At 68.6% G+C, this 55,453-nt stretch carries 53 protein-coding genes (1 of these 53 cut by a window edge); 28 read left to right on the forward strand and 25 right to left on the reverse strand.

Features of this window, described 5'->3' with window-relative positions; translation table 11 throughout:
* Positions 1–64: the 5' end (the start) of a thiamine pyrophosphate-dependent dehydrogenase E1 component subunit alpha gene (locus C4F17_RS20550; protein ID WP_106936484.1), read on the reverse strand. The gene continues 953 nt to the left of window position 1, outside the view; the window shows 64 of its 1,017 coding nt (coding positions 1–64); its start codon is at positions 62–64; its stop codon lies beyond the left edge, outside the window.
* Positions 65–213: 149 nt separating this feature from the next.
* Between C4F17_RS20550 and C4F17_RS20555 the strand changes: the two genes are divergently transcribed.
* From C4F17_RS20555 to C4F17_RS20570, 4 genes are all read left to right on the forward strand, one after another.
* Positions 214–498, forward strand: coding sequence for a ParD-like family protein (locus tag C4F17_RS20555; RefSeq protein ID WP_106936485.1), 285 nt, complete (start codon positions 214–216; stop codon positions 496–498).
* Positions 495–1,292, forward strand: coding sequence for a type I methionyl aminopeptidase (gene map, locus C4F17_RS20560; protein WP_106936486.1), 798 nt, complete (start codon positions 495–497; stop codon positions 1,290–1,292). The genes C4F17_RS20555 and map overlap by 4 nt, the downstream gene beginning before the upstream one ends.
* 177 nt (positions 1,293–1,469) lie before the next feature.
* On the forward strand, positions 1,470–2,102 hold the full coding sequence (locus C4F17_RS20565) for a response regulator (protein WP_081267540.1): 633 nt from the start codon (positions 1,470–1,472) through the stop codon (positions 2,100–2,102).
* A 31-nt stretch (positions 2,103–2,133) separates the two neighbouring features.
* Complete coding sequence (locus C4F17_RS20570) at positions 2,134–3,414, forward strand: phospholipase D-like domain-containing protein (RefSeq protein ID WP_106936487.1); 1,281 nt, start codon at positions 2,134–2,136, stop codon at positions 3,412–3,414.
* On the opposite strand, the gene C4F17_RS20575 is transcribed toward C4F17_RS20570, so the two are convergent.
* Positions 3,411–3,842: a surface-adhesin E family protein gene (locus C4F17_RS20575; protein WP_234382235.1), complete on the reverse strand. Its 432-nt coding sequence runs from the start codon at positions 3,840–3,842 to the stop codon at positions 3,411–3,413. The two genes, C4F17_RS20570 and C4F17_RS20575, sit on opposite strands and share 4 nt — an antisense overlap.
* Positions 3,843–3,966: 124 nt before the next feature.
* Here C4F17_RS20575 and C4F17_RS20580 point away from each other — a divergent pair, with 124 nt between their 5' ends.
* The 6 genes from C4F17_RS20580 (at position 3,967) to C4F17_RS20605 (ending at position 10,063) form a co-directional block, all read left to right on the forward strand.
* Entirely contained in the window at positions 3,967–4,653 is a 687-nt protein-coding gene (locus C4F17_RS20580; RefSeq protein ID WP_081267449.1) for an alpha/beta hydrolase family protein, read from the forward strand.
* Between the two features lie 131 nt (positions 4,654–4,784).
* Positions 4,785–5,288 carry a ferritin-like domain-containing protein gene (locus tag C4F17_RS20585; RefSeq protein WP_081267450.1) on the forward strand — a complete coding sequence of 168 codons (504 nt, stop codon included), beginning with the start codon at positions 4,785–4,787 and terminating at the stop codon, positions 5,286–5,288.
* Between the two features lie 187 nt (positions 5,289–5,475).
* Entirely contained in the window at positions 5,476–6,498 is a 1,023-nt protein-coding gene (gene xylF / locus C4F17_RS20590) for a D-xylose ABC transporter substrate-binding protein (RefSeq protein WP_081267451.1), read from the forward strand.
* Between the two features lie 111 nt (positions 6,499–6,609).
* On the forward strand, positions 6,610–7,800 hold the full coding sequence (locus tag C4F17_RS20595; RefSeq protein ID WP_106936488.1) for a sugar ABC transporter permease: 1,191 nt from the start codon (positions 6,610–6,612) through the stop codon (positions 7,798–7,800).
* Positions 7,801–8,103: 303 nt separating this feature from the next.
* Positions 8,104–8,898: an ATP-binding cassette domain-containing protein gene (locus C4F17_RS20600; RefSeq protein WP_106936489.1), complete on the forward strand. Its 795-nt coding sequence runs from the start codon at positions 8,104–8,106 to the stop codon at positions 8,896–8,898.
* A 1-nt stretch (position 8,899) separates the two neighbouring features.
* Positions 8,900–10,063, forward strand: coding sequence for an ROK family transcriptional regulator (locus tag C4F17_RS20605; protein WP_106936490.1), 1,164 nt, complete (start codon positions 8,900–8,902; stop codon positions 10,061–10,063).
* A gap of 4 nt (positions 10,064–10,067) precedes the next feature.
* Here the strand turns inward: C4F17_RS20605 and C4F17_RS20610 are convergent, their stop codons facing one another.
* The gene (locus tag C4F17_RS20610; protein WP_106936491.1) at positions 10,068–11,348 is read right to left on the reverse strand and encodes a helix-turn-helix domain-containing protein; all 1,281 of its coding nucleotides are present in this window, start codon (positions 11,346–11,348) and stop codon (positions 10,068–10,070) included.
* A gap of 133 nt (positions 11,349–11,481) precedes the next feature.
* Here C4F17_RS20610 and C4F17_RS20615 point away from each other — a divergent pair, with 133 nt between their 5' ends.
* Complete coding sequence (locus C4F17_RS20615; RefSeq protein ID WP_106936492.1) at positions 11,482–13,596, forward strand: PQQ-dependent dehydrogenase, methanol/ethanol family; 2,115 nt, start codon at positions 11,482–11,484, stop codon at positions 13,594–13,596.
* Positions 13,597–13,605: 9 nt separating this feature from the next.
* Here the strand turns inward: C4F17_RS20615 and C4F17_RS20620 are convergent, their stop codons facing one another.
* Complete coding sequence (locus tag C4F17_RS20620) at positions 13,606–14,586, reverse strand: helix-turn-helix transcriptional regulator (protein ID WP_106936493.1); 981 nt, start codon at positions 14,584–14,586, stop codon at positions 13,606–13,608.
* Positions 14,587–14,778: 192 nt separating this feature from the next.
* Between C4F17_RS20620 and C4F17_RS20625 the strand changes: the two genes are divergently transcribed.
* Positions 14,779–16,923, forward strand: a complete 2,145-nt coding sequence (locus C4F17_RS20625) for a hypothetical protein (RefSeq protein WP_106936494.1) — start codon at positions 14,779–14,781, stop codon at positions 16,921–16,923.
* Positions 16,924–17,008: 85 nt separating this feature from the next.
* Here the strand turns inward: C4F17_RS20625 and C4F17_RS20630 are convergent, their stop codons facing one another.
* Positions 17,009–17,983: a tripartite tricarboxylate transporter substrate-binding protein gene (locus C4F17_RS20630; RefSeq protein ID WP_081267459.1), complete on the reverse strand. Its 975-nt coding sequence runs from the start codon at positions 17,981–17,983 to the stop codon at positions 17,009–17,011.
* A gap of 253 nt (positions 17,984–18,236) precedes the next feature.
* On the opposite strand from C4F17_RS20630, the gene C4F17_RS20635 reads away from it, so the two are divergent.
* Positions 18,237–18,806, forward strand: a complete 570-nt coding sequence (locus C4F17_RS20635) for a type 1 glutamine amidotransferase domain-containing protein (protein WP_106936495.1) — start codon at positions 18,237–18,239, stop codon at positions 18,804–18,806.
* Here C4F17_RS20635 and C4F17_RS20640 read toward each other — a convergent pair.
* Positions 18,751–19,989: a citrate synthase gene (locus C4F17_RS20640; RefSeq protein WP_106937629.1), complete on the reverse strand. Its 1,239-nt coding sequence runs from the start codon at positions 19,987–19,989 to the stop codon at positions 18,751–18,753. The genes C4F17_RS20635 and C4F17_RS20640 overlap by 56 nt on opposite strands.
* A gap of 82 nt (positions 19,990–20,071) precedes the next feature.
* Here C4F17_RS20640 and C4F17_RS20645 point away from each other — a divergent pair, with 82 nt between their 5' ends.
* On the forward strand, positions 20,072–21,193 hold the full coding sequence (locus C4F17_RS20645; protein ID WP_081267461.1) for a citrate synthase/methylcitrate synthase: 1,122 nt from the start codon (positions 20,072–20,074) through the stop codon (positions 21,191–21,193).
* Between the two features lie 90 nt (positions 21,194–21,283).
* Complete coding sequence (locus tag C4F17_RS20650; RefSeq protein WP_106936496.1) at positions 21,284–22,321, forward strand: hypothetical protein; 1,038 nt, start codon at positions 21,284–21,286, stop codon at positions 22,319–22,321.
* Here C4F17_RS20650 and C4F17_RS20655 read toward each other — a convergent pair.
* The 7 genes from C4F17_RS20655 to C4F17_RS20690 form a co-directional block, all read right to left on the reverse strand.
* Entirely contained in the window at positions 22,312–23,562 is a 1,251-nt protein-coding gene (locus C4F17_RS20655; RefSeq protein WP_106936497.1) for a phenylacetate--CoA ligase family protein, read from the reverse strand. The genes C4F17_RS20650 and C4F17_RS20655 overlap by 10 nt on opposite strands.
* 313 nt (positions 23,563–23,875) lie before the next feature.
* A complete protein-coding gene (locus C4F17_RS20660) occupies positions 23,876–24,688 on the reverse strand; it encodes an ABC transporter ATP-binding protein (protein ID WP_081267464.1) in 813 nt (270 codons plus the stop codon).
* Positions 24,689–24,857: 169 nt separating this feature from the next.
* A complete protein-coding gene (locus C4F17_RS20670; protein ID WP_081267465.1) occupies positions 24,858–26,189 on the reverse strand; it encodes an ABC transporter substrate-binding protein in 1,332 nt (443 codons plus the stop codon).
* Positions 26,190–26,252: 63 nt separating this feature from the next.
* Positions 26,253–27,317 carry a branched-chain amino acid ABC transporter permease gene (locus C4F17_RS20675; RefSeq protein ID WP_081267466.1) on the reverse strand — a complete coding sequence of 355 codons (1,065 nt, stop codon included), beginning with the start codon at positions 27,315–27,317 and terminating at the stop codon, positions 26,253–26,255.
* Positions 27,318–27,320: 3 nt separating this feature from the next.
* Positions 27,321–28,250: a branched-chain amino acid ABC transporter permease gene (locus C4F17_RS20680; RefSeq protein WP_106936498.1), complete on the reverse strand. Its 930-nt coding sequence runs from the start codon at positions 28,248–28,250 to the stop codon at positions 27,321–27,323.
* A 153-nt stretch (positions 28,251–28,403) separates the two neighbouring features.
* Positions 28,404–29,189: an ABC transporter ATP-binding protein gene (locus tag C4F17_RS20685; RefSeq protein WP_081267468.1), complete on the reverse strand. Its 786-nt coding sequence runs from the start codon at positions 29,187–29,189 to the stop codon at positions 28,404–28,406.
* Positions 29,186–31,144: an AMP-dependent synthetase/ligase gene (locus C4F17_RS20690; RefSeq protein ID WP_106936499.1), complete on the reverse strand. Its 1,959-nt coding sequence runs from the start codon at positions 31,142–31,144 to the stop codon at positions 29,186–29,188. Before C4F17_RS20690 ends, C4F17_RS20685 begins: the two co-directional genes overlap by 4 nt.
* An 84-nt stretch (positions 31,145–31,228) precedes the next feature.
* Here C4F17_RS20690 and C4F17_RS20695 point away from each other — a divergent pair, with 84 nt between their 5' ends.
* From C4F17_RS20695 to C4F17_RS20710, 4 genes are all read left to right on the forward strand, one after another.
* The gene (locus C4F17_RS20695; RefSeq protein ID WP_081267470.1) at positions 31,229–32,008 is read left to right on the forward strand and encodes a Crp/Fnr family transcriptional regulator; all 780 of its coding nucleotides are present in this window, start codon (positions 31,229–31,231) and stop codon (positions 32,006–32,008) included.
* Positions 32,005–32,478, forward strand: coding sequence for a hypothetical protein (locus C4F17_RS20700; protein ID WP_106936500.1), 474 nt, complete (start codon positions 32,005–32,007; stop codon positions 32,476–32,478). The genes C4F17_RS20695 and C4F17_RS20700 overlap by 4 nt, the downstream gene beginning before the upstream one ends.
* 62 nt (positions 32,479–32,540) lie before the next feature.
* The gene (locus C4F17_RS20705) at positions 32,541–33,305 is read left to right on the forward strand and encodes an SDR family NAD(P)-dependent oxidoreductase (RefSeq protein WP_106936501.1); all 765 of its coding nucleotides are present in this window, start codon (positions 32,541–32,543) and stop codon (positions 33,303–33,305) included.
* A gap of 19 nt (positions 33,306–33,324) precedes the next feature.
* On the forward strand, positions 33,325–33,582 hold the full coding sequence (locus C4F17_RS20710; protein WP_081267473.1) for a hypothetical protein: 258 nt from the start codon (positions 33,325–33,327) through the stop codon (positions 33,580–33,582).
* A gap of 49 nt (positions 33,583–33,631) precedes the next feature.
* Here the strand turns inward: C4F17_RS20710 and C4F17_RS20715 are convergent, their stop codons facing one another.
* The 7 genes from C4F17_RS20715 to C4F17_RS20745 form a co-directional block, all read right to left on the reverse strand.
* On the reverse strand, positions 33,632–34,648 hold the full coding sequence (locus C4F17_RS20715; protein ID WP_106937630.1) for an MBL fold metallo-hydrolase: 1,017 nt from the start codon (positions 34,646–34,648) through the stop codon (positions 33,632–33,634).
* A 60-nt stretch (positions 34,649–34,708) separates the two neighbouring features.
* Positions 34,709–35,695, reverse strand: coding sequence for a Bug family tripartite tricarboxylate transporter substrate binding protein (locus C4F17_RS20720; protein WP_081267475.1), 987 nt, complete (start codon positions 35,693–35,695; stop codon positions 34,709–34,711).
* 219 nt (positions 35,696–35,914) lie between these two features.
* Positions 35,915–36,496: a superoxide dismutase gene (locus tag C4F17_RS20725; protein WP_081267476.1), complete on the reverse strand. Its 582-nt coding sequence runs from the start codon at positions 36,494–36,496 to the stop codon at positions 35,915–35,917.
* A gap of 40 nt (positions 36,497–36,536) precedes the next feature.
* Complete coding sequence (locus C4F17_RS20730; protein WP_081267477.1) at positions 36,537–37,232, reverse strand: helix-turn-helix transcriptional regulator; 696 nt, start codon at positions 37,230–37,232, stop codon at positions 36,537–36,539.
* Between the two features lie 35 nt (positions 37,233–37,267).
* Entirely contained in the window at positions 37,268–38,707 is a 1,440-nt protein-coding gene (locus C4F17_RS20735; RefSeq protein WP_106936502.1) for an efflux transporter outer membrane subunit, read from the reverse strand.
* The gene (locus C4F17_RS20740; RefSeq protein WP_106936503.1) at positions 38,704–41,784 is read right to left on the reverse strand and encodes a MexW/MexI family multidrug efflux RND transporter permease subunit; all 3,081 of its coding nucleotides are present in this window, start codon (positions 41,782–41,784) and stop codon (positions 38,704–38,706) included. The genes C4F17_RS20735 and C4F17_RS20740 overlap by 4 nt, the downstream gene beginning before the upstream one ends.
* Positions 41,781–42,890 carry an efflux RND transporter periplasmic adaptor subunit gene (locus C4F17_RS20745; protein WP_106936504.1) on the reverse strand — a complete coding sequence of 370 codons (1,110 nt, stop codon included), beginning with the start codon at positions 42,888–42,890 and terminating at the stop codon, positions 41,781–41,783. Before C4F17_RS20745 ends, C4F17_RS20740 begins: the two co-directional genes overlap by 4 nt.
* Positions 42,891–43,140: 250 nt before the next feature.
* Here C4F17_RS20745 and C4F17_RS33645 point away from each other — a divergent pair, with 250 nt between their 5' ends.
* Genes C4F17_RS33645 through kdpE form a run of 9 tightly spaced genes read left to right on the forward strand, consistent with a single transcriptional unit; the run spans position 43,141 to position 51,883 of the window.
* Positions 43,141–43,263: a hypothetical protein gene (locus tag C4F17_RS33645; RefSeq protein WP_267898696.1), complete on the forward strand. Its 123-nt coding sequence runs from the start codon at positions 43,141–43,143 to the stop codon at positions 43,261–43,263.
* Positions 43,260–43,358 (forward strand): K(+)-transporting ATPase subunit F, encoded by a 99-nt coding sequence (kdpF, locus tag C4F17_RS20750; RefSeq protein WP_019657711.1) that lies wholly within the window; start codon positions 43,260–43,262, stop codon positions 43,356–43,358. Before C4F17_RS33645 ends, kdpF begins: the two co-directional genes overlap by 4 nt.
* Before the next feature lies 1 nt (position 43,359).
* Positions 43,360–45,159: a potassium-transporting ATPase subunit KdpA gene (gene kdpA, locus C4F17_RS20755; protein ID WP_106936505.1), complete on the forward strand. Its 1,800-nt coding sequence runs from the start codon at positions 43,360–43,362 to the stop codon at positions 45,157–45,159.
* A gap of 13 nt (positions 45,160–45,172) precedes the next feature.
* Positions 45,173–47,275: a potassium-transporting ATPase subunit KdpB gene (kdpB, locus tag C4F17_RS20760; protein ID WP_106936506.1), complete on the forward strand. Its 2,103-nt coding sequence runs from the start codon at positions 45,173–45,175 to the stop codon at positions 47,273–47,275.
* A gap of 13 nt (positions 47,276–47,288) precedes the next feature.
* Positions 47,289–47,900, forward strand: coding sequence for a potassium-transporting ATPase subunit KdpC (gene kdpC / locus C4F17_RS20765; RefSeq protein WP_106936507.1), 612 nt, complete (start codon positions 47,289–47,291; stop codon positions 47,898–47,900).
* 13 nt (positions 47,901–47,913) lie between these two features.
* Positions 47,914–48,291, forward strand: a complete 378-nt coding sequence (locus tag C4F17_RS20770) for a hypothetical protein (RefSeq protein WP_081267484.1) — start codon at positions 47,914–47,916, stop codon at positions 48,289–48,291.
* Entirely contained in the window at positions 48,281–48,412 is a 132-nt protein-coding gene (locus C4F17_RS33650; protein ID WP_267898697.1) for a hypothetical protein, read from the forward strand. The genes C4F17_RS20770 and C4F17_RS33650 overlap by 11 nt, the downstream gene beginning before the upstream one ends.
* A 14-nt stretch (positions 48,413–48,426) precedes the next feature.
* Positions 48,427–51,180: a DUF4118 domain-containing protein gene (locus C4F17_RS20775; protein ID WP_106936508.1), complete on the forward strand. Its 2,754-nt coding sequence runs from the start codon at positions 48,427–48,429 to the stop codon at positions 51,178–51,180.
* Positions 51,181–51,184: 4 nt separating this feature from the next.
* Positions 51,185–51,883 (forward strand): two-component system response regulator KdpE, encoded by a 699-nt coding sequence (gene kdpE / locus C4F17_RS20780; protein ID WP_106936509.1) that lies wholly within the window; start codon positions 51,185–51,187, stop codon positions 51,881–51,883.
* A gap of 114 nt (positions 51,884–51,997) precedes the next feature.
* Here the strand turns inward: kdpE and C4F17_RS20785 are convergent, their stop codons facing one another.
* The 5 genes from C4F17_RS20785 to C4F17_RS20800 all read right to left on the reverse strand — a co-directional run bounded on the left by C4F17_RS20785 (position 51,998) and on the right by C4F17_RS20800 (position 55,380).
* Positions 51,998–53,116 carry a zinc-binding dehydrogenase gene (locus tag C4F17_RS20785; protein WP_106937631.1) on the reverse strand — a complete coding sequence of 373 codons (1,119 nt, stop codon included), beginning with the start codon at positions 53,114–53,116 and terminating at the stop codon, positions 51,998–52,000.
* An 86-nt stretch (positions 53,117–53,202) separates the two neighbouring features.
* The gene (locus tag C4F17_RS33465; RefSeq protein ID WP_234382238.1) at positions 53,203–53,391 is read right to left on the reverse strand and encodes a hypothetical protein; all 189 of its coding nucleotides are present in this window, start codon (positions 53,389–53,391) and stop codon (positions 53,203–53,205) included.
* Positions 53,388–53,750 (reverse strand): phosphatase domain-containing protein, encoded by a 363-nt coding sequence (locus C4F17_RS20790; protein WP_234382241.1) that lies wholly within the window; start codon positions 53,748–53,750, stop codon positions 53,388–53,390. Before C4F17_RS20790 ends, C4F17_RS33465 begins: the two co-directional genes overlap by 4 nt.
* Positions 53,747–54,238 (reverse strand): hypothetical protein, encoded by a 492-nt coding sequence (locus C4F17_RS20795; protein ID WP_106936510.1) that lies wholly within the window; start codon positions 54,236–54,238, stop codon positions 53,747–53,749. Before C4F17_RS20795 ends, C4F17_RS20790 begins: the two co-directional genes overlap by 4 nt.
* Positions 54,235–55,380 carry an MGDG synthase family glycosyltransferase gene (locus C4F17_RS20800; RefSeq protein WP_106936511.1) on the reverse strand — a complete coding sequence of 382 codons (1,146 nt, stop codon included), beginning with the start codon at positions 55,378–55,380 and terminating at the stop codon, positions 54,235–54,237. Before C4F17_RS20800 ends, C4F17_RS20795 begins: the two co-directional genes overlap by 4 nt.
* Positions 55,381–55,453 lie beyond the last annotated feature (73 nt).

Genomic DNA, 55,453 nt, shown 5'->3' on the forward strand with positions numbered 1-55,453 from the left:
CGAAAGCGCGGATGCGCAGCATGACGCGGTACAGCGCCTGCGCATCGGATGTGCTCGGGTCCATCTTGTCTCCAACGCGCTCGAGGTGGGCGCCTTGCGAAAAATCGTATCAAACGAGATCGAAGCGCTTCACCGGGCTTACCCCCGTCGCGGTGTTGAAGCCCGCCGCCCGGTTTGATATGATTCATATACATTTCGTATATAAAACAGACCATGGGCATCGTCAAGATTTCAGACCTCATGCATGAGAACCTGCGCGTCGCGGGCAATGCGCTGAGCCGTTCCATCAACGCGCAGGCCGAGCACTGGATGCGCATCGGCATGCTGGCCGAGCTGCACCCCGAGCTCGATCACCGCGAGATCTGCCAGCTGCTCATCCGCGCCGAGCAGGCCGGCGGCTTCGACCTGGCCACCGTCTCCGGCCTCGTCGAACCGCCGCCCGCGCCCGCGCCCGCTGCCGCTCCCGCCGCACGCAAGCTGGCCGGGGCGCGCGCATGAGGGCCGCCGCCGCACCGCTCAAGTCGCCCGACGAGATCGCGATGGCGCGCGCCGCGGGCCGGCTCGCCGCCGAGGTGCTGGCGATGATCGGCGAGCATGTGAAGCCCGGCGTCACCACCGAGGAGCTCGACCGCATCTGCCACGACCACATCGTCAATGTGCAGGGCGTGGTGCCCGCCAACGTCGGCTACCAGGGCTACACCAAGACGGTCTGCACCTCGGTCAACCATGTGGTCTGCCACGGCGTGCCTTCGGCGCAGAAGGTGCTGAAGAAGGGCGACATCATCAACATCGACGTGGCCGTGAACAAGGACGGCTGGTTCGGCGACTGCAGCCGCATGTACTTCGTCGGCGAGCCCAGCCCGCTGGCGCGCCGCCTGGTGGACACCACTTACGAGGCGATGCGCGCCGGCATCCTGCAGGTGCGTCCCGGCGCCACGCTAGGCGACGTGGGTCATGCGATCCAGAGCGTTGCGCACCGCGAGCGCTTCAGCGTCGTGCGCGAGTACTGCGGCCACGGCATCGGCCGGATCTACCACGACGATCCTCAGGTGCTGCACTACGGCCAGCCCGGCCAGGGCCTGCGGCTGGAGGCCGGCATGGTCTTCACCATCGAGCCGATGATCAACGCCGGCCGGCGCGAGACCCGCGAACTGCCCGACGGCTGGACGGTGGTCACGCGCGACCATTCGCTGTCGGCGCAGTGGGAGCACATGGTCGCGGTCACGGAAGACGGCTTCGAGGTGCTGACGCCCTGGCCCGAAGGCACGGGGCGCTATCCCGCCATTGCCTGAGAGGGCGGCGCTCCCGCGTCGTTTCCGTCCGACGCGGGCGACAGGCAATCCTGCATTGCCGTGCAGGACAACGCCGCGTCCTGCTTTTCGGGTGTCTTGCGGGCCGATGGCTGTGGCATCTTCGTTCCCCTGTCGCGCCGCCTCCTGGCGCGCATCGCTTCAAGCAGGAACAACACCATGATCAAGATCGGCATCGTCGACGACCACGCCGTCGTCCGCACAGGCCTCAAGGCGTTCTTCTCCACCTTCGTCGATTTCCGCGTGGTCGGCGAGGCCGGCTCCGGCCGCGAGGCCATCGACCTCGTTCGCACGGCCGATATCGACGTGCTCGTGATGGACCTTTCGATGCCCGGCCAGAGCGGCATCGACGCGCTCGCCATGGTGCGCGCCAAGGCGCCCGACCTGGGCGTGCTCATCCTCAGCGGCTATCCCGAGGAACACTACGCGGTGAACCTGATCCGCCAGGGCGCGTCGGGCTATCTGAACAAGGAATGCGAGCCCGAGGAAATCGCCAAGGCGATCCGCACGGTGGCCCTGGGCCGCCGCTACATCTCGCCCTCGGTGGCGGAGCTGCTGGCCGGCCAGCTGGAGCGCAAGGACAACGCGCCGCCGCACAAGCACCTGTCGGAGCGCGAGTTCCAGGTGTTCCTGAAGCTCGCCAAGGGCGAGTCGGTGGGCAGCATCGGAGAGGCGCTGTCGCTGTCGGTGAAGACCATCAGCACCTACCGCACGCGCCTCATGGAGAAGATGAACCTCTCCACCAACAGCGACCTGACCTACTACGCGATCAAGACGCAGCTGATCGACTGATCGCTTGAGCACACAGGCTTCGCGTCCTCACGTGCACCGCCGAGGGACGCTCAAGACCATCGTCTGGACTTTCGTCCTGACGCTGGCCGCCACGCTGCTGGTGCTGAACTTCACCAGCGGCGAGAAGAAGCTCGACGAGCAGGTCAAGCGCGAGTACGCGCTGCACGATGCGCAGTACCAGCGCGCGCTGGGCGTGATGCTCGGGCCGCCCATCACCGGCGGCAACCGCTTCGAGGCCTTCCAGAACGGCGACCGGATTTTTCCGCCGATGCTCGCCGCCATCCGCGGCGCCAGGCGCAGCATCACCTTCGAGACCTACATCTACTGGTCGGGCGACATCGGGCGCGAGTTTGCCGACGCGCTCTCGGAGCGCGCCCGCGCGGGCGTGAAGGTGCACGTGCTGCTCGACTGGGTGGGCAGCGCCAAGGTCGATGGCGACTTCATCCGCGAGATGGAAAGCGCCGGCGTGCAGATCCGCAAGTTCCACAAGCCGAGCTGGTACGACATCGCGCGCATGAACAACCGCACCCACCGCAAGCTGCTGGTGGTCGACGGCCGCACCGGCTTCACCGGCGGCGTGGGCATCGCGCCCGAATGGACCGGCCACGCACAGGACGCCGAGCACTGGCGCGACTCGCACTACAAGGTCGAAGGACCGGTGGTGGCGCAGATGCAGGCCGTGTTCATGGACAACTGGGTGAAGGTGTCGGGCGACGTGCTGCACGGCGAGACCTACTTTCCGCCGATTCCCTCGATGGGCGACGGACGCGCCCAGATGTTCAGCAGTTCGCCTTCGGGCGGCAGCGAGAGCATGCATCTCATGTACCTGCTGTCGATCGCGGCGGCCACCAGGACCATCGACCTGTCGAGCGCCTACTTCGTGCCCGACGACCTGACGGTGGGCGCGCTGGTCGCGGCCATGAAGCGTGGCGTGCGGCTGCGCATCATCACGCCGGGCCCGATCATCGATTCGCAGACCGTGCGCGGTGCCTCGCGCGCGGCGTGGGGCCCGCTGCTGGAGGCGGGCGCCGAGATCAGCGAATACCAGCCGACCATGTTCCATTGCAAGGTCTTCACGGTCGACGGCCTGCTGGTGTCGGTGGGCTCCACCAACTTCGACAACCGCTCGTTCCGCCTGAACGACGAGGCCAACCTCAACATCTACGACGAGGCCTTCGCCGCCGAGCAGACCGCGCAGTTCGAGGCCGACCTGCGCCAGTCGAAGCGACTGACGTACGAGGCCTGGAAGGATCGCCCGCTGCACGAGAAGGCGATGGAGCACCTGGCGGCGCTGCTGTCGTCGCAGCTCTAGCTGCTGCGCGGGCGGCAGGCCGCGCGCACGATGCGCGCCGTCGGGTTGGGCTTCATGTCCAGGAAGCGCACCGGCTTGGGGGCGTTGCTGTAGTCCGCGCTGCGGTGTGGCTCGCCCTGCCACAGCGGCTGGGCGTAGAAGCGCGCCGCCACGTAGCTGGCGCGGCCCGCCTGGCAGTCGAACACCACGCGAGACTCGTACGAACGGTACGGAATGCCGTCCCAGTTGACGCGCTGCGCCGCGCGGCTCACGCGCAGGTTCATGGCTTTGGCGGCGTCGCCCGGTGTGTCCTGGAGCGTCACGCGGTCGGGGTCGACCTGGACCGTGTCTGCCAGCTTGTCCTGGGGATCTCCCGTCACCGTGAACCAGCCGGGCTGCGCATGCGCGATGCAGCCGACCATGCCGATAGCCAACAGCCAGTGCTTCACGACGGAACTCCAGGAAAAGAAGAAAAGGGTGAAACATGAATTTACATTGGCCGCCGGCCCTCCGCGTGTCGGACGACGCCGAAGGTCCGCGCCGAACGACGGGGCGCGGGGGCACACTCGCGCGATGACCACCCTGCACAGACTTTCCATCGACGTGAGGCCCGGCACTGCGGTGTCGGCCCTTGCGATGTCGCCACCCTCGGCCGAGGCTTGCCTGGTGCTTGCGCACGGCGCCGGCGCGGGCATGGCGCATCCGTTCATGCAGGCCGTGGCCGAGGGCCTTGCCGAGCGGCGCATCGCCACGCTGCGCTACCAGTTCCCCTATATGGAGCAGGGCAGCAAGCGCACGGACGCACCGCCGCTGGCGCATGCCACGGTGCGGGCGGCCGTGGCCTGCGCCTCGGCGCGCTTTGCGGGCGTGCGCCTCTTCGCGGGCGGCAAGTCGTTCGGCGGGCGCATGACGTCGCAGGCCCAGGCGCTGGAGCCGCTCGCGGCCGTCGAAGGGCTGGTCTTCCTGGGCTTTCCGCTGCACCCGTCGGGCGCGCCCGCGAAGGCGGCCGGGCGCGCGGCGCATCTGCGCGAGGTGGACGTGCCCATGCTCTTTGCGCACGGGCCGCGCGACACGCTGGCCGAGCCCGCGCCTTTCGACGACACCGTGCAGGCGCTGGGTCCGATCGCCACCGTGCTGGAGATCGAGGGCGCCGACCATTCCTTCCATGTGCTCAGGCGCACCGGCCGCACCGACGAGCAGGCGCTGGACGAACTGCTCGACGGCATCGCCGTGTGGATGCAGGCCTGGCGCATCGGCTGAAGCCGGGCGGCGCGGGTCGTCCTTCGCCTACGCCGTGTCGCCCGATGGGACGACGCCGAGGCATCGCGGATCTTTCAACGATGTGTGTTCGACAGACGGCAAACAGATCATCAATTGAAAGGATCACCGACATGGCATACACAGACGCATCCCTCGACACCCTGCAGGCAACCGGCCCCGCGCTCGCCAACGACGAAGTCGTGGACGTGCTCAACGACCTGCTCGAGAACTCGCGCGACGGCGAATACGGCTTCCGAGCCTGCGCCGACGAAGTGGAGAGCCCGGCGGCGAAGCAACTGTTCGCCAACCGCGCCGAAGAGTGCCGCAAGGCTGGCAGCGAACTGATGGCGCTCATCACGGCCTACGGCGGCAAGCCTGCCGATGGCGGCACCGCCAGCGGCGCGCTGCATCGTGGCTGGGTGCACGTGAAGGGCTCGCTGGGCGCCAACAGCGAACTCTCGATCCTCGAATCGTGCGAGCGCGGCGAAGACACCGGTGTCGCGCGCTATCGCAAGGCCCTGAAGCAGAACCTGCCCGCCGACGTGCGCAGCGTGGTCGCTGCCCAGGCCGAAGGCGCCCAGCGCAACCACGACCAGATCCGCGACCTGCGCAACGCCGCGCGCGCCCGCGACTGATCGCCGCCACGCGCTCCAGCGCATGAAGGCCGGGCTTGCCCGGCCTTTTTTCATGGGCGCCCCGCGCTCCGGGAATTCCCGGATGCTCAGCACCTTGCCGCGATGGGATAGTTAGTTCGCCCTTCAAACTAACTAATTTCTTACACGGCTTATCCCTGTGGGGCGCACCAACTCAGGAGAGACATCGATGCAACTGAAACACACCCTGGCCGCCATGGCCTTCGGTCTCACGGCCGTGGGCGCGATGGCGCAGACCGTGGTCGGCGTGAGCTGGTCCAACTTCCAGGAAGAGCGCTGGAAGACCGACGAGGCCGCCATCAAGGCCGAACTCGAGAAGCTCGGCGCCAAGTACATCAGTGCCGATGCGGGCGGCTCTCCGGAGAAGCAGCTGGGCGACATCGAGGGCCTGATGTCGAAGGGCGCCAAGGCGCTCATCGTGCTGGCGATGGACAAGGACGCCATCCTGCCGGCGGTGACCAAGGCCACGCGCCAGAAGGTGCCCGTGGTGGCGTACGACCGGCTGATCGAGGCGCCGGGCGTCTTCTACATCACCTTCGACAACGTCGAGGTCGGCCGCATGGAAGCGCGCGAGGTGCTCAAGGTCAAGCCCAAGGGCAACTACGTGATCATCAAGGGCTCGCCGAGCGACCCGAACGCCGACTTCCTGCGCGCCGGCCAGCAGGAGGTGCTCGACGCCTCCATCAAGAAGGGCGACATCAAGATCGTCGGCGACGAATACACCGAAGGCTGGAAGCCCGAAGTCGCGCAGAAGAACATGGAGCAGATCCTCACCAAGAACGGCAACAAGGTCGACGCGGTGGTGGCGGCCAACGACGGCACGGCGGGCGGCGCGGTGGCGGCGCTCACGGCCAAGGGCCTGCGCGGCATTCCGGTGTCGGGCCAGGACGCCGACTTCGCGGCGCTCAACCGAATCGCGCTGGGCACCCAGACCGCGACCATCTTCAAGGACTCGCGCGAACTCGGCCGCGAAGCCGCCGCCGCGGCCATCGCGCTGTCGCAGGGCAAGCCGGTCGACAAGGCCGGCACCTGGAACTCCGGTCCGAAGAAGGTCTCGCTGCAATCGCGCCTGCTGACGCCGGTGCCCGTGACACGCGACAACCTCGACGTCGTGGTCAAGGCCGGCTGGATCAAGAAGGACGAGCTCTGCAAGGGCGTGACGGGCGCCAGCGCGCCCGCGGCCTGCAAGTAGGCAAGCAAGCGCAAGCACGGATCACCCGCGCAACGCGCCATCGGCCGGCCGTCCACGGGCCCGGCCGGAGGTGGGCGCGCTCCTGTCTTTGTCCCGAAGGGGGTCTGAAAAATGAGCAATCCAACACCGGGCTGGTGGCGCCGCACGGGCATCGACCTGCGCCTCGTGCTGATGTGCGTGCTGCTGGTCGTGATGGCGGTGGTGTTCAGCGTCATGTCGGGCGGCGTGTTCCTGTCGCCCGAGAACCTTTACAACGTCGCGCAGCAGACGGCGGTGGTCGGCATCGTGTCGACCGTCATGGTGCTGATCATCGTGGCGCGCCACATCGACCTGTCGGTCGGCTCGGTGATGGGCTTCGTCGGCGTGCTCATCGCGTACCTGCAATACACCTCGGGCTGGTCGTGGCCCACGGCCTGCCTGGCGGGCCTGGCCGTGGCGCTGCTGGTGTCCATCTACCAGGGCTGGCTCACGGCGATGCTGGGCGTGCCTTCGTTCGTGGTCACGCTCGGCGGGCTGATGTCGTTCCGCGGCGCGGCCTTCCTGGTGGCCGACGGCAAGACGCAGCCGGTGAACGACGAATTCTTCCAGCGCCTGGGCGGCGGCTACGACGGCGGCATCGGCGTCACCGCGAGCTGGGTGATCGCCGGGCTGGTGGCGGTGGTTCTGTTCGCGCGCATGTTCCAGAAGCGCGCGGCGCGCGCGCGCCACGAGATGCCCAACGAGCCGCTGTGGCTCGAGCTGCTGCTCACCGCAGTGCCGGCGGCGGTGGTGATCGGCTTCGCGGCGGTCATGAACCACTACAAGATCGATTCGAAGGACGCGCCACAGGGCATTCCGATTCCGGTGCTGATCTGGGCCGTGGTGGCCATCGTGCTGTCGTTCATCGTGCACCGCACACGCTTCGGCCGCTACGTGTTCGCGATGGGCGGCAACCCCGACGCGGCGGCGCTGGTGGGCATTCCGGTCAAGCGCGTCACGCTGATGCTGTTCGCGCTGCTGGCGGTGCTGGTCACCATCGCGGCCATCGTGTCGATCGCGCGGCTCAACGCGGGCACCAATTCGCTGGGCACGGGCATGGAGCTGTACGTGATCGCGGCGGCCGTCATCGGCGGCACGGCGCTGGCGGGCGGCAGCGGCTCGATCTTCGGCTCGGTGCTGGGCGCGCTCATCATGCAGTCGCTCGACAGCGGCATGCTGCTGCTCGACGTGCCCATCGGCAAGCGCATGGTCATCATCGGGCAGGTGCTGATCGTGGCCGTGGTGTTCGACGTTCTCTACCGGCGCAAGTTTGGGGAGAACTAGGGATGAACTTGCATTGCTGTTCAGGGCGCGATCACGCCGACGGGGTACCTTGCTCCGCGAATGTCCCCCGGCCTTCGGCCTCCTCCTTTATTTCGCTGCGCAAGGCACCCCGCCAGCGTGATCGATGGACGCAGCGCTCGCGCGGCCGGCGTTGCGGCCGTGCCCATTGTGCGAATGGCGCCGGGTGCTCCCCGCAGCGAAATAAAGGAGGAGCCGAAGGCGGGGGACATTCGCGGAGGGGAGTACCCGGTGTCATTCGCACGCGCCCCGAACAAGAACGCCAAACCAAGGCAGAGCACTGAAATGGCAGACATCGACACCTCCAAACCCCTCGTCGAACTGCGCGAGATCCGCAAGTCCTTCGGCGGCGTCAAGGCCGTGGACGGCGTGAGCGTCAACCTCTACCCCGGCGAAGTGGTCGCGCTGCTCGGCCACAACGGCGCGGGCAAGTCCACGCTCATGAAAATGCTCGCCGGCGCCTACCCCATCGACTCCGGCGACACCCTGATAGCCGGCGAGAAGGTCAACATCCGCACGCCCGCCGAAGCGCAGGCGCAAGGCATCGAGACCATCTACCAGACCCTTGCATTGGCCGACAACCTCGACTCCGTGTCGAACCTGTTCCTCGGCCGCGAGAAGATGACGCGCTGGAACACCCTGGACGACCACTTCATGGAAGTGCAGGCGCGCAAGGTGTTCCACCGGCTCAACAAGAACTTCACCAACATCCGCGTGCCCGTGCGTCGCCTCTCCGGCGGACAGCGGCAGGTGGTGGCCATCTCTCGCGCGCTGTACTTCAATGCGCGCATCCTCATCATGGACGAGCCCTGCGCCGCGCTCGGCCCCGAGGAGACCGCGATGGTCGGCGGCCTCGTGAAGCAGCTCAAGGCCGACGGCGTGGGCATCTTCCTCATCACGCACGACATGCCCGACGTGTTCTCGCTGAGCGACCGCCTCGCCGTGATGAAGAACGGCAAGCTGGTCGGCACCTACCGCACCGCCGACGTCACCGAGGACGAAGTGCTCGGCATGATCATTGCCGGCAAGCGGCCCGAAGGCAAAGAGCAGGCCCATCACGCCGACACCGCGGCCGCCTGATGTGACCACCATCGGCGACCAGCAGCTCGTGAAGCGCATGAACCGCAGCGTCCTGCTGCGGCTGCTGCGCGCGCAGCCCGGCCTCTCGCGCGCGCGGCTGGCCGGCGAGAGCGGCCTCACCAAGTCGACTGTGAGCCTGCTGGTGCGCGAGCTGATCGACGAGGGCTGGCTCAGCGAATCGGGCGCGGCCGTGGCCGACGGCCTGGGGCGGCCTTCGACGCCGCTGCGCATCAACGTGGGCGTGCGCGCGCTCATGGGCGTGGAGATCGCCGTGGAGACGGTGCGCCTCGTGTGCATGTCGCTGCAGGGCGAGGTGCTGTATTCGGACACCCGGGCACTGGCCGACAGCGCGCCCGCCGGCGTCTGCGCGCAGGTTGCGCGCATGGCCTCGGTCGCGCATGCGCGGCTCGAGCAGCTCGGCCTGCGCCTGTCGAGCATCGGCGTGTGCATACCCGGCGCGGTGGACGACTGCACCGGCGTGGTCCGCTTCGCGCCCAACCTCGGCTGGCGCAACGTGAGCCTGCTGCCCGCGCTGGAGAAAGCCTTTGCCGCCGTGGGCCTGCCGCGCGTCACCGTGCAGCTGCAGAACGACGCCGATGCCGCCGTGCTCGGTGAATACGAGTTCGCGGCAATGGAAGGCCAGGAGGGCGAAGACCCGCTGATCTTCGTCAACTGCGACGTGGGCGTGGGTGCGGGCGTGGTGCTGAACGACCGGCTCTTCACCGGCGCGCAGGGCATGGCCGGAGAGATCGGCCACACCATCCTCGAGCTCGACGGGCCGCCGTGCTCATGCGGGCGGCGCGGCTGCGCCGAGGCCTTCTTCGGTTCGCGCGTGCTGCTGCGCGAGGGCCGCGACATGCAGCGCGCCGCCGCCTTCTTCGGCGTGATGCTGCAGAACCTGTGGGTCACCTTCAACCCGCGCGCGATCGTGCTGGGCGGCAAGGCCTGCACCGATCACCGCGACTTCGTGCAGGCGGCGTTCGAGAGCGTCCACCGGCACGCCGACCGCGCCGGCATGCCGGCACCCGAACTGCGCACCGCGCGCTACGACGCATTGGCGCCGGCGGTGGGCGCCGCCGCGCTGGCGCTTCACGAATACCTGCGGCCGCTGCAGCCCGACGCGAAGGCGCGGCGCGCGCGCGCGCTGGCCCGCGCCGCCGTCTGAACGTTCAGTCGTCCGCGGCGGCCTGCGCGGCGTCGTCATGCCAGCCGCGCAGCCGCCGGTACAGCGTGCCGCGCGACACGCGCAACTGCCGCGCCGCCTGCGAGACGTTGCCGCCGTGCGCGGCGAGCGTGTCCTCGATCAGCTTGCGGCTGTGCTCGCGCAGCGTGCCGGCGGGCCATGCGGCCTCCGCGGTGTCGGTGCCCGCCTGGCCTTCGGTGGCGGTGGTTGCAATGGCCGGTACCGCGATGCGTTCCAGGGCCGCTGGCGCCGTCTCTCCGGGCATCGCCACGGCATGGCGGAAGTCCGCGCCGTTCGCGCCCTTCAGCTGCGCCTGCACCCATACGCCGAGCCCGCTCGCCAGCCGCAGCGGCTGCGCCGCCTCGCGCCGGCCGAGCCGCATCAGGCTCGCGAGGTCGTGCCCCAGCAGGCATTCGACATCGCGTTCGTCCGCCGCCTCGGGCAGCCGGCCCAGCAGACGCGCGCCCGCGTTGTTGAGCCAGGCGATGGTGCCGTCCGGCGCGATGCCGGCCAGCGCCTCCAGCGGCGTGCCCAGCAGCGTGGGGCTCGCCTGGAAGCGCAGGATCAGGTGGTCGCGCGACTGCGCCTGCAGCAGCCGGTTCTCGATGGTGGTGGCGTAGAGCGCCACCATCGCCGCCGCATCGAAGCCGAAGCGCCGCGCCTCCACCGTGAGGTCGAGCACGCCGGCCAGCCGGCCCGTGACATCGCGGATCGGCGCGGCGGCGCATTGCATGTGGCACAGCACGTCGAAGTAATGCTCCGCGCCGTCCACCGTGCAGGCCTGCCCGGTGCTGGCCACGATGCCCGGCGCGGTGGTGCCCACCACGCGCTCCGAAATGTTCACGCCCACCCGCGCGGTCTTGCGCAGCACCGGCTGGTGCGCGGCGGCGGGCTGGTCGGTGACGTGCACCAGCACGCCGTCGCGGTCGGTCAGGATCACGCGGCAGTCGGTGCCCGCGAGCATGTTCTCCATCTGCGCGAGTTCCTGTCGTGCCACCTCCAGCAGCTCGCGGTTGCGCGCCAGCGTGGCGTGCAGCCGGCTCGGCGTGACCGCGTCGAAGGGCACGATGCGCTGGCGGTCGGTGTGCGTGCGGCTGCAGCGCAGCCACGACTGGATCACCGCCTCGCCCACCAGGCCCGAGGGCCGCACGCCTTCTTCGAAGAACTGCCGCCGCGCGAGCGCCACGCGCTGCGCCGGCGTGCTGGCAAAGAGCTGGCGCGGCGCATCCGCCGTGCCTAGCCTGCTGTCGAACTTGCCTTGGGACATGGGTTCGCCGCCTCCCTGTATTCGGGACCAGCAGCGAATGTGTTCCGCAATGGAACAGCGACGGATTGGGGAAATCCCGAAGGTGAACGCGAGGCCGGCGCGAACGATCCTTGCGGCACAAAGGAGACCTGCGATGAAAAGAACACACTCCGGGCTGCTCATGCTCGCCGGCGCGCTGCTGTGCCTGGGCGCATCGACGGCGGCCACGGCCCAGAACGCACAGGAGCGCGCAGCGGCCGCCACCGCGCGCGTCGACGGCAATTTCATACGCGCCAACGCGGCGCAGAAGAAAACCCCCGACTGGCCCAGCGTCGGCCTCGACTACTCGGAGTCGCGCTTCAGCAGGCTCGACCAGGTGAACACCGGCAACGTGAAGGACCTGGGGCTGGTCTGGTCGTACAACCTCGAGTCGACGCGCGGCGTGGAGGCTACGCCGCTGGTGGTGGACGGCATCATGTACGTCACCGCCTCGTGGAGCGTGGTGCACGCCATCGACACCCGCACCGGCCAGAAGCTGTGGACCTTCGATCCGCAGGTCGACAAGTCCAAGGGCTTCAAGGGTTGCTGCGACGTGGTGAACCGCGGCGTCGCCATCCATGAGGGCAAGGTCTACGTGGCCGCCTACGACGGGCGCCTGATCGCGCTCGACGCCGCCACCGGACAGAAGGTCTGGGAGAAGGACACGCTCGAAGGCCAGAAGGGCAGCTACACCATCACCGGCGCGCCGCGGGTGTTCAAGGGCAAGGTCATCATCGGCAACGGCGGCGCCGAATACGGCGTGCGCGGCTTCGTCACCGCCTACGACGCGAAGACCGGCGACCAGAAGTGGCGCTGGTTCGTGGTGCCCGGCGACCCGAGCAAGCCCTTCGAAGACGCTTCCATGGCCAAGGCCGCGAAGACCTGGGACCCGAGCGGCAAGTACTGGGAAGCCGGCGGCGGCGGCACCGCGTGGGACAGCTTCGCCTTCGACCCCGAGCTCAACCTGATGTACGTGGGCACCGGCAACGGCTCGCCGTGGTCGCACAAGGCGCGCAGCCCCAAGGGCGGCGACAACCTCTACCTGGGCTCGGTGGTGGCGCTCGACCCCGACACCGGCAAGTACAAGTGGCACTACCAGGAGACGCCCGGCGACAACTGGGACTACACCTCCACCCAGTCGATGATCCTGGCCGACATGAAGCTGGACGGCAAGCCGCGCAAGGTGCTGCTGCATGCGCCGAAGAACGGCTTCTTCTTCGTCATCGACCGCACCAACGGCAAGTTCATCTCGGCGAAGAACTTCACCGAAGTGAACTGGGCCACCGGCTACGACAAGAACGGCCGCCCGATCGGCGTGGCCGCCGCGCGCGACGGCACCAAGCCCAACGACGCCATCCCCGGCCCCTTCGGCGCGCACAACTGGCACCCGATGTCGTTCAACCCGCAGACCGGCTTCGCCTACCTGCCGGCGCAGCACGTGCCGATCAACCTGATGGACGACAAGGACTGGAAGTTCAACGAGGACGTGCCGGGCCGCCCGCATGCGGGCCTGGGCTGGAACCTGGCCAAGTTCGCCAACGTGGAGCCGCCCAAGAGCAAGCCCTTCGGCCGCCTCGTGGCCTGGGACCCGGTGGCGCAGAAGGAAGCCTGGGGCGTGGACTATGTGTCGCCCTGGAACGGCGGCACGCTCACCACCGCCGGCAACCTGGTGTTCCAGGGCACGGCCGACGGCCGCCTGCTGGCCTACAACGCCAAGACCGGCGAGAAGCTCTGGGAAACGCCCACCGGCACCGGCGTGGTGGCGGCACCCTCGACCTACATGGTGGACGGCAAGCAGTACGTGTCGGTGGCGGTGGGCTGGGGCGGCGTGTACGGCCTCGCGCAGCGCGCCACCGAGCGGCAGGGGCCGGGCACCGTCTACACCTTCGCGGTGGGCGGCACGGCCAAGATGCCGGACTTCGTGCAGTACCGCATGGACAAGCTGGTGCAGGGCGTCAAGTACGACCCCGCCAAGGTCCAGGCCGGCACCATGCTCTACGTGAGCAACTGCGTCTTCTGCCACGGCGTGCCGGGCGTGGACCGCGGCGGCAACATTCCCAACCTCGGCTACATGGACGCGGCCTACATCGAGAACCTCGACAAGTTCATCCTCAAGGGCCCGGCCATGTCGCGCGGCATGCCCGACTTCACGGGCAAGCTCTCGGGCGAGGAGATCGAGAGCATCAAGGCGTTCATCCAGGGGACGGCGGACGCGATCCGGCCCAAGTAGCGGGAAGGCTCAGCCCGCGAGCCGCAGCTCCTGGATCAGCCCGGCCACGTTGCTCACCTCCAGCTTGTCGTAGATCGACTGGATGTGATTGCGAACCGTGGCCGGCGAGCGGCTCAGGATGGTGGCGATGTCCTTGTGCGTGTCGCCGCGCGCCAGCAGCTCGGCAATGGTGCGCTCGCGCGGCGAGAGGCTGTCCGCGCGGCAGCGGGTGCGGCTCTTCAGGAACAGCAGGCGCTGCTCGACATGGTGCGTCACCACGATCCCGTGGCCGCCGTAGCGGGCGTGCCCTTCCAGGAAGTGCTTCAGCAGCGGCGCGGGCAGCGTGCGCCCGTGCCACGCGGGCCACTCCGCCTTCAGCGCGGCTTCGAAGAGGCCGTCAGCGTGATACAGCACGCCGCGCAGGTCGCCGATGGCCGAGCCGCACGCCGGCGGCCCGCCGGGCTCCAGCCGGTCCAGGTGCACGATGCGGTTGAGCGCCAGCGCCTGCATCACGTGCGGCATCAGGCTGGCGAGCAGCTGGCGTTCGTCTTCGGTGCCCTGGGCGTCGGGGTCCGCCCGGAACAGGCTGACCCAGTGCACGAAGTTGGTCTGCCGGTTCACGTCGGAGCTGATGAAGAAGTTGGCCTGCTCGAAACGCCGGCCGTAGTCGCGCAGTTGCGACTGGTCCGGCCGGTGGAACCATGCGTCGGCGTTGAACGCGAGCGTCGAGGTCGGCCGCTTCCCCACCTCCACCGCCGCGGTGTCGAGGTGCTTGACCTCTTCATAGGCGGTGAGCATTTCCGCCGGCTGGTTGTGCAGGTGGATGGTGTGGATGTCGATGCCGCTGGAAGTGCTGGTGGCCGTGCCCCACATCGACGAGTCGAATGGCAGCACCGGCTTGATGAGGTCGAGCGCGGCGTCCTGGAATGCGTCTATCGGCAACTCGTGCGATAGCCGGTAGAGCTGCAGCAGCAGCGTGCTGAAGTCTTGCAATGCGACCGGTTTTTTCATCTGGCCTTTTTTCCCTCGCCCCTGCGCAGCGCGCATCCCATGTTCTGGTGGTTTCCGTGGCCCGCTCGGAAGTTACCCCGTCGCGGCGTTTCAAGAATGGTGCATTTGCATCATTTGTTTCCACAAAAGTGAAAGCTATGGTTTGCGGAACCTCCGGTCAAGCGAGGTCCAACCCTTGGAGAAGAACCAGACATGCCCGCATTCATCCAGAAAATTCCCGTTGCCCTGTCCGCTGTGACGCTCGCGCTTCTCGGCGCGTGCGGCGGCGGTGGAGGGGGCGGCGGCGGCATCGGCGGCTTGCCGGTTTCGCTCGGCGGCGGCCAGCAGCCCGCCGCCCCTGCCGCCGACACCACGGCCCCTGCCACCACGCTGAGCGGCACGGTCGCCACCGGCGCCGCCTTCGCGGACGCGGCGCTCACCGTGTTCGACCAGACCGGCGCCAAGGTCTGCGAAGTGAAGGTCTCCGCCGAAGGCGCCTACAGCTGCACGCTGCCCGCCGGCACCAAGGCGCCGCTGGTGATCCAGGCCGTGCGCGACGACCTCACGCTCTACAGCACCACCGCCAGCGCCGCCACCGGCACGACCAACGTGACGCCGCTGACCACCATCGTGGTGGCACAGCTCGCGCCCAACGGCGACCCGTCGAAGCTGGCCGCCGCCATCCAGGCCGACCCCGGCGCTGTGACCGCGGGGGCGATCACCGACCAGGTGAAGAAGCTCGTGTCCGCGCTGCAGCCGCTGCTGGATGCGCTCAACATGAGCATCGACCCGATGAGCGGAGAGTTCAAGGCCAACGGCACCGGGCAGGACCGCGTGCTGGACACGATCAACGTGTCGGTGCGCCCCGACGGCGCGGCCGCCAACATCGAGATCACCGTCAAGGCGCAGCCGGCCGGGGACGACAGCCCGCCGGTGTCCATCGTGTTCCGCAGTGGTGACGCCACCATCGCGCCGCTGCCGGCGGTCGACGCCGCCGCGCTCGTGCAGCCGCCCACGCCGGCCATGGTGCAGGAGCTGCTCGAGCGCATCAACGCCTGCTATGCGCTGCCGCTCGCGCAGCGCGTGGACAGCACCATCAACGGCGACGGCAACGCCTTCGGCACGGCGGCCAACGTGGTCGCGCCGGCCTGCCGCAGCCTGTTCGTGGACGACAACCCGGCGAGCTACGTCTCGGCCGGCGGCGCGACCATCGGCCGCGACAGCAGCGGCGCGCGCCGCCCGTTCGAGAGCCTGTTCCGCACCGGCCCCACCAACCTGAAGCACGACCGCGGCAACTTCGAATACTTCTATCCCAACGGCGACATCGCACTGACCTACCGCTGGACCGACGTCGTGGGCAACACCGACAACGACGTCTTCAACGCGAAGATCGTGGGCGGCTCGCTCAAGCTCACCGGCAGCAGCAACCCCTACCGCGCCTCCGTGCGGCCGCTGCTCGAGATGAAGGATTTCCTGAAGCATCCGAGCCTGCTGTACCGCGCCTCCGGCTACACCCTGAACGTGGACAACGTGGTGGAGCAGGGCAGCTCGAAATTCTCTAAGGTGGTGGTGACCAGCAGCGTGCTGGGCGACCGCCAACTGGTGCTCGTGCCGCGTGCCGGCCTCAACACGCTCGTGCTCACCGCGGATGGCACGGCCACCGGCACGGCCATGAATTCCGCCATCTGGCGCATGGCGACCCGGTATGTCGAGCCGGCGCAGCAGCCCGAGCCGAAGACCTTCGAGACCGGCAACCTGTTCGCCTCGCCGCCGTACACGGACACCCAGCTGAGCGCGATCGCCGACCAGACGGTCTGGCGCATGGAGTTCTTCCACGCCGCCGGTGGCGACAACGTGGTGCAGTACGTGCGCACCTTCTCTCGCGCGCCGAGCATGGCGGAAGCAGCGCAAGTGCCGCTGGTGGAGATGACGCCTGCGCTGCGCGCCGAACTGTTCCAGGAAACCCAAGGCGTGGGCCGTGGCATCGTGTTTCCGGCCCCGGTTCCCTCGGATCCGGGCGCCAACAACATCGACTTCAGCGCCGAGGGCAACCTCGACGGCTGGCTCGTACCCGCCGGCGCGCTCGCCCCGACCACGTTCATCGTCAGCGGCCGCGGTCCCAACAACAACCGCTTCGCCGATTCGGTGACGCTGCGCAACACCGCGCGCAAGGCCGTCATCTATTGCCAGCCGGTGGCGAACTCATCCTCCGACAACCACTGCGCGCAGGTGGGGGCCAACGCCTACCAGTACGCGGAGGGCAGCTCGGTCAGCAGCTTCATCTTCACGGCGCGCAGCGCGCGCCAGGTCGACCAGCGCAAGAGCTTCGAAGTGTGGACGGTGACGCCGCAGCCCTGATCCTGCAGGTTGCCCGCGCATGAAAAAAAGCCGCCGGTCCCGAAGGGCCGGCGGCTTTTTCATTGGTTCCGGAAGCGGAAGGCGATCAGTCGGCGTACACGCCGGCGGCCTTGATGATCGGGCCCCACTTGGCGATCTCGGCCGAGACGAACTTCTTGTGCTCGGCCGGCTCGGTGCGGCTGTCGGTGGTGATCACCGCGCCCAGCGCTTCTTCACGCTTGATGAAGCCCGGGTCCTTCATGGCGGCCTTGATGGCTTCGTTGAGCTTCTTCAGCACCGGCGCGGGCGTGCCCTTGGGGGCGTACACGCCGTGCCAGATCGTCACTTCGAAGCCCTTCAGGCCCGACTCGTCGAGCGTGGGCAGGTCCTTCAGCGCCGGGGTGGTCAGGCGCTTGGCCGTGGTCACCGCATAGGCCTTGACCTTCTTGGCCTCGATCTGCGACGTGGTGTTGGTGGTCTGGTCGCACAGCAGGTCGATCTGGCCGCCCAGCAGGTCGGCGATGGCCGGGGCCGTGCCCTTGTAGGGCACGGGCGTCATCTCGACCTTGATCGCGCTCTGGAACAGCAGGCCGCACAGGTGCGACGCGGCGCCCAGGCCGGCGTTGCCCAGGTTGATCTTGCCCTTGTTGGCGGCGATCCAGGTCGTCAGTTCCTTGTAGTTGTTGGCGGGCAGGCCGGGCTTGCCGATCAGCGTCATCGGCACTTCGTTGACCATGCCGAGGTATTCGAAGTCGGTCTCCACGTTGAAGGGCAGCTTGCGGTAGAGCGCCGGCATCGTCGACATGCCGATGTGGTTCAGCAGCAGCGTGTAGCCGTCGGGGTTGGCGCGCGCCACCTTGGCGGTGCCGATGGAACTGCCCGCGCCCGCGGTGTTGTCCACCACGATGGTGGTGCCGAGCGTCTTCTGCATGGCTTCGGCGAGGTCGCGCGCCACCCGGTCGGTCGGGCCGCCGGCCGCGAAAGGCACCACGAGCGTGACGGTCTTGTTCCCGGGGAAGTCCTGGGCGTGAACACCGGCTGCTGCGGCGGCAATCGCCGCGAGGGCGAACAGTTTCTTCATTTCGTCTCCGAGAGGGGTAAAAAGGCCGCGATCTTAAGGGCTGACTGCAAGCTGACCTATACCCAATAGCCCTTATGCGGGAAGCACGATCCGCCCCTTGCCGGTGCATGCCGGGCACGGGTGCGCGGCTGAAATCGGCCGCCCGTCGAACTGTCCGACAGGCGGAGCCGGCGCCGGACGATGCGGCTGCCGCACGCAGGCCCTAGGGTGAACCTTCATTGCCGGTTTTTTTCACCCCAAAGGAGATTCACACATGCCCATCACCTCGTCTTCCCTCGACGGAATGAAGGTCGCCATCCTCGTGTCGGACGGCTTCGAGCAGGTCGAGATGACCGAGCCGCGCAAGGCGCTCGACCATGCCGGCGCGCAGACGCTGATCGTCTCGCCGGTCGAAGGCCGCGTGCGCGGCTGGAACCACCACGACCCCGCCGACAGCTTCGAGGTCGACGTACCGCTGCAGAGCGCGAAGCCCGAAGACTTCGATGCCCTGCTGCTGCCCGGCGGCGTGGTCAACCCCGACACCCTGCGCATCGACGAGAAGGCGGTCGCGTTCGTGCGCGCCTTCGTGGAGGCGGGCAAACCCATCGCGGCCATCTGCCACGGGCCCTGGACGCTGATCGACGCGGGCGGCGTGAAGGGCCGCAAGATGACCTCGTGGCCGTCGCTGCAGGCCGACCTGAAGAACGCGGGCGCCAGCTGGAGCGACAAGGAAGTGGTGGTCGACCAGAGCCTCGTCACCAGCCGCAAGCCCGACGACCTGCCGGCTTTCAACCGCGAGATGACGAAGGCATTCGAGATCGCGCACGAGGCGTCGATTCACTGAGCTCCTGCGTGGCCGCATCGGCCGTGGGGCCGGTGTAGCGCGCACGCGGGCGGATCAGCTGGCCGCTGCCCTGCTGCTCCAGCACGTGCGCCGTCCAGCCGACGGTGCGCGAAAGCGCGAACAGCATGAGTGGCGCGCCCGGCGGCAGCTTGTGTACCGCCGCCAGCGCTGCGAGCGCGAAGTCCACGTTCACTGCGTCGCCGAGCAGCTTCTCACCGACATCGCGCAGCTCGCGGAATGCCGGCGGCAGTTCGATGTTGGCCAGCAGCGCGCGGCAGCGTGCATCGCCATCCGGATAGAGCGGATGCCCGAAGGCCGCCAGCGGCCGGTCGTGCGCGAGCCACTCGCGCACCGCCGCTTCGGTGCCGATGGCCGCCGCGCTGCGGATCAGCGCCTGTACCGCCGCGGAGGCGCCGCCATGCAGCGGGCCCGTCAGGGTCGAGAGTCCGGTGAGCAGGCAAGCCGCCACCGACGCGCCGGTCGACGCCGTCACGCGCGCCGCGAAGGTCGACGCATTGAGCTCGTGGTCGGCCAGCAGCACCAGCACGCGGCGCAGATCGTCGGCGGCGCGCGGGCGGCGCCATGCCGAGGCCAGCCGCATGTGCAGCGGCATGGCGCGCGCGGGTGCGGTGCCGAGCAATGCATCGGCCAGCGCGCCGATCGCTTCCGCAGCCTCGGCCTGCAGCACGTTGCGTGACCGGCCCCGCGCGGGCAGGTCGGTGGCGGCGCGCGCCGCCAGCGCGAGCAGGCCGGCCTGGAGCGGTGACGAATTGCCTTGCGAGGCCACCGGCACCGCGGAAGCCGGAAAGTGCGGCGGCGCGCTTTCCCAGAGCAGCCCCGCCACTTCCTCGAGCGTGGCGTGCTCCGACAGCGCGCAGGCGTCGTGCCCCCGGTACAGCAGCCGGCCTTCGGCCACCGTGGACACAGCCGAAGCCAGCACCGGTTCGCCCCACTGGATGGCTTCGCTCGCCACCGCCTCGCTGCTGCGGCGGCCCCGTGCGCGCGCGGCGATGCGTTGCACGTCGTCGCGGTGGTAGAGGCTGCGGCGCGGGTCGGCGGCATCGGGCTTGGCGCGGATGCGGCCGCGGCTCACGCTGGCGTAGAGCGTCTGCGGGCGCACCTGCATCAGTTCGAGGGCTTCGGCGGCCGGCAGCCACAGCGGCGCGGTTCTCTTCGTTGTCATGTTGACAGAATAGATCAAGATTGACGTCAATATCCATCGGGCCAGAATCAATGTCATCGTGTCAACCCAGGAGTAAAGAGCGATGAACAACGACGATGGCAGCCTCGAAGGCGTGGTGGCCGCGCATACCGTGCTGTCCGAGGTGGACGGCGAGGCCGGCCGGCTCGTGATCCGCGGCCATGCGCTGGACGAGATCGCGCAGCGCTGGCGCTATGAAGACGTGGTGGGCCTGCTGTTCGAAGGCTTCTTCGACACGCTGCCCGCCGCCGAAGCCCTGCGCACCGCCATTGGCCGCGCGCGCCGCGAAGCCTTCGAGCGCCTGCAGCCCAACGACGACGCCGTGCTGCGCCGGCTGCCGCCCATCGAGGCGGTGCGCGCGCTGCTGGCACGGCTGCCGGACGGCGACGACCTGCCGACCGCGCTGCGCCTGGTGGCCGCGCCCGCCGTGTACACCGCCGCGGTGATGCGCTGGCGCCTGGGCGTGCAGGCGCTCGCACCCGACGAGGCACTGCCGCACGCCGCCGACATGTTGCGCATGCTGCATGGCCGCGCGCCCACGCCGGCGCAGAGCGCCGCGCTCGACACCTACCTCGTCACCGTGTGCGACCACGGCCTCAACGCCTCGACCTTCGCGGCGCGCGTGGTCGCATCCACCGGCGCCGGCCTGGCTTCCGCCGTGATCGCGGGCATCAGCGCGCTCAAGGGGCCGCTGCACGGTGGCGCGCCCGGCCCGGTGCTCGATGCGCTCGACGCCATCGGCAGCGCCGGCAATGCCCGCGCATGGCTGGAGCAGGCCGTGGCCGAGGGCCAGCGGCTGATGGGCTTCGGCCATCGCATCTACCGCGTGCGCGATCCACGCGCCGATGCGCTCAAGGGCGCGCTCGGGCGGCTCGGCAAGGAGGGCAGCGTCAATGCCGCGCGCTTCGCGCTGGCCGAGGCGGCGGAGCAGGCCGCGCTGGCCATCCTGCGCGAGAAGAAGCCGGGCCGCGCGCTGGAGACCAACGTCGAGTTCTACACCGCGCTGCTGCTGGAGGCGCTGGGCTTCGGCCGCGAGAGCTTCACCTGCGTGTTCGCGGCCGGCCGCGTGGGCGGCTGGGTGGCGCATGCGCGCGAGCAGGTGAAGAAGGGGCGGCTGATCCGTCCGCAGTCGGTCTACGTGGGGCCCGAGCCCGAGGAGGCGGGCGAAGCCGCACTCGCGCACTGAGCCTACAGGGCGCGGGCGCCGTCATCCGATACGCTCGCTTTGTTCCTCGCATGCCACGGCATGCGCAATGCAAAGCGAAAGTATTCCCCCATGACGGCGACCTCCCTCCATCCCCCGACGCACGAGTCCGCACGGCGACTGCCGCGCGACCTCGCGCTCGTCACCGTGGCCATCGATGCCGTCATGGTGCTCGTCAACCTGGCCGTGCAGCTCGCCCCCGATACGCCCGAGGGCGCGCAGATGCGCGGTACCTACGCGCTGCCGGGCGTGTGGATCCCGATGGTGTGCAGCATCGGCATGGCGTGGGTGCTGGCGGCGGCGCTGGCCTGGAGCCACGGGCGCAATGCGCTGGAGAAGCGCGGCGTCGACAGCGTCTCGCGGCTCGCGCGGCCGCGCCTGCGCTATGCCGCCGCCTACCTGGTGGTGCTGCTGCTCAACTTCTATGCGCTGAGCCCGCTGCTGTACGAGGTGCAATTGCTCTTCATGCCGGGCGGCCGCCTGCACGAGGCTGTCGAGCCGGCTTCCATTCGCACGGTGATGGCAGTGTTCGTGTTCCTGCAGTCCATCGCGCAGTTGATCATGCTCGTGCTGGGCGTGTGGGCCGCGGCGTGGGTCGCGCTGCGCGCCGGGCGTGCCGCGCAGCTGGAGCCCGCCGCCGAAGCACCGGGCAGTGTGGAAGACCTGGGCGGTGCGTCGCCGCGCCGCGCGGTGGCGCTGGTGGGCGCCGCGATGTTCGCGGCGCTGCAGATGTGGAGCGGCGTGGCCATGAGCCGCTGGAGCTCGATGGGGCGCGGCGTGGACGGCCCCGAGCTGCTCTTCGCCTGGATGGTGCCGCCGCTGGTGGTCTTCGCGCTCGCGTTCTGGGGCGGCTGGCTAGGCGCCGCGCCGGGGCTCGCCAGGGCGCGGCCGTTCAGGGCAGTGGCCGCTTCGGTTCTGGCCTTCGTGCTGGTGCAGGTGAGCTGCATCGTCATCGCCATCGCGTGGCTGTACATCGCGTCGAGCACCTCCGGACTCAACGGCCTTGGAGGGCTCATCGGCTTCGTGCTGGCGTTCGCGCTGGTCTATGCGATACACGTGGTGATGCTCATGCGCGCCGCCACGCGTTGGCTGTACCGCCGCTACTTGTAGCTGCGCGCGTCTTCGATCACCTTGCCGTCGTTGGGCAGCTCGCCTGCGCCCACCACCACGACTTCGCCGCGCAGCTTGGTCACTTCGCGTATCGCATCGCCAACGCGCGCCTGCAGCCCCTGGGGCACGGCACCGTCGCATTCGAGCTGCAGCGTCATGCGGTCGTCGCCCATCTCGCCGGACACCACCAGCCGCGCGCGCCGCGCCTCGGGAAAGCGCCGCAGTATCTCGGCCACCTGCGAGGGATGCACGAACATGCCGCGCACCTTGGTGGTCTGGTCGGCCCGGCCGAGCCACCCCTTGATGCGCTTGTTGGTGCGGCCCGTGGGGCATGTGCCCGCGAGCACCGCCGACAGGTCGCCGGTGCCGAAGCGCACCAGCGGATAGTCGGGGTTGAAGGTGGTGACGACGATTTCGCCGACTTCGCCGTCGGGCACCGGGTCTCCGGTGCCGGGCCGCACGATCTCGACCAGCACGCCCTCGTCGATCACCAGCCCTTCGCGCGCGCTGGTCTCGTAGGCGATGAGGCCCAGGTCGGCCGTGGCGTAGCACTGCGTGCCCTTCACGCCATGCGCGGCGATCCAGTCGCGCAGGCTCGGCGGAAAGGCTTCGCCGGAGACGAGTGCCTTGGTGAGCGAGGGCAGCTTCAGCCCTTTCTCTTCGGCTTTCTCCAGCAATATCTTCAGGAAGCTGGGCGTGCCTGCGTAGCCTTCGGGCTTGAGGTCGGCCATGGCTTCGAGCTGCTGTTCGGTCTGCCCGGTGCCGCCCGCGAAGACGCTGCAGCCCAATGCGTGCGCGCCGCTTTCCATGATGGAGCCGGCAGGCGTCATGTGATAGCTGAAGCTGTTGTGGATCAGCTCGCCGCCGCGAAAGCCCGCCGCATGCAATGCACGAGCGGTGCGCCAGTAGTCGCGCGCTTCGCCCTCGGGTTCGTAGATGGTGCCGGGGCTCGCGAACACGCGGGGCATGCGCGGGCCGCGTGCGATGGATGAGAATCCGCCGAAGGGGTCGTCGGCGCGGCGGGCTTTCTGCAGTTCGAGCAGTTCCGATTTGCGCGTGACGGGCAGTCTGGCGAGTGCTTCGCGCGTGGTGATGTCGGCGGGCTTGACGCCGTCGAGGATTTTCGCGAACGCGGGTGCGGCGCTCCGGGCTTGCGCGATCTGCCTGGGCAAGGCGGCCAGCAGGTCGCGTTCGCGTTCGGCGGGGTCACGGATTTCTAGCTTGTCGTAGTGGTCGGTCATGTCCGTACCCTTCAATCTGTTCAGTTCAGTTCTTTACCGAGCGGTGTTTGTTCGGGGTGTGTGCACAGGCCATCGGGTACTCCCCTCCGCGAATGTCCCCCGGGGCTGCGCCCCTCCTCCTTTATTTCGCTGCGGGGAGCACCCGACGCCCTGTGCACAGGGCACCCTGTTGGTTTGCGGCCGATCAACCCGTGCTCTGAACGATCAGGCCGATGGGGTGCCTTGCGCAGCGAAATAAAGGAGGAGGCCGCAGGCCGGGGGACATTCGCGGAGCAAGGTACCCCGTCGGCCTGATCGCGCGCCGAATGCACTCTCAAGCCAGCCACCTCTTGCGCCGCTTGTAGCTCTTCACGTCCCGGAAACTCTTGCGGTCCGCGCCACCCACGCCAAGGTAGAACTCCTTCACGTCCTCGTTCTCGCGCAGGCTCTTCGCCTCGCCGTCCATCACGATGCGTCCGTTCTCCAGGATGTAGCCGTAGTCGGCATAGCGCAGCGCCATGTTGGTGTTCTGCTCGGCCAGCAGGAAAGTCACGCGCTCCTTGGTGTTGAGGTCTTTCACGATCTCGAACACCTCCTCCACGATCTGCGGCGCGAGACCCATCGAGGGTTCGTCGAGCAGCACCATCGTCGGGTTGGCCATCAACGCGCGGCCGATGGCGCACATCTGCTGCTCGCCACCCGATGTGTAGGCCGCCTGCGAAGTACGCCGCGTCTTCAGCCGCGGGAAATACGCGTACACCTTCTCCAGCGTCTGCTGCACCGCGGCCTTGCCGTCGGTGCGCGTGTAGGCGCCGGTCATCAGGTTCTCCTCGATCGTCAGGTGCGCGAAGCAGTGCCGGCCTTCCATCACCTGGATCAGCCCGCGCTTGACCAGCTCCGCAGGCGAAAGCGCCTCGATGCGCTCGCCGCGCAGCTCGATGGTGCCCTTGGTGACCGCGCCGCGTTCGCCCGCGAGCAGGTTGCTCACCGCGCGCAGCGTGGTCGTCTTGCCCGCGCCGTTGCCGCCGAGCAGCGCCACGATGCCGCCGTCGGGCACCGTGAGCGAGACGCCCTTGAGCACCAGGATCACGTGGTTATAGATGACCTCGATGCCGTTGACGTTGAGGAGGATGTTGGGTTCGCTCATGGTGTGGTCCGAAGCATTCGAAAGAACAACAGCGCAGTTCTTTCGGATGCCCGCTCGGCCATCCTCCCTCCAGGGAACACCGCGGAACCGGCTTTGCCGGGCCGCAGGTGTTGCCCCCTGGAAGGGGGTTGGCGAAGCGACACGAAGTGCGCGAAGACTGGGGGTCAGCTCAAGACTGGCAGTCGGCTGCCTCGCGGCGCGTCAGTTTCTTTTCGGTTGCGTACTTGTCGGCCGCTGCCTTGGCCATCGGCTTGATGATCTGGTCGTCGGCCTGGTACCAGTCGGGCGCGATGTTCCACTTGGCGCCGTCCCAGGTTTCCATGCGCGCCCAGGTCGAGCCGATGTGGTCCTGGCACGAGGTGCTCACCGGACGCATCACGCCCGCGAAGCCCAGCGCGTCGAGCTTCTTCTGGTCGAGCGCCAGGTTCTCCAGGCCCCAGCGCACCTGCTCGCCGGTCATGACCTTGCCCTTGCCGAAGCGCTCCTGCGCGCGCCGCACCGCCTCGACGCCGAGCATCGAGATGATCGCGCCGCGCGTGTACAGCACTGAGCCCACTTCTTCCTTCGGGCCCGTGCCCTGGCCCTTGTCGTGCACCTGCTTGAGGATGTCCTGGATCACCTTGTTGTCGGGACCGGAACCGTTCAGCGCCAGCGCGTTGTAGCCCTTGGCGTTGGCGCCCACGTCCTTCACGTCGGGCTCGGCGCCGGCCCACCACACGCCGTACATCTTCTCGCGCGGGTAGCCGGTGGCCACGGCCTCTTTCAGCGCGGTGGAGTTCATCACGCCCCAGCCCCACAGCAGCACGAAGTCGGGGCGCTGCTGGCGCACCTGCAGCCAGGCCGACTTCTGCTCGACGCCCGGCGCCGTCACCGGAATCAGCGACAGGTCGAAGCCGTGCATCTTCGCGCGCTCCTGCAGCAGCGGAATCGGTTCCTTGCCGAAGGGCGAGTCGTGGTAGACGAGGGCGATCTTCTTGCCCTTGAGCTTGTCCATGCCGCCTTCCTTCTTGCCCAGGTGCTGGATCAGGATGTCGGCCGCGGTCCAGTAGGAGCCCATCAGCGGGAAGTTCCACTTGAAGACGCCGCCGTCCTGCGAGGCCGCGAGGCCGTAGCCCAGCGTGACGAGCGGGATCTTGTCGGTGGGCACCTTGTCGGTCAGCGCGAAGGTGATGCCGGTGGCCTGCGGGTCGAACAACGCGACGCCGGGGCGGCCCTTCAGGCGTTCGTAGCATTCCACGCCCTTGTCGGTGGCGTAGCCCGTTTCGCATTCTTCAAACGTGATCTTCACGCCGTTGATGCCGCCTTGCGCGTTCACCAGCTTCAGGTAGTCCTGCTTGCCGTTGGCCCAGGGCGTGCCGTTGGGCGCGTAGGGGCCGGTGCGGTACACCAGCAGCGGGAAGAACTGTTCCTTGGCCTGCGCCTGGGCGACCGATGGCGCGAGCATGGCGCCGAGGGTGCTGGCCACCAGGGCGGCGGTCAGAGCGAGCGATTTCAGTTTCATGCCTGTCTCCTTTTGTGGGCACCTCGGTGCCGGGTTTTTACGAACGGGAACTTTCGAAACGGATCAATGCGGGAAGGGCCACAGCCGCAGCTTCTCCTTGGCCGTGGACCACAGCCGGGCCAGCCCGTGCGGCTCGACGATCAGGAAGAACACGATCAGCGCGCCGAAGATCATGGTCTCCAGGTGCGAGGCCAGCGCGGTCGAAATCGAGAAGCCCAGCCACGCCGGTAGCTGGTTCAGGAACAGCGGCAGCAGCACGATGAACGCGGCGCCGAAGAAGCTGCCCATGATCGAGCCGAGCCCGCCGATGATCACCATGAACAGCAGCTGGAACGAGCGGTCGATGCTGAAGGCCGCCGGCTCCCACGCCCCCAGGTGCACGAAGCCCCACAGCGCGCCCGCCACGCCGACGATAAAGCTGCTCACCGCAAAGGCCGTGAGCTTGGCGTACACCGGGCGGATGCCGATCACCGCTGCGGCCACGTCCATGTCGCGCATCGCCATCCACTCGCGGCCGATGGCGCTGCGCACCAGGTTCTTGGCCAGCAGCGCGAACACCACCACGAAGGCCAGGCAGAACAGATACTTCTGCACCGGCGATTCGATCGGCACGCCGAACACGTTGAGCCCCGCCACGCTCACCGAACCCGACGAAGAATTGTTGGTGAACCACTGGATGCGCAGGAAGGCCCAGTCGGTGAAGAACTGCGCCGCCAGCGTGGCCACCGCAAGGTACAGGCCCTTGATGCGCAGGCTCGGAATGCCGAACAGCACGCCGATCACCGTGGCGCACAGGCCGCCCAGCAGCAGCGACGCGATGAGCGGCATGCCCTCGATGCGCACCTGGAAGTTGTAGGCCGCATAGGCGCCCACCGCCATGAAGGCGCCGGTGCCCAGCGAAATCTGGCCGCAGTAGCCCACCAGGATGTTCAGCCCCAGCGCCGCGAGCGAAAGAATCAGGAAGGGCGTGAGGATGGCGCGCATCCAGTAGTCGGACACGCCCAGCGGCACCACCACGAACGCCACGAGCAGCAGCACCAGGATCGCGATGCGGTCCTGCGCGATCGGGAAGATCTGCTGGTCGGCCCTGTAGCTCGACTTGAACTGGCCGTTTTCTCTGTAGAACATCGCTCAGACCCGATCGATGATCTTCTCGCCGAACAGCCCCTGGGGCCGGACGAGCAGGAAGACCAGTGCAAGAACATAGGCAAACCAGATCTCGATGCCGCCACCGAGCATGGGGCCGAGATAGATTTCGGACAGCTTCTCGCCCACCCCGATCAGCAGGCCGCCGATGATGGCGCCCGGTATCGAGGTGAGCCCGCCGAGGATCACCACCGGCAGCGCCTTCAGCGCCACCAGCGACAGCGAGAACTGCACGCCCAGCTTCGACCCCCAGATGATCCCGGCCACCAGCGCCGAGAAGCCGGCCACCGACCACACGATCACCCAGATGCGCTTGAGCGGAATGCCGATCGACTGAGCGGCCTGGTGGTCGTCGGCTACCGCGCGCAGGGCGCGGCCGGTGGCCGTCTTCTGGAAGAAGATGGCCAGCACCACCACCAGCCCGGCCGCCACCAGCGCGGCGATCAGGTCTTCCTGGCTCAGCAGCAGGCCGCCCTGGAAGGTGCCTTCGAGCACCATCAGCGGTTCCTTGGGCATGCCCACGTCGATCTTGTAGATGTCGTTGCCGAACAGCGTCTGGCCCATGCCGTCGAGGAAGTAGGCGATGCCCAGCGTGGCCATCAGCAGCGTGATGCCTTCCTGGTTCACCAGCTTGCTGAGCGCGAGCCGCTCGATCAGCCAGGCGACCACCACCATCACGGCCATGGCCGCGACGAAGGCCAGGATGTTCGCGAGGATCTGGCTCTGGAAGCCGAACCACAGCGGGAACCACTCGGAGAAGCGCGCCATGGCCAGCGCGGCGAACAGCACCATCGCGCCCTGCGCGAAGTTGAAGACGCCGGAGGCCTTGTAGATCAGCACGAAGCCGATGGCGATCAGCGAATAGAGCATGCCGACCATGAGGCCGCCGAAAAGGGTTTCGAGGAAAAAGCCCATGGTCAGTTTCTTTCTTGTTTTTCTCCCTCCCCTTTCGGGGGAGGGTTGGGGTGGGGACACGCGGCATATCCAATGGGCGCTCCGCGTGCCCCCATCCCAGCCTTCCCCCGGAGGGGGAAGGAGCAATGCTTCAGGGCGAGGCTCGGCATGGCGTCAGTGCTCCACACCCAGGTATGCCCGGATCACGTCATCGTTGTTGCGCACCTCATCGGGCGTCCCGTCGCCGATCTTCTTGCCGTAGTCCAGCACCACCACGCGGTCGGAGATGTCCATCACCACGCCCATGTCGTGCTCGATCAGCACGATGGTTGCGCCGAACTCGTCGTTCACGTCGAGGATGAAGCGGCTCATGTCCTGCTTCTCTTCCACGTTCATGCCGGCCATGGGCTCGTCCAGCAGCAGCACCTGCGGCTCCATCGCGAGCGCGCGGCCCAGGTCGACGCGCTTCTGCAGGCCGTAGGGCAGGCGGCCCACGGGCGTCTTGCGGTGCGCCTGGATCTCCAGGAAGTCGATGATGTGCTCGACGAACTCGCGGTGCCGCAGCTCCTCGCGCTCGGCCGGGCCCCAGCGCAGCGCCTGGGCGAACAGGCCGCTCTTCATCTTGAGGTTGCGCCCGGTCATGATGTTGTCGAGCACGCTCATGCCCTTGAACAGCGCCAGGTTCTGGAAGGTGCGCGCCACGCCCATCTCCGCCACCTGGCGCGAGTTCATGTGCTTGAAGGTCTGGCCGCGGAAGGTGATGGAGCCCTGCTGCGGCCAGTAGACGCCGTTGATGCAGTTCAGCATCGAGCTCTTGCCCGCGCCGTTGGGGCCGATGATGGCCCGCACCTCGTGCTCGCGCACGTTGAAGCTGATGTCCGTCAGCGCCTTCACGCCGCCGAAGCTCAGGCTGATGTTCTGCACGTCGAGGATGACCTCGCCGGTCTTCCTGGTGCTCATGCCGCCGCCTTCACGATGATGGGGAAAGTCTTCGCATCGACGACCCTCAGCGTGGCGCTCACCGTGCCCGTGCGCCCGTCCTCGAACTTGACCTGGGTCTCGATGTACTGCTCGGTCTTGCGGCCATAGAGCGCATCGACCAGCACCGCGTATTTCTCGGCAATGAAGCCGCGGCGCACCTTGCGCGTGCGGGTCAGTTCGTCGTCGTCGGGGTCGAGCTCCTTGTGCAGCACCAGGAAGCGCGCGATCTGCGTCTCGCCCATGCCGTCCTCGGCCGCGAGGTCGGCGTTGACCTTGCCGATGCATTCGGCCACCAGCGCCAGCACGTCGGGCTTGCCGGCCAGGTCGACGTAGCCGCCGTAGGCCAGCCCGCGCCGCTCGGCCCAGTTGCCCACGGCCTCGTAGTCGATGTTGATGGCCGCGCACACTTCGTCGCGGCCGTTGCCGAAGCACACGGCCTCCTTGATCTGCGGGAAGAACTTAAGCTTGTTCTCGATGTAGTTGGGCGCGAAGATCGCGCCGCTCACGAGCCGGCCCACGTCCTTGGCGCGGTCGATGATGCGCAGGTGGCCTTCGCTGTCGAGCACGCCCGCGTCGCCGGTGTGGAAGTAGCCGTTGGCGTCAAGCACCTCGGCGGTGGCGTCGGGGCGCTTGTAGTACTCCTTGAGCACCGACACGCCGCGCACCAGCACCTCGCCGTCTTCCGCGATCTTCAGCTCGATGCCCGGCGCGGCGGTGCCCACGGTCTGCAGCTTGACCTTGCCGTCCTGCTGCAGGCACACGTAGGCGCAGGTCTCGGTCTGGCCGTAGAACTGCTTCAGGTTCACGCCGATGGAGCGGTAGAAGCGGAACAGGTCCGGCCCGATGGCCGCGCCCGCTGTGTAGGCCACGCGGATGCGGCTCATGCCCAGCACGTTGCGCAGCGGGCCGTAGATCAGCAGGTTGCCCAGGGCGTACATCAGCCGGTCACCGGCGCCCACCGGCGCGCCGTTGAGAATGTCCGCGCCCACGCGCTGTGCGAGCGCCATGAACCTGGCATACAGCCAGCGCTTGGGCGCGGCCGCGTCTTCCATGCGGATCGACACGGCGGTGAGCAGGCCTTCGAAGGTGCGCGGCGGGCCGAAGTAATAGCTCGGGCCGATCTCGCGCATGTCGTTCATCACCGTCTCGGCGGACTCGGGGCAGTTGAGCGTGAAGCCGCCCACCAGCCACTGCGCCACCGAGAACAGGTGGTCGCCCACCCAGGCCATCGGCAGGTAGCTCATGATGTTGTCGCCGGGGCCGAGCCGGTCGGTCTCCACGCCGCCGCGGCCCGCCGCGATGAAGCTCGCATGCGTCTGGCACACGCCCTTGGGGCGGCCGGTGGTGCCGGAGGTGTAGAGGATCACGCCCACGTCCGTCGCCTCGCCGCTGGCGACCGCGCGGTCGTAGTAGCCCACGTTGGCCTTGTCGAACTCGCGGCCCACCGCGCGCAGCTGCTCGTAGCTCAAGAGCCCGGGCTGGTCGTAGTGGCGCAGGCCCTTGGGGTCGTCGTAGATGATGTGGCGGATGGCCGGCAGCTTGCCCTGCTGGATCTCGCGGCACTCCAGCAGCTTGTCGACCTGCTCCTGGTCTTCGGCGATCACGAACTCGATGCCCGCGTCCTGCAGCATGAAGACCATCTCGCCGGCCACCGCGTCCTGGTACAGCGGCACCGGCACGCCGCGCAGGCTCTGCGCGGCGATCACCGCCATGTACAGGTGCGGCCGGTTGGCGCCGACGATGGCCAGGTTGTCGTTGGCCTTGAAGCCCAGGCTCGCCAGGCCGCAGGCCATTTCGCGCACTTCCTGCGCCACGGCGTTCCAGGTCCAGGTTTGCCAGATGCCGAGATCCTTCTCGCGCACGGCCGGCGACTCGGGTCGGGCCTCGGCATGCGCGAGCATCAGGCGGGGGAAGGTGGGGGCGGTTGTTTGCACAGTGGGCGGATCGTAGGTCTCACTTTGACGCCCGGTTGTCGTTCCAACGACAATCCTAGGGACACTACTCCCCGGAGTTTCCCGATGCCTCGCGGCAACCTCAACCACAACAACGTGCTCGGCGGTTCGATCAAGGACCGCGTCCGTCCGGCCAACGCCGCCGAGCTCGACGGCATTCCCTGGCTGCCCACGCTCACCCCCGCCGAACGCCGCCGCGCCGAGGCCACGCTGGTGGTCGGCGAAGCGGAGCCCGGCGACCTGGTGTGCCGCGTCGGCCGCTCGCCCACCTACTGGTTCGGCGTGGTCGAGGGGCTGCTGAAGATGAGCAACGACAACGCCGACGGCGGCTCCGTCACCTACACCGGCGTGCCGCCCGGCGGCTGGTTCGGCGAAGGCACGGTGATGAAGCGCGAGCCCTACCGCTACAACATCCAGGCGCTGCGCCGCAGCCTCATCGCGGGCCTGCCGACCGAGAGCTTCCACTGGCTGCTCGACCATTCCATCGGCTTCAACCGCTTCGTGATGAACCAGCTCAACGAGCGGCTCGGCCAGTTCATCGCGGCGCTGGAGATCGACCGGCTCAACAACCCCGACGCCCGCGTGGCGCGCAACCTGGTGTCGCTGTTCAACCCGGTGCTGTACCCCGGCGTGGGCGAGGTGTTGCGCATCACGCAGCAGGAGCTGGCCTACCTGGTCGGCCTGTCGCGCCAGCGGGTCAACGAGGCGCTCAACGGCCTGTCGGCGCAGGGGTTGATCCGCGTGGAGTACGGTGGCCTGCGCGTGCTCGACCTGCCGGGCCTGCGGGCCACCGCGATGTCGAACAAGAAGAACATCCAACCCTCCGCGGAAACGGAAACCTCATGACGCTCAAAGACCAGATACAGATCGTGCCCGCGAATGCGGAGGCCGCGTTCATCCCGCCCCCGGAGCAGCCGAAGAAGCCCGAGGCCGAAGCGGCCGGGCCGACGCTCGAAGAGGCGCTCGCGCGCAACGAGCAGCTGGCCGAAAAGCTCGAGGAACTCGATGCGGTGCTGGCCAAGCCGCTCAGCGAAATCCTCGCCGACCGAGAGAAGGCCGAGGAAACCGCGCTCGCATGGGACCGCTTCGGCGCCATGTGGATGCTCTCGCAGCGCGCCATGCGGCGCGTGGCGCTCGACCTTGCGGCGCAGCTCGGCGTGAGCGAGGAAGAGGTCGTGGCGCGCGCCATGGCCAACGCCAACGCGGTGCTCAACGGCGCGGACGAAGTCGACCTGGGCGGCACCGTCGCGCCCGCGCAGCTGCAGCACATCGCGCGGCACCGCAACTTCCTGCGCAAGCAGTTCCGGACCGGTTGAGCCGCGAGGCTTTTCAATACCCCTTAATCTCCCCGCCTCCTTTCCAGAAAGACCACTCTCCGATGACCGCTTCCCACCTCACCCTCATCACCGGCGCCTCGCGCGGCCTGGGCCAGGCCATGGCCATGCAGCTGCTGCAGGCCGGCCACACGGTGCTCGGCATCTCGCGCAAGCAGTCGCCCGAGCTGGCCGAAGCCGCCAAGGCCGCCGGCGCCGAACTCGTGCAATGGGAGCAGGACCTGTCCGACCCGGTGGCTGCATCGGAGCGCGTGTCGGCATGGCTCGAGACCGTCGACGCGCAGCGCTTCGACAGCGTCACGCTCATCAACAACGCCGGCACCGTCGGCAACCCGGCGCCGCTGTCGCGCGCCGTGGAGGCCGAGCTGTCGCTGGCCCTGCGCATCGGCCTGGAGGCGCCGATGCTGCTGACCGCCGCGTTCCTGGGCGCGACGCGCGAATGGCGCGGCGTGCGCAAGGTGCTCAACATCTCGTCGGGCCTGGGCCGCAACGCGATGGGCAGCCAGGCGCCCTACTGCGCGGCCAAGGCCGGCATGGACCACTTCTCGCGCGCCGTGGCGCTCGAAGAGGCGAACGCCCCGAACGGCGCGCGCATCGTCTCGCTCGCGCCCGGCGTGATCGACACCGACATGCAGGTGCAGCTGCGTGGCGCCTCGGCCGACAAGTTCCCCGACCGCACGCGCTTCGAGAAGATGAAGAACGAAGGCATGCTCGACAGCCCCGCCACGGCTGCTGCGAAGGTGCTGGGCTACCTGGCGCGCGAAGACTTCGGCGCCAAGCCCGTGGCCGACGTGCGCGATCCGGCCTGAAACCTGGGACACCCAAGCCATGGCCACCGCCAAGTCGATCGACACGCTCGAATACAAGCTCTTCCCCTCGCCGAGGAACGTGCACCGCATCGTCTTCGAGCACCAGGTCTTCGTGCCCTACCCGTACGCGCTGATCGTGATGGACGAGTTCTACTTCAAGGGCCGCTACAGCCTGTTCTCGGCCTGCAGGATGAGCGACGGGAAGATGGGGCAGGTGGCGACGTTCGAGCTCGAATCGGACGTGGCCATCTTCAACAGCAAGTTCGTGCCGGACTGAGTCTTCGGTATTTCTCCCTCCCCCGGAGGGGGAAGGAGCAAAGGCCCGCTCACTGCATCGCGAACCTGTCGCGCTGCGCCTGCGCGCACTCGCCCATCACGCGCAACGCCCGCTCCACCGTCGGCGTGCCCATCACGAAGGGGTTCGACGCGCCGGCCGGCTGGTTCCGCAGCGCGGCCATCTTGGCCTGCGAGCTGTCGACGTTCGAGTGGTTCGACAGCATCACGTCGATGTTCTGCGCCTTCACCAGCGAGTCCATGCGCCGCGTGGACGCGATGTAGCTGTCCAGCCGCTGCATGTCCTTGCCGAAGTTGAAGCCCGTGCCGCCCCAGAGCATGGCGCGGTGCTTCCTGCCGTTCTCGCTCACGTCGAACACCGGCGAGAGCGTGCCCATGGTGTGGCCCGGCGTGAGGTACAGCGTGACGGTGGTGTCGCCCAGGGTGATGCGTTCGCCGTCCTTCGCAGAGATGTCGCCCGCGCCGCGCCTGGGCGGCGCGCCCCAGATGGGCGTGGCGAATTCGAGCTTGGTCTCGGTCATCGTCCAGTCGGCGTCGCTCATCACCACGCGCGCGCGGTACTTCTGCGCGAGGTAGGGCGCGCCGCCATAGTGGTCGCCGTGGCCGTGCGTGACGACCACGTACTTGATCTGCGCCGGGTCCAGGCCCAGCTTGCGCATGCCGCCTTCTATGAGCGCGGCGGCTTCCACCTGGTTGTTGAGCGCATCGATGAGGATGATGCCGTCCGAGGTCTTGATGGCCCACGCGCTGACCCAGTCGGCGCCCACGAAGTACAGGTTGTCGAAGGCCTTGGCGGGCGGCGGTGCCGGCTTGTTGATGAGCAGGGGGAGGCCCCTGTCGAGCTCTTCCTGCGGCGGACGCGTGGCGGGGGCGGGCTTGCAGAGCGAGAGCAGGGGCCCGAGGTCGGTGCCCGCGGCCTGCGTGGCCGCCGTGACGTGCGCGGCCACTGTTGCGTCGGAAGGCTTCTGCGCGGGTGTCTGCGCGCAGCCCTGGACGAGGGCGACAACCGCCGCCAGGGCGGCTGTCTTCAGGGGAAAGGAAGGAACCATCGGTGTCTCCATGCCGTCGTTGCGGCTTGTTCCGGAGACACCATTCTGCGACGCCCAGTCTTATTCGATTGTCGCGCCCGAGGCTTGCACGATGCCCTTCCACTTTTCGTAGTCGGTCTTCAGCAGCTTGCCGAACTGCTCCGGCGTCATGCTTTGCGGCTCGGCGCCCTGGGCGATGATGGCTGCCTTCATTTCAGGCGTGGCCAGCAGCTTGTTGACTTCGGCATTGAGCGTGGCCACCACGTCCTTGGGCGTGCCGGCCGGCACGAACAGGCCGTACCAGGTGCTCACGTCGAAGTCCTTGTAGCCCAGCTCGGCCACGGTGGGCGTGTCGGGCAGCGAGGTGCTGCGCTTGGCCGAGGTCACTGCCAGCGGCCGCAGCTTGCCCGCCTTGATCTGCGCCATGGCCGAGGGCACCGACGACACCATCAGGTCGACGTTGCCCGCCAGCACGTCCATCATGGCCGCGTTGGAGCCCTTGTAGGGCACGTGACGCATCTTGATCTTGGCCGCGCCGTTGAAGATCTCGCCGGCCAGGTGGATGGTGGTGCCGTTGCCGGGCGAGCCGTAGGTGATGGTGTCGGGCGCGGCGCGCGCGGCCTTCACCACGTCGTCGAGCGTCTTGAACTTGGAGTTGGCCTGCGTGACGATCACCACCGGCGTGTAGGCCACGTGGGCCACGGCGGTCAGGTCTTTCACGGGGTTGTAGCTCAGGTTCTTGTAGAGCCAGGGCGCGACGACCATGTTGTCCTTCTGGCCCATCACGATGTCGTAGCCCGTGGGCGCGGCGCGCGCTGCCTCGGCGATGCCGATGGTGCCGCCGGCGCCCGCGCGGTTGTCGGGCACCACTGTCCAGTGGTTCACCTCGGTGAGCTTCTGCGCGACCAGGCGCGCCAGGATGTCGGTGCCGCCGCCGGGCGGGAAGGGCACGATCATGCGGATCGGCTTGGCGGGGTAGGCTGCGGTCTGTGCGTGGGCGAGGGGGGCCGTGAAGGCCAGCGGGAGTGCCAGCGCGATGGCCAGCGTGCCGAGGTGTCTGCGGATCATGGTTGTCTCTTTGTGGGGAGCGAAGCGGATCGGGGTTGCAGTCGCATTGTCTTCACTGCACCGGGGGTGCAGTGTGCCGGAAGCGGTGTGCCGGGGGTTTTCGCGATTCGCGATGGGACCCGTATCGGCTCGCGCTGGCTCGGAAATGGAGCGGCCCCCATGCCGAGGATGGCATGGGGGCCGCGTGCTTCAGGGGCCGGCCGGGCGGCCGGCGATGCGTCAGCCGAAGTTCTTCTCGGCGAATTCCCAGTTGGCCAGCTTGGCCAGGAAGGTCTCGACGAACTTCGGGCGCAGGTTGCGGTAGTCGATGTAGTAGGCGTGTTCCCAGACGTCCACCGTCAGCAGCGCGGTGTCCGCGGTGGTCAGCGGCGTGCCGGCGGCACCGGTGTTCACGATGTCCACCGAGCCGTCGGCCTTCTTCACCAGCCACGTCCAGCCCGAGCCGAAGTTGCCCACGGCCGACTTCACGAAGGCTTCCTTGAAGGCGTCGTAGCTGCCCCACTTGGCTTCGATGGCCTTGGCCAGCGCGCCGGTCGGTGCGCCGCCGCCTTGCGGCTTCATGCAGTTCCAGAAGAAGGTGTGGTTCCAGATCTGGGCTGCGTTGTTGTAGATGCCGCCGCTGGATTTCTTGACGATCTCCTCGAGCGTCATCGCTTCGAATTCGGTGCCCTTCTGCAGGTTGTTGAGGTTCACCACGTAGGCGTTGTGGTGCTTGCCGTAGTGGTACTCGAGGGTTTCCTGCGAGTACTCGGGTGCCAGCGCGTCCAGGGCGTAGGGCAGGGGTGGGAGCTTGTGTTCCATCGTGATTACCTTCGTGGTTGTTGAAAAAGAAAAAGCGGATTCACTCGTCGGCCGGCAACGCGCCCGGCTTGGGCACGACCCGGTAGGCACAGCGCCGCGCGCCCGCGAGCACATGCTCGACACGGCTCACGGTCACGTCGGGCCCCAGCACTTCGTCGAAGAGCTGCAGCTCGCTGCGGCAGAAGCCGCTGCAGGCCTGCGCCGCCGTGCAGATGGGGCAATGGTTCTCGATGAAGAGCCAGCCGTTGCCCTGGCCTTCCTCGTCTTCTGGCCGGAACTCGGCCATGTAGCCTTCGCGGCTGCGGATTTCCGCCAGCCGCGCAAGCCGCGTCTTCAGGCTGCGCGCGCCGCGCATGGCCTGCGTGTAGCTGGCGCGCATGGCGGCCTCGCGCGCCGTGATGAGCTGGTCCATGCCCTTCTCGCCGAACACGCTGATGACGGCGCTGATCATCTGCACCGTCATCTCGGCGTGCGTGTCGGGAAAGCGCTTGTGGCCTTCCCCGGTGAGCCGCCAGATCTGCGTGGGCCGGCCGCGGCCGATCGGGCGGCTCTCGGCGTCGACCAGGCCCTCGGCCTCCAGCTTGGCCATCTGCTGGCGCACCGCTTCCACGGTGACGTTCAGCACCTTGGCGATGTCGGGAATGCCGAGCGCGCCGCGGGTCTTGAGCGTTGAGAGGATGCGGTCTGCCGGCTGGTGCGGCATCCAGGTGGGCTTGGCGGCATCTGGGGCGGGCATGGCGGGTTCGGTCGTGGAGGAAAACGGGTCCATTGTCAGGTGGTTGGACCTCCCCTTGCCGCCGCGGGTGCTTGCCAGCCGCCGCCCAGCGCCTTGTAGAGCGCGACGAGGCTGGTGTACGAGGCGGTTTCGGCCTCGGCCACGGCATCCTGCGCGCGCAGCAGGGTGCGCTGGGCGTCGAGCACGCTCAGGTAGGGCGCGGCGCCTTCGCGGTAGCGCACCTCGATCAGTTCGGCGGCGCGGGCGCTGCGGGCCGAAGCCTCCACCAGCCGCTGCAGCCGCAGCTGGTTCTGGCCGTACCCGGTGAGGGCGTTCTCGACGTCCTCGATGGCGCGCAGCACGGTCTGCTCGTAGAGCGCGCGGTCGCCTTCGGCGCGGGCCTGGGCGCCGCGCACGCGGGCCTTCACGGAGCCCAGCCGAAGGGCGGTCCAACCCACGCCGGGCGTCACGCTGAAAGCCCGGCTCGACGAGCTTCCCAGGTCGGAACCGCGCAAGGCGATGAAACCGAGGAAGCCGCCGATGTCGAAGCGCGGATACAGCTCGGCCGTGACCGCGCCCACGTCCGCCGTGCTGGCCGCGAGGCGGCGCTCGGCGCGCAGCACGTCGGGCCGGCGGCGCAGCAGGTCGGCCAGGTCGCCGACGGGCAGGCGCCTGTCGAGTGCATGCAGCGGCCGGGGCTGCAGCATCGGTTCGAGCTCGGCGGGGCGCAGGCCGGCCAGCACCGCGACGCGGTAGGCGGCCTGGCGGCGCGTCGTCTCGAGCGCCGGCAGCTGGCTCTCGGTGCTCGCGAGGTTGGCCTGCGCGCTCGCCAGGTCGCCCTCGAGGCCGCGGCCGGTCCGCACCTGCGCATCGGTCACGCGCAGGCTCTGGCGCAGGCTGTCGAGCGTGCGGCGCGTCACGGCAATGCGCTGCTCCGCACCGCGCATCTCGTAGTAGTTGCGGGCCAGTTCGGCCACGGCCACGATGCGCACCTGCTCCAGGTCTGCGGCGCTGGCTTCGGCGCGTGCGGTCGCTGCTTCATCGAGCCGCTTCAGCCGGCCGAACAGGTCGATTTCCCACGAGGCGTCGAAGCCCGCGCGGCTGCTCTGCGCGAGCGATCGCACATCGGGCTGCAGGCCGTTGTTGCCTTGCGCGATGCTGCGCGTCTTGCTCGCGCCTGCGGTGACCACCGGCAGCCGGTCGAGCTCGGCTTCCGTCTGCGTGGCGCGGGCTTCGAGCAGCCGGGCCTGCGCGATGCGGATGTCGTGGTTGGCGGCCAGCGCGCGGTCGATCAGCGCATCGAGCTGCGGGTCGTCGAGCTGGCGCCACCAGTCGCGCTGCACCGCGTCGCCGGCGAACAGCGAGCGCTCGGGTGCGGAGATGGCAACCGGCGCATCCGAAGGCGCGGTGTACTCAGGCCCGACCGCGCAGCCCGCCAGCACGAGCAGGCTCAACGCAAAGGGTGCTGTGCATGAAAAAAGTCGGTTCATCGTCATGCTCCTTCGGCCAGCGCATCGAGTTCGGCCGTGCGCCGCGAGCGGCCCGCCGCGCGGTGGTCGCGCGCCAGCAGCGTGTACATGGTGGGCAGCACGAACAGCGTGAACAGCGTGCCCACCAGCATGCCGACCACGATCACCAGGCCGATGCTGAATCGGCTGTTGGCGCCCGCACCGCTCGCGAACAGCAGCGGCACCAGGCCCATCACCATCGCGGCCGTGGTCATCAGGATGGGGCGCAGCCGTATGCGCGCGGCCTCTTCGATCGATGCGCGCCGGTCGAGGCCCTTGTGCATCTGGATCTCGTTGGCAAACTCCACCATCAGGATGCCGTGCTTGCTGATGAGCCCGATCAGCGTCACCAGCCCGATCTGCGTGTAGATGTTGATGGTGCCGAAGCCCAGCGCCAGCGGCACCAGCGCGCCGCAGATCGACATCGGCCCGCTGATCAGGATGATCAGCGGGTCGCGCAGGCTCTCGTACTGCGCGGCCAGCACCAGGTAGATCACCACGATGGCAAACACGAAGGCCATCACCAGGGCGGAACCCTCCTGCGTGAACTGCCGCGCGTCCGACTGCCAGTCGTAGCTGAAGCCGGCCGGCAGCTTCTTCGCCTCTTCGCTCAGGAAGGCCACCGCGTCGCCCATGGTCACGCCCGGCGCCGGAATGGCCTGGAAGGTGGAGGCGTTGAGCTGGTTGAACTGCGTGAGCTTGTTGGGGCCCACGCTGGTCGACAGCTGCACCAGATTGGCCAGCGGCACGGGCTGGCCGCTCGCGCTCTTCACGAAATAGCGCGAGAGCGCCTCTGCCGTCAGCCGCTGCTCGCGCGGCGACTGCGGAATCACGTCATACGAGCGGCCGTCCATGCCGAAGCGGTTGACGTAGTTCTCGCCCACCAGCACCGCCAGCGTGTCGCCGATGGACTTCATCGTCACGCCCAAGCTGTTGGCCTTGGCGCGGTCCACGCGGAGCTCGACCGTGGGACTGTTGAACTCCAGGTCGCTGTCGACCACGGCGAACTTGCCGCTGTCGCGCGCCGACTTCTTCAGCGCTTCCATGGCCTCGAAGACGGTGCGGTGGTCGCCCGCGCTGCGGATGACCATCTGCACCGGCAGCCCGCCGGTGGAGCCTGGCAGCGAGGGCAGCTGGAACGCGAAGACGCTGCTGCCTTCCACCTCGTTCATGCGGCCCTGCGTGTCGCCCTGGATCTGGTCGGCGTTGCGCTTGCGGTCTTTCCAGTCGGACAGCTGCACGCCGCCGATGCTGTTCGACACGCCGTCGGAGCCGTTGATGAGCCAGCGGCCGGTGTTCTCGGGCAGCGTGGCAAACACCTCGTCCCACTTCTTGCCGAACTTCTCGACGTAGTCGATGTTGGCGTGCTGTGGCGACTTGATGGCCGTGAGCACCATGGCCTGGTCTTCGCCCGGAGCCAACTCGCGCTGCGCCGCGTTGTAGAGGAAGGGCAGGCTGGCCAGCACCAGTGCTGCGAACGCGCCGGTCACCCAGCGGTGGTGCAGCGACACTTCGAGCAGCCGGCCGTAGCCTGTGGCGAGCCGATGGAAGAACGACTCCGCCGCGCGCGCCATGCGGCTGCCGGTGGTGTCCTGCGGCAGCAGGAACGAACTCATCACCGGCGACAGCGTGAGCGCGATCACGCCCGACACCACCACCGCGCCCGCCAGCGTGAAGGCGAACTCCTTGAAGAGCGAACCCGTGAGCCCGCCCATGAGGCCGATGGGCGCGTACACCGCGGCCAGCGTGAGCGTCATCGCGATCACCGGGCCTGCCACTTCGCGCGCGCCGATCAGCGCGGCCTGCACGCGCGACTTGCCTTCCTCGATGTGGCGGTGCACGTTCTCGACCACCACGATGGCGTCGTCCACCACCAGCCCGATGGCCAGCACCATCGCCAGCAGGGTCAGCAGGTTGATGCTGAAGCCGAACAGCAGCATCAGCGCGGCGGCGCCCAGCATCGACAGCGGAATGGTCACCACCGGAATCAGCACCGCGCGCACCGAGCCCAGGCACAGGAAGATCACGATCACCACGATGGCGATGGCTTCGAGCAGCGTCTTGCGCACCTCGTCGATGGAAGCCTCGATGAAGCGAGCCAGCTCGAAGGGCAGCTGCACTTCCACGCCCGGCGGCAGGTTCTGCCTGATGCCGGGCAGCAGCTCGCGGATGCGCTTCACGATCACCAGCGGGTTGCCGTTGGGTGACGCCTGCAGGCCGAGGTAGATGGCGGGCACGCCGTCCATCGTGGCGCTGCTGTCGGCGCTTGCGGCGCCCAGCTCCACGGTGGCCACGTCGCCGAGGCGCACGATGGCGTCACCGTCGCGCTTGACCACCATGTCGCGGAACTCGGCCACGTTCACCAGGTCGGTGTTCACGCGGATGTTCCACACCACGTACAAGCCCTTCACCTGCCCGGGTGCGGCCTGCACGTTGTTCTGGCGCAGCGCGTCGGCCAGCTCGCCGGCCGAGATGCCGCGCGCGGCCATGCGGTTGGGGTCGAGCCACACGCGCATCGCCAGCGTCTGCCCGCCCGAGACCTCGACGCCCGACACGCCGGTGATGGACGCGAACTGCGGCTGCACCACGCGCGAGAGGTAGTCGGTGAGCGCCGGCATCGGCATCGTCTTGCTCGAGAAGCCGACGTAGGCCACCGCAGTGGCCTCGCCCGATGACTTCAGGATCACCGGGTCGAAGGCCTCGGCCGGCAGCCGGTACTTGACCTGGCTGACCTGCGCCATCGCCTGAGTGAGCGCCTGGTTGGCGTCGGCGTTGAGCTTCATGCGCACGCTGATCACGCTGCGGCCCAGCGTGGAAGACGACGACAGGTAGTCGACGTTCTCCATGGTCGCCACCGCCTGCGCGATCGGCTGCGTGACGAAGCCCTGCATCAGCTCCGGCGAGGCGCCGGGGTACTGCGTGGTGATGGTGAGCGTGGTGCTCTCGGTCAGCGGGTATTGCCGCACCGGCAGGTCGCCCAGCGCACGCGCGCCGAGCAGCAGGATGAGCGTGCTCACCACCAGCGCCAGCACGGGCCGGCGCACGAAGAGGTCGGTGAACTTCATGGCCTGGGTTCCTGTGCGAGGGCCAGCGTGTCCTTGGCCGTCGGCATCACGGCCGCGCCGGTGTACAGGCGCAGCTGGCCGGAGGTGACGACCTTGTCGCCGGGCGCGAGGCCCGTCTCGATCACGACCAGCCCATCCTGCCGCTCGCCGGCCTTCACGAACACCTGCTGCGCGGTGAAGCCGTCGCCCTTGTCGGCGGGCCGCACCACGAAGACCGAGTCGCCGTGCGTGCTGTAGGTGATGGCCGTCTCGGGCACGGTGATGGCGTCGGTGCGTGCAGGCAGCGCGACCTTGCCGTTGACGAACATGCCGGGCGTGAGCGCGCCGTCTGCGTTGTCGATGGTGGCCTGCAGGCGCACGGTGCGTGTGTCGCTGCCGATCTGCGGCTCGATGGTGCTGAGCCTGCCCTGGAACACCCGGCCCGGATACGCATCGACCGACAGCGCCACCTGCTGGTTGCGCTGGAGCATGGGCAGCGCCGTCTCGGGCAGCGTGAGGTTGGCGAACAGCGTGCGGCTGTCGGTCAGCGATACCAGCGCATCGCCGGCCCGCACGAACTGGCCGAGGTTGACGCGGCGGATGCCGAGCACGCCGTCGAACGGCGCCTTGATGCGCTTCTGCTCCAGCACGGCCTGGGCGCGCCGCAGGTCGCCGCTGGCCTGGTCGAAGGCGGCCTGCGCCTGTTCGAGCTGTTCCTGCGTGGCGGCCTGCTGCGGCAGCAGGCGGCGCGTGCGCTCCAGCAGCGCCTTCGCATTGGCGCGCTGGGCCGTCAGGCGCTCCAGGTCGCCTTGCTCGGGCGCGTCGTTGAGCTGCACCAGCAGCTGCCCTGCGCGCACCTGGCCGCCGGGCGTGAAGAGGATCTTCGCGACGCGGCCCTCCAACTCGGCCGGCACCTCGACCTGCCGGTTGGCCTCCAGCGTGCCGATGCCGCTGAGGAAGCGCGCCACCTCCGTCTTCCGCGCGGTGGCAACGGCCACCTTGGCCGGCGGCATGCCAGCGTCCTGCGCGTGTGCCGGCTCGAGCTTCGTGACGAGCCCGTAGCCGGCTCCCCCCAGTACCAATGTCGCCAGGCCAGCGCCCAGCCACGCCCTTGATTGCTTGTTCATTACGACGCCCATTATTAATCAAAGAAAGTGCTTGGATTATTTGATGGCGCCGGCTGCCTGTCGAGGAAGGCCCGGCAATGGCCGTCATAGGCTGGGGCTATTCGAGCGAACACCTGAAGCCACGTCGGCACCGCGAGGCGACGGCCGTTTTTTTACGCTTTCTTTACGGCCGTACCTTCACTCTTTCCCCCGTTTTGACGCACGACTGCCGAGACTGAAGCCCATCTTTTCTCGTTTGCAGGAGTGATGCATGGACATCGTCTGGATGGGCGCCTTGCTGGCGCTTTGGGCCGTGGTGGGGGCCATGGTGGTGGGGCTGAACAGGCTCGACGCACCGAAGCCATCGAACAAGACCGACGGAGCGCCGTCATGATCAGCCTCGAAGTTCTCTATGGCTTCGGCGCGCTGATCGCCGTGGTGCTTTTCGCCTACCTCGTGTTCGCGCTGATCTGCGCGGAGGAATTCTGAAATGACTTCCTCCGCCTGGGGCCTGCTGGCCCTTTTCCTGGCCGCGCTGCTGGTGCTGGCCTGGCCCGTCGGCAAGTTCCTTGCCGCGCTGTGCGACGAGCGCGTGCCGCGCTGGATGCAGCGCGTCGAGGCGCCGCTGTACAAGCTCGCCGGCACGCAGCCCGGGCAGTCGATGCACTGGCTGCGCTACGCGCTCGCGCTGCTGGCCTTCAACGCCGTGGGCGCGATCTTTCTCTACGGCCTGCAGCGCCTGCAGGGCTGGCTGCCGCTGAACCCCGCGGGCATGACGGCCGTGTCGCCCGACTCGGCCTTCAACACCGCGGTGAGCTTCGTCTCCAACACCAACTGGCAGGGCTACGCCGGCGAGTCGACCATGAGCTATCTCACGCAGATGCTCGGCCTGACGGTGCAGAACTTCCTGTCCGCCGCCACCGGCATCGCGGTGGCCTTCGCGCTGGTGCGCGGCTTTGCGCGGCGCGGCGACGGCAAGGGCCTGGTCGGCAACTTCTGGGCCGACGTCACGCGCATCACGCTGTGGGTCCTGGGGCCGATCTCGTTCGTGCTCGCGATGATCTTCGCGGGCCAGGGCGTGATCCAGAACCTCGACGCCTACAAGGAAGTGAGCACGCTGGAGACCACCGCCTTCCAGCAGCCGAAGAACGGCGCCGACGGCCAGCCCCTGAAGGACGAGAAGGGCCAGCCGGTGATGGAAGACGCCACCACCAAGACGCAGACCCTGGCCATGGGCCCGGTGGCTTCGCAGGAAGCCATCAAGATGCTGGGCACCAACGGCGGCGGCTTCTTCAACGCCAACTCGGCGCATCCTTATGAAAACCCGACGGCGCTGGTGAACCTGCTGCAGATGATCGCGATCTTCCTGATCCCGGCCGCGCTGTGCTTCACCTTCGGCCGCGTGGTCGGCGACATGCGCCAGGGCTGGGCCGTGCTCGCGGCGATGACGATCATGTTCGTCATCGCGGTGATGGTCATCACGCCCGCCGAGCAGGCCGGCAACCCGCTGTTCGCCTCGCTGGGCGTGGACCAGGTGTCGAGCGCGCTGCAGGCCGGCGGCAACATGGAAGGCAAGGAAGTGCGCTTCGGCATCGATGCCTCGTCGCTGTTCGCCGCCATCACCACGGCCGCTTCGTGCGGCGCGGTCAACGGCATGCACGACTCGCTCACCCCGCTGGGCGGCATGGTGCCGATGGTGCTGATGCAGCTGGGCGAGGTGGTGTTCGGCGGCGTGGGCTCGGGCCTGTACGGCATGCTGATCTTCGCGATGCTCGCGGTGTTCATCGCCGGGCTGATGATCGGCCGCACGCCCGAGTACCTCGGCAAGAAGATCGAGGTGCGCGAGATGAAGCTGATCTCCATCGCCATCCTGGTCACGCCGGTGCTGGTGCTGGCGGGCACGGCGGTGGCGGTGATCGCGGGCGCCGGCAAGGCCGGCATCGCGAACCCGGGCGCGCACGGCTTCTCCGAAATCCTGTACGCGCTGACCTCGGCCGCCAACAACAACGGCAGCGCCTTCGCGGGCCTGTCGGCCAACACGCCCTTCTACAACGGCCTGCTCGCGCTGGCGATGTGGCTCGGCCGCTTCGCGATGATCGTGCCGGTGCTGGCCGTGGCCGGCGCGCTGGCCGCCAAGAAGCGCCTGCCCGTCACCAGCGGCACGCTGCCCACGCACGGTCCGCTGTTCGTCTCCCTGCTGATCGGCACGGTGCTGCTGGTCGGCCTGCTCAACTATGTGCCGGCGCTGGCCCTGGGCCCGATCGTCGAACACCTCGTGCTCTGGAAATGAGAAGGAGCGCAACATGACTACTGCCAATACCAAGACATCTCTCTCGCTGTTCGACGCGGCGCTGGTCAAGCCCGCGCTGTGGGCCGCCTTCGCCAAGCTCGACCCGCGCACCCAGTGGCGCAACCCGGTGATGTTCATCGTGTACATCGGGAGCATCCTGACCACGGTGCTCTGGGTGCATGCGCTGAGCTTCCCGGGCGACACCGGCATGAAGCCCGCCTTCGTGCTGGCCGTGACCATCTGGCTGTGGTTCACCGTGCTGTTCGCCAATTTCGCCGAGGCCCTGGCCGAGGGCCGCAGCAAGGCGCAGGCCGCTTCGCTGCGCGGCCTGCGCAAGGACACCTGGGCCAAGAAGCTGCAGGAGCCGCACCACGGCGCCCAGTGGCTGCCGGAGCAGGCGCCCAACCTGCGCAAGGGCGACGTCGTGCTGGTGGAGACCGGCGACGTCATCCCGCTCGACGGCGAAGTGATCGAAGGCGTGGCCTCGGTCGACGAAAGCGCCATCACCGGCGAATCGGCGCCCGTGGTGCGCGAATCGGGCGGCGACTTCTCTGCCGTGACCGGCGGCACCCGCGTGCTGTCCGACTGGCTGGTGGTGCGCATCTCGGTGAATCCGGGCGAGTCTTTCCTCGACCGCATGATCGGCATGGTCGAGGCCGCCAAGCGCCAGAAGACGCCCAACGAGATCGCGCTGACCATCCTGCTGGTGGCGCTGACCATCGTGTTCCTGATGGTCACGGTCACGCTGCTGCCGTTCTCGATCTTCAGCGTGGAAGCCGCCGGCGCCGGCACCGTGGTGTCGCTCACCGCGCTGGTCGCGCTGCTGGTGTGCCTCATTCCGACCACCATCGGCGGGCTGCTGTCGGCCGTGGGCGTGGCCGGCATGAGCCGCATGATGCAGGCCAACGTGATCGCCACCTCGGGCCGCGCGGTGGAAGCCGCCGGCGACGTCGACGTGCTGCTGCTCGACAAGACCGGCACCATCACGCACGGCAACCGCCAGGCCACGGCCTTCCTGCCCGCGCCCGGCATCACCAAGGCCCGGCTGGCACGCGCCGCCATGTTCTCGTCGCTGGCCGACGAGACGCCCGAAGGCCGCAGCATCGTCGAACTGGCCCGCCGCGACGGGCTGGACACCACTGCCGTGGAGGGCGCGCGCTTCGTGCCCTTCACCGCGCAGACCCGCATGAGCGGCGTCGACCTGCCGGCCGCGCCCAACAGCCTGGACACCGACGACATCCTGCTGCGCAAGGGCGCGGTCGAGGCGGTGCGCCGCCACGTGGAAGCGCTCGGCGGCAGCATGGCGCCCGAGGTGCTGCGCGCGGCCGAGGAAACCGCGCGCCGCGGCAGCACGCCGCTGGCCGTGGCCGAAGGCGACCGCGTGCTCGGCGTGGTCGAGCTCAAGGACATCGTCAAGACCGACATCAAGGAGCGCTTTGCCGAGCTGCGCCGCATGGGCATCAAGACGGTGATGATCACCGGCGACAACAAGCTCACGGCGGCGGCCATCGCGGCCGAAGCCGGCGTGGACGACTTCCTGGCCGAAGCCACGCCCGAGGACAAGCTGGCGCTCATCCGCCAGTACCAGTCCGAAGGCCGCCTGGTGGCCATGACCGGCGACGGCACCAACGACGCTCCCGCGCTCGCGCAGGCCGACGTGGCCGTGGCCATGGGCAGCGGCACGCAGGCGGCCAAGGAGGCCGGCAACATGGTCGACCTGGACTCCAACCCGACCAAGCTGCTGGAAGTGGTGGAGACCGGCAAGGCGCTGCTCATGACGCGCGGCTCGCTCACCACCTTCTCCATTGCCAACGACGTGGCGAAGTACTTCGCCATCATTCCGGCGATCTTCGTGTCGACCTATCCGCAGCTGGGCGCGCTGAACGTGATGCGCCTGGCGAGCCCGTCCTCGGCCATCCTGAGCGCGGTGATCTTCAACGCGCTGGTCATCGTGTTCCTGATTCCGCTGGCACTGAAGGGCGTGCGCTACCGGCCCGTGGGCGCCGCGTCGCTGCTGCGCCGCAACCTGGCCATCTACGGCCTGGGCGGCCTGCTGGTGCCCTTCATCGGCATCAAGCTGATCGACTGGCTTCTTGTCGTCGTCCATCTCGTCTGAGGAGTCTTCCATCATGAACAACAACAGCGGCAACATCGCCCGCCCCGCGCTCGTGCTCTTCGTGCTGCTGAGCGCGCTCACCGGCCTGATCTATCCGATGGCCGTCACCGGCGCCGCCAAGGCGGTGTTCCCCGCGCAGGCGGCCGGCAGCCTGGTCGTGCTCGACGGCACCACGGTGGGCTCGAAGCTCATCGGCCAGAACTTCAGCGATCCGAAGCACTTCTGGGGCCGCCCGTCGGCCACCGCGCCGCAGCCCTACAACGGCGTGGCCTCCGGCGGCTCGAACCAGGGCCCGCTCAACCCCGCGCTGACCGACGCCGTGAAGGCGCGCGTCGAGGCGCTGCGCGCGGCCGACCCGGGCAACACCGCGCCGGTGCCGGTCGACCTGGTCACCGCATCGGCCAGCGGCCTCGACCCCGACATCAGCCCGGCCGCCGCGCGCTATCAGGCTGCGCGCGTGGCGCGCGTGCGCGGCATTCCGGTGGACCGCGTCAACACGCTGATCGCCGACAACACCGAGGGCCCCAAGTGGGGCTTCCTGGGCGAGCCGCGCGTCAACGTGCTCGCGCTGAACATCGCGCTCGACGCTTTTTCAGGTTCCTTCAGTCCTTCGACGCCCCGTTGAGGAGAAACAAGCCATGGCCTATGCCGCCTACCGAGAACACCCCGGCGTGCCGCGAACGCACGCACTCATGAGCAAGCCGAACAGCAGGCAGGGCGCAAAAGGCCCGTACTACGTGCTCGACGTCACCGTCTGCTGCGCCGACGCCCTGCGCGTGCGCCGCAGCATGGCCGGCTGCCCCGACGCGGGCGTGGTGCGCTGCGAACCGCTGCTGCACGCCTGCAGCACGCAGGAAAGCGATGCGCCCTGCGTGCGCCTGATGATCCGCCTGCCCATCGGCAGCTATGCGGACGTGCTGCACCGCCTGATCGAGTGCGTGCCTTCGGGCGAGATCGGCCGGCTCGTGAGCTGGCGCGATCACCTCGCGCGCTGCGGCCTCGGCCATGGTCACTGACCTGTTGCTGGCACTGCTGGCCATGGCGGCGCTGTTCGTGCCGCTGGGCTTTGCCTGGTGGGTGCTCTCGCGCACCGCGCGGCGGCACGCGGACCGCCGCAAGGACCCTCCGATGCGATAACCTGCGCGCCACCCATGCTCGACGACCGCCCCGACCCCGACGCCCTGCTCGCGCAACTGCGCAGCGACGAGGCGCGCGCGCAGCGCGGCAAGCTGCGCATCTACTTCGGCGCCAGCGCGGGCGTCGGCAAGACCTGGGCCATGCTGAGCGCCGCGCAGCGCGAGCGCGCCGCCGGCCGCGACGTGCTCATCGGCGTGGTCGAGACCCACGGCCGCAGCGAGACCGCCGCGCTGCTCGCGGGGCTCGACGCGCTGCCGCTGCGCGAACTGGCCCACCGGGGCCGCACCCTCGCCGAGTTCGACCTCGACGCCGCGCTGGCCCGCAAGCCCGCCGTGCTGCTGGTCGACGAGCTGGCCCACACCAACGCGCCCGGCTCGCGGCACGCCAAGCGCTGGCAGGACGTGCAGGAGCTGCTGGCCGCCGGCATCGAGGTGTGGTCGGCGCTCAACGTGCAGCACCTGGAGAGCCTGAACGGCACCGTCGGCGCCATCACCGGCGTGCGGGTGCACGAGACCGTGCCCGACACCGTGCTCGACGAGGCCGACGAGGTGGTGCTGGTCGACGTCACGCCCGACGAGCTCACGGCGCGGCTCGCGGCCGGCAAGGTCTACCTGCCGCAGCAGGCCGAGCGCGCGGCGCAGAACTTCTTCCGCAAGGGCAACCTCATCGCGCTGCGCGAGATTGCGCTGCGGCGCACCGCCGAGCACGTGGAAGACGACGTGCGCGGCTGGCGCGTGGAGCAGTCGGGGCCGGGCGCCGGCGGCAACGGAAAAGGGCGCGGCCTGCAGGCCTGGAACACCTCGGGCGCGATCCTCGCCTGCGTCGGTCCGCACGAAGGCGCTGCGCAGACGGTGCGCACCGCCGCGCGGCTCGCGGGCCAGCTCAATGTGCGGTGGCATGCGGTGTATGTCGAGACGCCCCGCCTGCAAAGGCTGGCGGCCGCCGAGCGCGACCGCATCCTCGCCGTGCTCAAGCTGGCCGAGGAACTGGGCGCCGCCACGGCGGTGCTCACCGGCTCCGACGTGGCGGAGCAGCTCGCCGAACAGGCGCGGCGCCTGAACTGCGCAACGCTGGTGCTCGGGCGCCCGGAGCCGGCCGCGGGCTGGCGGCGCTGGTGGCCGGCGGCCGCGTCGCCGACGCTGTCGCGCGCGCTGGCGCAACGCGCGCCCACGCTCGACATCATGGAAGTCGCGCCGGCCGACAGCTCGCGCCGCCTGTCGCGCGCGCCGCTGGAAGGCGCGCGCATCGACAGCGACGACCACGAGAAGGCACCCACCTACTGGCCGGCCTACGCCTGGGCCACCGCCACCAGCATTGCGCTGACGCTGGTGTGCACGCCGCTGGCCCGCGTGCTGGAGCTGTCGAACATCGTCATGCTGTTCCTGCTGGGCGTGGTGGGCGTGGCAATGCGCTTCGGGCGCGGGCCTTCGGCGCTGGCGGCATTGCTCAACGTCGCAGCCTTCGACTATTTCTTCGTGCCGCCGCGCATGTCGTTCGCGGTCAGCGACGTGCAGTACGTGCTGACCTTCGCCATCATGCTGGGCGTCGGCCTGCTGGTGGGGCAGCTCACGGCCGGGCTGCGCTTCGCGGCCGGTGTGTCGACCAGCCGCGAACGGCGCGCGCGTTCGCTGTTCGAGCTGACGCGGGAGCTCTCCGCCGCGCTCGAAAGCTCGCAGGTGGTCACGCTCGGCACGGCCGCCGTGCAGGGGCATTTCGGCGGCCATGCGCTGGTGCTGGTGACCGACGCTGCCGACCAGCTCGTGATGCCGGACCACGCGCCCGAGGGCTTCGATCCGCAGGTGGCCGACTGGGCCTTCCGCCACGGCCAGCCGGCCGGCCTGGCGACCGCCACGCTGGCCGCGCAGCCCTGGCACTACGTGCCGCTGCGCGCGCCGATGCGCGTGCGCGGCGTGCTGGCGCTGTCGCCCGCGCAGCCGCGCTGGCTGCTCATTCCCGAGCAGGCGCAGCAGCTCGACACGCTGGCGCGGCAGATCGCCATCGCGCTGGAGCGGGTGCACTACGTCGAGGTGGCGCAGCAGGCCGTGGTGGAGATGGAATCTGAGCGGCTGCGCAACGCGCTGCTGGGCGCCATCTCGCACGACGTGCGCACGCCGCTCACCGCGCTGATCGCGCTGGCCGAGTCGCTGCAGACCCTGCCGCCCGAGGAGCATGACAACGCCGCGCGCGCCATCGTCGCGCAGGCGCACGAGCTGCATGCGCTGGTCAACAACCTGCTGGACATGGCGCGGCTCGAAAGCGGCATCGCCGGCGGCGCGGTCAACCTGCGGCGCGACTGGCAGTCGGTGGAAGAGGTCGTGGGCTCTGCCATCCGCGCGGCGCGCACCTCGCTGGGCGACACCGTCGTGCGCACCGCGCTCGACGCCGGGCTGCCGCTGGTCGAGTTCGACGCGGTCCTGATCGAACGCGTGCTCGTCAACCTGCTCGAAAACGCCACCAAGTACGGCGCGCCGCCCATCGAAGTCGGCGCGCGGGCCGAGCCCGGCACGCTGGTGCTCACCGTGCGCGACCACGGCCCGGGCCTGCCCGCCGCGCTGCTCGGCCACGAGCAGAAGCTGTTCGACAAGTTCACGCGCGGCGAGGCCGAATCGGCGACGCCGGGCGTCGGCCTGGGCCTGGCCATCTGCAAGGCGGTGGTGAGCGCGCACGGCGGCGAGATCACTGCCGCGAATGCGCGCGGCGGCGGTGCAGAATTCACGGTCACGCTGCCGCGCCGCGAGCCGCCCGAATCCGCCGAAGCCCAACTCTGAAGCCATGCCAGCCCCTACCGCCATCGTGATCGAAGACGAGCCGCAGATCCGCCGCTTCGTGCGCGGCGCGCTCGAGGCCGAAGGCTGGTTGGTGCACGAAGCCGGCACCCTTCGCGACGGCCTGGCGGCGGCCGGCACGCGCCAGCCCGACCTGCTGGTGCTCGACCTCGGCCTGCCCGACGGCGACGGCGTCTCGCTGATCCGCGACGTGCGCGGCTGGTCGGCGGTGCCGATCATCGTGCTGTCGGCGCGCACCGACGAGGCCGACAAGATCGCCGCCCTCGACGCCGGCGCCGACGACTACCTGACCAAGCCCTTCGGCACCGGCGAACTGCTGGCGCGCGTGCGGGCCAACCTCAGGCGCCCCCGCGCCGCGGGCGGCGGCAACGACGAACCGGCTGACGCGCTGTTCCGCTTCGGCGAGATCGAGTTCGACCGCGCGGCGCGGCTCGTGCGGCGTTCAGGCGTCGAGGTGCACCTGACGCCCACCGAATACCGGCTGCTGTCGGTGCTGGTCGCAAACGCCGGCCGCGTGCTGACGCAGCGCCAACTGCTGCGCGAAGTGTGGGGACCGTCACACACCGACCAGAGCCACTACCTGCGCATCTACATGGGGCACCTGCGGCAGAAGCTGGAGGCCGATCCGGCGCAGCCGCGTCATCTGCTGACGGAGACGGCGGTGGGGTATCGGCTGGTGGCGTAGTGCTATCGGTACCCTGCGTTGGCGTTGTCCGCTAGAAGACTATGGTGAGGCAGCCGGCCTCAAGCTCCCGACCGCGCCGTACCGTTTACCGGGCGCTCTACCCGGAGACCACGATCACTTGTTCGGATTCAGCAGGAACTTCTCACCGGTAGCCTGCTTGCCATAAACCCCGATCGCATCAAGCTGCAGCATTTCCACCAGCGACACCTCGCGCGTGTACTTGCTGGCAAACGTCGTCTTCAATTCGGCGACGACCCGTGCCTTCAGGCGCTTCGTGCCTTCGTCGCCGAGCTTGCCGAGGAACGGGAACAGCAGCCACCCGCCCATGCCCCACGCCATGCCGAAGTTGCGCACGAATTCGGTGGGAGAGCGATCAAGGCCGCCGTAGATGTACACCTGCTTGTGCGTGGTCGAGCCGTAGCGGCTGTATTCCTTGGCGGTGCGGTTCAGCGCCGCTTCCATGCAGCCGAGGATCTGCCCGGCCAGCTTGCCGCCGCCTGTGGCGTCGAAGGCCAGCGTGGCGCCGGTCTCCACCAGTGCCTGCGTGAGGTCTTCCAGGAAGGTGGGCGAGGTCGCGTTGCACACGTATTTCGCGCCCAGGCCGCGCAGCAGGTCTTCCTGCTCCTGCTTGCGCACGATGTTGACGAGCGCGATGCCGTCCTTCTGGCAGATCTTGTTGAGCATCTGGCCCAGGTTGGACGCGGCGGCCGTGTGCACCAGCGCCTTGTGGCCCTCCATGCGCATGGTCTCGACCATGCTCAGCGAGGTCAGCGGGTTGACGAAGCACGAGGCGCCTTCGGCCGGCGTGGTGCCGTCCGGCAGTTCCAGGCACTGGGCGGCGGCGAGGCAGCGGTACTGCGAGTACATCGCGCCGCCGATGGCCGCCACGGTCTTGCCGAGCAGCGCCTGCGCGGCCGGCGACGATCCGGCCTTGACCACCACGCCCGCGCCTTCGTTGCCGACCGGCATCGACTGGTCGAGCCGCGCCGCCATCGCGGGGAGCGCGCGCTCGGGCACGGTGGCGGTGACGACCGGGCGCTCTGGCGTGCCCGAGGCCTTGGCGGTGCTCATGTCGGCGGCGCCGAACAGCAGGCCCAGGTCCGACGGATTCAGGGGCGACGCCTCGACGCGGATCACCACTTCGTGGGCCTGCGGCTCGGGGATCGGATCGTCGTGCAGAGAGAGTTCGAGTTCGCCGTTCGCGCGAACGAGGGAGCGGATTTGGAGTGCCATGGAAGAGCCCTTCGTGAAGCTTCGCAGATGGCCATCGGCCACGGGGCGGCCAGTATAGGAGCGGGGTACGGAAGCCGCTGGCGCCTTCAGGACACCACGGGGATCACGGGGGCATGCGCCAGCGCGTGGCGCATCTTCGCGGGGTCGAGCCGCTCGATGTAGCGCGGGATGTTGCGCCACAGCGTGTGATAGCCGTAGCCGCCGCGCAGCATCTCGTGGCGTGCGCTGTCCTTGTCCCAGTCCTGCACGGCCATGCGGTAGACCGCTGCGATCACGCCGGTGCGGTCGCCCCGTGCATGCAGTGGATCAGCACCGGGCCCTGCTTCTGCGCCTCGCGGATGGCGAGCAGCGCGCGCAGCACCTTGGCGTCGTCGATGGACCAGGTGTTGATCGGCACGCGCACCAGCCGCATGCCGGTGCCGGCGAACACCTTCTTGTCGTCGTTGAACGAGCGCAGGCTCACCACGGTGCGGATGCCGAGCGATCGCAGCGCGGCCATGTCGGCGCGCCGGGGCTGCGCGCTGCGGTACAGCGTGGGCGTGATGCAGTGCAGGTTCTCCACCCGCAGTTCGTCGAGCGGGTCGGCCCAGTGGCCGGGGCGCGTTTCGTGGTCGTCGCCGCCAGCCGCGCTCATGGCTTGCGCTTCCAGTGCCGCACCGTGAGGATCAGCAGCGCCACCGCGAGGCCGCCCCAGTAGTCGACCGGCGCGCCCCACAGCCAGTGCTTGTGCCAGAACGCGTCGACCGGGTTGAAGCGCGCCCAGCCGAAGGCCGGATTGATGATGAACCAGAGAAAGTCCTCGCAGACCCAGAACACGATCAGCCCCGCCACCGCGAGCCCGACGTTGCGCCATGTCCAGCGGCCGTTGAAGGCCAGCGGCGAGAAGAACACCAGCGCCATGAAAGTGAACACCCATGCGTGGTAGCCCGTCATCGCGCGGCCGCCCCAGAAGATGTCGAGCCAGATGCTGTTCTCGATGCGCCAGGTCGGCAGCGACGTGGCCCAGCCGGCGCCCCCTTCGATCTGGATCTCGGCATTGGCGAAGAAGAAGGCCATGACGGCCACCCAGGCGAGGTAGCCGAGCGTGCGGCCCACGCCGGTGTTTTCGGTGTCGCGGCTCATGCGGCGCTGCCCGACAGAACATGTTGCAGCACCGCGCGCGCCGCCTGCGGCTTGCCCAGCGCGCGGCTGCGGGCGGCCATGTTCGCGAGCTTGGCGGTGTCGGCCATGAGGCGCGCCACTTTGTAGTCGAGGCCGATGGCGTCGTAGGCCAGCCACGCGGCGCCTTCTTCCATCAGGAAGCCGGCGTTGTGTTCTTCCTGCCCGGGGATGGGCGAGATCAGCAGCATCGGCTTGCCCAGCGCCAGGCATTCCGACACCGTGAGGCCGCCCGGCTTGGTGACGACGAGGTCGGACGCGGCCATCATCTTGTGCATTTCGTTGGTGAAGCCGACGGCGACCACGCGCCCCGGGTGGCGCCTGGCCAGCGCCTCGAGCTTGCCGTATGCCTCCACGTTGCGGCCCGCCACGGCAATGACCTGGAAGTTGCCTTCCCCGCCGAGGCCGAGCACGCGCTCGACCATGCTCGGCAGGTCGCCCACGCCCGCACCGCCCGAGGCCATCAGCAGCACCGGCCGCGACGGGTCGAGGCCCAGCTCGGCCGCGCAGGCATTGCGCGTGAGCGCCGGTGCATCGGGCTCGGAGAAGGCCGGCATCACGGGGATGCCGGTGACGTGGATGCGGTCCGCCGGAATGCCGCGCGCCCGCAGGCGGAAGGCCACTTCTTCCGTGGCGGCAAGGTAGCCGGTCATGCCCGGCACGAGCCACATGTTGTGCAGGTCGTAATCGGTGATCTGCAGCCACACGGGGTAGTCGATGCGGCCGCGGTTGCGCTCGCGCATCAGCAGTTCCGCGGGCAGGAAGTGGGTGCAGATCACGGCGTCGGGCTGCTCGCGGCGGATTTCCTTCACGAGGGCGCCGGTGCTCAGCCGCTCGATGCCGCGGCGCAGGCGTTGCGAGGGCGCGTGGTGCGGCGTGGTGTCGGTGCGCTGGTGCAGATACGACCACAGCTCGGGGGCCCGGTTCACGAGCTGGATGTACCAGTCGGTGTAGACCTTGCGAAAGCCGCCGGCCACGTGGGCCATCGCATCGATGTGGACCGCCGTGCAGGGCGGGGCGAGGGTCTGGGCGGTGGCGGCAAGCGCCTGTGCTGCACGCACGTGGCCGTTGCCGGCGCTCACGCTGAGGATCAGGAGTTTGGTCATGAAATCCGGGATTTGCGCGGATTATGGCGATGCCTTGTGGCAGTCCTTTTCCAGCTGTTGTTCAGGGCTCGCT

This window comes from Variovorax sp. PMC12, from assembly GCF_003019815.1.
GTDB lineage: Bacteria > Pseudomonadota > Gammaproteobacteria > Burkholderiales > Burkholderiaceae_C > Variovorax.

What these genes read in the sequence shown, in the direction of transcription:
- C4F17_RS20555 (WP_106936485.1), top strand. Translation starts at nt 214, where the DNA reads ATGGGCATCGTCAAGATTTCAGACCTCATGCATGAGAACCTGCGCGTC.
- map (WP_106936486.1), top strand. Translation starts at nt 495, where the DNA reads ATGAGGGCCGCCGCCGCACCGCTCAAGTCGCCCGACGAGATCGCGATG.
- C4F17_RS20565 (WP_081267540.1), top strand. Translation starts at nt 1,470, where the DNA reads ATGATCAAGATCGGCATCGTCGACGACCACGCCGTCGTCCGCACAGGC.
- C4F17_RS20580 (WP_081267449.1), top strand. Translation starts at nt 3,967, where the DNA reads ATGACCACCCTGCACAGACTTTCCATCGACGTGAGGCCCGGCACTGCG.
- C4F17_RS20585 (WP_081267450.1), top strand. Translation starts at nt 4,785, where the DNA reads ATGGCATACACAGACGCATCCCTCGACACCCTGCAGGCAACCGGCCCC.
- xylF (WP_081267451.1), top strand. Translation starts at nt 5,476, where the DNA reads ATGCAACTGAAACACACCCTGGCCGCCATGGCCTTCGGTCTCACGGCC.
- C4F17_RS20595 (WP_106936488.1), top strand. Translation starts at nt 6,610, where the DNA reads ATGAGCAATCCAACACCGGGCTGGTGGCGCCGCACGGGCATCGACCTG.
- C4F17_RS20600 (WP_106936489.1), top strand. Translation starts at nt 8,104, where the DNA reads ATGGCAGACATCGACACCTCCAAACCCCTCGTCGAACTGCGCGAGATC.
- C4F17_RS20610 (WP_106936491.1), bottom strand. Translation starts at nt 11,348, where the DNA reads ATGTCCCAAGGCAAGTTCGACAGCAGGCTAGGCACGGCGGATGCGCCG.
- C4F17_RS20615 (WP_106936492.1), top strand. Translation starts at nt 11,482, where the DNA reads ATGAAAAGAACACACTCCGGGCTGCTCATGCTCGCCGGCGCGCTGCTG.
- C4F17_RS20620 (WP_106936493.1), bottom strand. Translation starts at nt 14,586, where the DNA reads ATGAAAAAACCGGTCGCATTGCAAGACTTCAGCACGCTGCTGCTGCAG.
- C4F17_RS20625 (WP_106936494.1), top strand. Translation starts at nt 14,779, where the DNA reads ATGCCCGCATTCATCCAGAAAATTCCCGTTGCCCTGTCCGCTGTGACG.
- C4F17_RS20630 (WP_081267459.1), bottom strand. Translation starts at nt 17,983, where the DNA reads ATGAAGAAACTGTTCGCCCTCGCGGCGATTGCCGCCGCAGCAGCCGGT.
- C4F17_RS20635 (WP_106936495.1), top strand. Translation starts at nt 18,237, where the DNA reads ATGCCCATCACCTCGTCTTCCCTCGACGGAATGAAGGTCGCCATCCTC.
- C4F17_RS20640 (WP_106937629.1), bottom strand. Translation starts at nt 19,989, where the DNA reads ATGACAACGAAGAGAACCGCGCCGCTGTGGCTGCCGGCCGCCGAAGCC.
- C4F17_RS20645 (WP_081267461.1), top strand. Translation starts at nt 20,072, where the DNA reads ATGAACAACGACGATGGCAGCCTCGAAGGCGTGGTGGCCGCGCATACC.
- C4F17_RS20650 (WP_106936496.1), top strand. Translation starts at nt 21,284, where the DNA reads ATGACGGCGACCTCCCTCCATCCCCCGACGCACGAGTCCGCACGGCGA.
- C4F17_RS20655 (WP_106936497.1), bottom strand. Translation starts at nt 23,562, where the DNA reads ATGACCGACCACTACGACAAGCTAGAAATCCGTGACCCCGCCGAACGC.
- C4F17_RS20660 (WP_081267464.1), bottom strand. Translation starts at nt 24,688, where the DNA reads ATGAGCGAACCCAACATCCTCCTCAACGTCAACGGCATCGAGGTCATC.
- C4F17_RS20670 (WP_081267465.1), bottom strand. Translation starts at nt 26,189, where the DNA reads ATGAAACTGAAATCGCTCGCTCTGACCGCCGCCCTGGTGGCCAGCACC.
- C4F17_RS20675 (WP_081267466.1), bottom strand. Translation starts at nt 27,317, where the DNA reads ATGTTCTACAGAGAAAACGGCCAGTTCAAGTCGAGCTACAGGGCCGAC.
- C4F17_RS20680 (WP_106936498.1), bottom strand. Translation starts at nt 28,250, where the DNA reads ATGGGCTTTTTCCTCGAAACCCTTTTCGGCGGCCTCATGGTCGGCATG.
- C4F17_RS20685 (WP_081267468.1), bottom strand. Translation starts at nt 29,189, where the DNA reads ATGAGCACCAGGAAGACCGGCGAGGTCATCCTCGACGTGCAGAACATC.
- C4F17_RS20695 (WP_081267470.1), top strand. Translation starts at nt 31,229, where the DNA reads ATGCCTCGCGGCAACCTCAACCACAACAACGTGCTCGGCGGTTCGATC.
- C4F17_RS20700 (WP_106936500.1), top strand. Translation starts at nt 32,005, where the DNA reads ATGACGCTCAAAGACCAGATACAGATCGTGCCCGCGAATGCGGAGGCC.
- C4F17_RS20705 (WP_106936501.1), top strand. Translation starts at nt 32,541, where the DNA reads ATGACCGCTTCCCACCTCACCCTCATCACCGGCGCCTCGCGCGGCCTG.
- C4F17_RS20710 (WP_081267473.1), top strand. Translation starts at nt 33,325, where the DNA reads ATGGCCACCGCCAAGTCGATCGACACGCTCGAATACAAGCTCTTCCCC.
- C4F17_RS20715 (WP_106937630.1), bottom strand. Translation starts at nt 34,648, where the DNA reads ATGGTTCCTTCCTTTCCCCTGAAGACAGCCGCCCTGGCGGCGGTTGTC.
- C4F17_RS20720 (WP_081267475.1), bottom strand. Translation starts at nt 35,695, where the DNA reads ATGATCCGCAGACACCTCGGCACGCTGGCCATCGCGCTGGCACTCCCG.
- C4F17_RS20725 (WP_081267476.1), bottom strand. Translation starts at nt 36,496, where the DNA reads ATGGAACACAAGCTCCCACCCCTGCCCTACGCCCTGGACGCGCTGGCA.
- C4F17_RS20730 (WP_081267477.1), bottom strand. Translation starts at nt 37,232, where the DNA reads ATGCCCGCCCCAGATGCCGCCAAGCCCACCTGGATGCCGCACCAGCCG.
- C4F17_RS20735 (WP_106936502.1), bottom strand. Translation starts at nt 38,707, where the DNA reads ATGACGATGAACCGACTTTTTTCATGCACAGCACCCTTTGCGTTGAGC.
- C4F17_RS20740 (WP_106936503.1), bottom strand. Translation starts at nt 41,784, where the DNA reads ATGAAGTTCACCGACCTCTTCGTGCGCCGGCCCGTGCTGGCGCTGGTG.
- C4F17_RS20745 (WP_106936504.1), bottom strand. Translation starts at nt 42,890, where the DNA reads ATGAACAAGCAATCAAGGGCGTGGCTGGGCGCTGGCCTGGCGACATTG.
- C4F17_RS33645 (WP_267898696.1), top strand. Translation starts at nt 43,141, where the DNA reads ATGGACATCGTCTGGATGGGCGCCTTGCTGGCGCTTTGGGCCGTGGTG.
- kdpF (WP_019657711.1), top strand. Translation starts at nt 43,260, where the DNA reads ATGATCAGCCTCGAAGTTCTCTATGGCTTCGGCGCGCTGATCGCCGTG.
- kdpA (WP_106936505.1), top strand. Translation starts at nt 43,360, where the DNA reads ATGACTTCCTCCGCCTGGGGCCTGCTGGCCCTTTTCCTGGCCGCGCTG.
- kdpB (WP_106936506.1), top strand. Translation starts at nt 45,173, where the DNA reads ATGACTACTGCCAATACCAAGACATCTCTCTCGCTGTTCGACGCGGCG.
- kdpC (WP_106936507.1), top strand. Translation starts at nt 47,289, where the DNA reads ATGAACAACAACAGCGGCAACATCGCCCGCCCCGCGCTCGTGCTCTTC.
- C4F17_RS20770 (WP_081267484.1), top strand. Translation starts at nt 47,914, where the DNA reads ATGGCCTATGCCGCCTACCGAGAACACCCCGGCGTGCCGCGAACGCAC.
- C4F17_RS33650 (WP_267898697.1), top strand. Translation starts at nt 48,281, where the DNA reads ATGGTCACTGACCTGTTGCTGGCACTGCTGGCCATGGCGGCGCTGTTC.
- C4F17_RS20775 (WP_106936508.1), top strand. Translation starts at nt 48,427, where the DNA reads ATGCTCGACGACCGCCCCGACCCCGACGCCCTGCTCGCGCAACTGCGC.
- kdpE (WP_106936509.1), top strand. Translation starts at nt 51,185, where the DNA reads ATGCCAGCCCCTACCGCCATCGTGATCGAAGACGAGCCGCAGATCCGC.
- C4F17_RS20785 (WP_106937631.1), bottom strand. Translation starts at nt 53,116, where the DNA reads ATGGCACTCCAAATCCGCTCCCTCGTTCGCGCGAACGGCGAACTCGAA.
- C4F17_RS20790 (WP_234382241.1), bottom strand. Translation starts at nt 53,750, where the DNA reads ATGAGCGCGGCTGGCGGCGACGACCACGAAACGCGCCCCGGCCACTGG.
- C4F17_RS20795 (WP_106936510.1), bottom strand. Translation starts at nt 54,238, where the DNA reads ATGAGCCGCGACACCGAAAACACCGGCGTGGGCCGCACGCTCGGCTAC.
- C4F17_RS20800 (WP_106936511.1), bottom strand. Translation starts at nt 55,380, where the DNA reads ATGACCAAACTCCTGATCCTCAGCGTGAGCGCCGGCAACGGCCACGTG.